This window comes from Thermodesulfovibrio sp. 1176, from assembly GCF_029946585.1.
Lineage (GTDB): Bacteria > Nitrospirota > Thermodesulfovibrionia > Thermodesulfovibrionales > Thermodesulfovibrionaceae > Thermodesulfovibrio.
This window is the reverse complement of record NZ_JARZRZ010000006.1, coordinates 1-57,671: the sequence shown is the minus strand read 5'-3', so window position 1 is coordinate 57,671 and position 57,671 is coordinate 1. Positions and strand designations below refer to the sequence as shown.

Here is a 57,671-nt window from a genome sequence, read left to right as displayed (position 1 = left end):
AAAAAAACCACCCTTGGAGAATTAAAAAAGGGAGATTATGTAAATCTTGAACCTGCTTTAACCTTAAACACGAAACTGGGCGGACATCTTGTAAGTGGACATGTAGAAGACACAGGGATTATTAAGAAAATTGAAAATATTGGCGATTATTTAAAAATAGAAATCGAAGCCAAAGATGAAATTCTCAGATACTGTATTCCAAAGGGCTCTATTGCCATTGATGGAATTAGCCTCACAATAGTAGACCTTTATTCATCCTCTTTTACTGTAGTAATTATTCCCCATACAGCTAAAATGACCACAATAGGGTTTAAAAAAGTGGGAGATAAAGTAAACCTTGAAACAGATATCATAGCTAAGTATGTTGAAAAATTTGTAAATCAGGCAACTTCTATCAGGCAGGATCGCCTTATAACAAAATTAAAGGATTATGGATTTATTAAGGAGTAAAAAATGAAATTCATAGTATTAGCAGGAGGTTCAGGAACAAGGCTTTGGCCTCTTTCCCGAAAAAATTTCCCAAAACAGTTTTTAAAAATTCCTGCAAAAGACAACAGTGAGGCAGAAAGTTTTTTCCAGAAAACTATTAGGAGATTTTCTTTATTTCCCGATGGAGAAATTTTAATTATAACCAATGAAAAATATAAATTTTATGTTTATGGGCAAATAGAAGAAATAAAGAAAAAATTAAGAGAATCAATAAAAACAGAAGTAATTCTTGAACCAGTCCAGAGAAACACAGCTCCAGCAATAGCCCTTGCAATAAAAAAGGCATTACAAAAAGGAGTTCCCTCTGATGAAGTTTTCTTTGTAAGTCCCTCTGACCATTTAATTGACCCTGCTGAAAAATTTATAAATTATGTTAATGAATCAGAAAAGATTGCTAAGGAGGGATTTATTGTTACCTTTGGAATAAAACCAACAAGGCCAGAGACAGGCTTTGGCTATATTAAAGTTAATAATCCCGACGGAGAAAACAAAAATTTCTACGAAATAGAACAGTTTGTAGAAAAACCAGACATAGAAACAGCAAAAAAGTACATTGAAGATGGTCGTTATTATTGGAATTCAGGAATGTTTGCCTTCACTGCTGACCAATTAATTGCAGAGTTTAAAGAATATATTCCTCCTTTGGCAGAAATATTTGAAAAGCCCTATGAGCAAGTTTTAAGAAATTTTAAAGATTTACCAGATATATCAATAGACTATGCGGTAATGGAGAAAACAAAGAGAGGTGTTTTACTTCCCCTTGAAATTTTCTGGTCTGATATTGGTTCATGGGAAAGTCTATATGAAGTTTTACCAAAAGACAAAGACAACAATGCCAAGATAGCAGAAACAATAAATATATCGACAAAATCAACCCTAATATTAGGTAACAAAAGATTAATTGCCACCTTAGGAGTTGAAGACCTAATAATAGTTGAGACAGATGATGCTTTACTTATTGCTAAAAAGGGTGAGTGTCAGAAAGTAAAAGATATTGTAAATATATTATCGGAAAAATCCTATCCTGAGGTAGAAGAACATACAACTGTATACAGACCGTGGGGTAGTTTTACCTTACTTGAAAGAGGCTTAAGATATAAAATCAAAAGAATAACAGTAAATCCAGGAGCATCCCTGTCTTTACAGATGCATCATCATAGGTCTGAACACTGGGTAGTTGTAAAGGGAACAGCAAAGGTTTTAATCGGGCAGAATGAACATTTTGTTCATGAAAATGAATCTGTTTATGTTCCCAAAAGCACTCTTCACAGACTTGAAAATCCGGGAAAGATTCCTCTTGAAATTATAGAAGTTCAGGTTGGAGAATATGTGGAAGAAGATGATATAAAGAGATTAGAGGATATTTATGGAAGATCAGATATTCAGGGAATATGATATAAGAGGTATTTATGGAAAAGACCTTACCGATGAGACTGCTTATTTAGTCGGTAAAGCCTTTATTTCTTTGATAAAAAAAGACACAGGTAAAGAACCTGAAAAACTCTCTATTGGAATGGATGCAAGACTGCACTCTGAAAGATTAAAAAGATCCCTCATAAAAGGCATTACAGAAAGCGGAGTTAATGTAATTGACTTAGGAATGTGCCCTACACCACTACAATATTTTTCTCTTTTTAGGCTTCCTTTAGATGGCGGAATAATGATTACAGGAAGTCACAATCCATTAGAATATAATGGATTTAAATTAAGCATCGGAAAAGAAACGATTTTTGGAGAAAAAATCAAACTTTTAAGAAAAATTATCCTTGATAAGGACTTTATAACTAATGAAAAAAAGGGTACTGTGGAAACCTATGACATAATAGAAGACTATAAAAATTTCATGATAAATCAATTTCCTTCCTTTGAAGGAATAAAGTTAGTTATTGATTCTGGTAATGGCACTGCGGGACTTGTTGCTCCAGAGATTTTTAAAAAACTCGGTGCAGAAGTAATAGAACTTTTCAGCGAACCCGATGGAAGATTTCCTAATCATCATCCCGATCCTGTTGTTCCTGAAAACATTCAAATTTTAAGAGACACTGTTTTAAAAGAAAAAGCCCAAATTGGTATAGGTTATGATGGTGATGCAGACAGACTTGGTGTAATTGATGAAAATGGCAATGTCGTATGGGGAGATCAATTAATGGTCATATTTGCAAGGGAGCTTTTATCAAAAAATCCTCAGGCAAAGATAATAGGTGAAGTAAAATGTTCCCAAATTATGTATGAAGAAATAAAAAATATGGGTGGTATACCCATTATGTGGAAGACAGGACATTCATTAATAAAAAAGAAAATGAAGGAAGAGAATGCTCTACTTGCAGGAGAGATGAGTGGACACATATTTTTTAATGACCGATACTTTGGATATGACGATGCAATATATGCTTCTTTAAGACTTGTTGAGATTATGAAAAAAAACTTTAAACCTTATGGATTAAGCAAATTACTTGAGGTATCAAAAGTTGTCACTTTAGCCCCGAAATAAGAATAAATTGTCCCGATGACAAAAAATTTATTGTTGTTGAAAAATTTAAAGAGCATTTCAATAAATACGAATGTGTGACAATTGATGGAGTAAGGATTAATTTTCCAAAGGGATGGGCATTACTTAGAGCATCAAATACGCAACCTGTTTTAGTTTTACGCTTTGAAGCAGAAACAGAAGAAGCCCTTGAAGACATAAAAGCCATTGTTCATCAAAGACTTTTTGAAGTATTTCAATTTTATAAAATATTGTGATATACTTAAAAACTTTTACATTAAGAGGTGCTTTATGAAAAGATTTTTCTTGATAATTTTAATTTTTTTTCTTTTTGCACCAATTACAATTTATTCTCAGGAACTGCCAAAGATAACAGGTATTGAAATAAAGGGAATTAAAAGAATTGAGCCTGCAGCAGTCAAAAATAAAATCTCCATTAAACTTGGTGAAGAAATATCTCAGGAGAAAATTTCAGAAGATATAAAATCAATATATAAAATGGGTTATTTCGAAGACGTAAAGGTTGATATAGAACCCTTTGAAGGTGGTGTAAAAGTAATCTATACAGTTAAAGAAAAACCTACAATTGTAAAAGTTAGTTTTGAAGGAAACAAGAAATATGATGAGGACAAGTTAAAGGAAGTTGTGACAATTGTACCTGGTGCAATTGCAGATGTAACACTAATCAATGATAATGCTTTAAGATTAAAAGCCTTCTATGAAAGTGAAGGCTATTATTTTGCAAAAATTGTACCTGTATTGAAGAAAAAAACAGAAGAAGAAGTTGAATTAACCTATGTAATTGAAGAAAACAACAGAGTAAAAATAAAAGAGATCAAATTTGAAGGCAATAAAGCCCTGTCAAGCAGGAAAATTAAAAAGGTCATGGCAACTACTGAAAGGAAGTTTTATTCCTTTATTACAGGCAGTGGATTTTATAAAAAATATGAAATGCTTCAGGATCTTGAAAAAATTAAAGATTTATACCATGACAATGGATACTTAAAGGTTTCAATTGGTGAACCAAAACTTGAATTTTCACAGGATAAAAAATCAATGACCATTATAATTCCAATATCAGAGGGTCCGCAATTTAAAATTTCATCTTTAAAACTTGAAGGGATTAAGGATAAAAAGGAAGAAACAGAAATAAAGGGACTTATAAAAGTTAAAGCGGGAGAGGTTTTTAGCAAAGGAAAAATGAGAAAGGACATTGAAGCAATAGTTTCCTATTATTCTGATAGAGGTTATGCCCTTGCATCTGTAATGCCAGATGTTATTCCTAATGAAGAAAAATTAACAGTAGATGTAGTCTATAACATAAGACAGGGAGAAAAATTTACCATTGGAAGGGTAAACATCTCTGGAAATGTTAAAACAATTGACAAAGTTATAAGAAGAGAAGTAAGAGTTGACGAAGGTGAAGATTACTCTGCAAGTAAGATTCAGAAAAGTAAAAGGAGACTGGAGGACCTTCAGTATTTTGAAACAGTTGATATAAATCAAAAACCCGATGCCGATAAAAAAACTGTTGACCTTGATGTTAATGTTAAAGAAAAACCAACAGGCTTTTTAACAATAGGTGGTGGTTACAGTTCTATAGACAATCTCATAGGAATGGTAGATGTAACACAAACAAATCTCTTTGGTAGGGGATATTCTTTAACTTTAAGAGGAGAGCTTGGTGGGAAAAGTTCTTACTATACAATAGCTTTTAGAGACCCCTGGTTTCTTGATAAACCTCTTCTTTTTGGTTTCAACCTTTACAGACAAAAAAGAGAGTATGTTAACTATACAAGGGATGCAAATGGGCTTTCAATTACCTTTGGTAAAAGATATGGAGAAGACTGGTCTGCATCAATAACCTATGACATTGAAAAAACAAAAGTTTCAGATGTTGCTGAAGATGCTGATACAATAGTAAAAGATATGGAAGGGAATTTACTTACAAGCTCTATTACTTTTCAGATAGTTAATGATACCCGTGACAGTTACATTGACCCTTCAAAGGGAAGAAGACATTCACTGAGTTTTACTGTTGCTGGTTTAGGAGGAGATACAGGTTTTTGGAAAAGCTTGCTTGATCTTGGATGGTATATCCCAATATTTGAAGAATCAACCTTACATTTAAGAGGACGAATCGGTATGTCAGATAAACTCTTTGGTAAAAAATATCCCCTTTACGAAAGATTTTACATCGGTGGACTTGATACAATTAGAGGATTAGGTTATGGTGAAGCAGGACCAAAGGACAGCAAAAATGACCCAATTGGTGCAAAAAGAGCTATAATAGCAAATATAGAGTATCTATTCCCAATTGTTGCAGAGATGAAATTAAAGGGTATAATATTTTTTGACTTAGGAAAAGGATACGATGAAACTGAAAAATTTGGTTCAAATATTAAATATACAACTGGATTTGGTTTTAGATGGTTTTCACCGCTTGGACCTTTAAAAATTGACTATGGAATAAATCTTAACAGAAAAGAAGGAGAATCAAAATCAAAGATTGAGTTTGGATTTGGTTCATTCTTCTAAAAAAATAAGGAGGACTTAGAATGAGGAAGTTTATTACGGTTTTTTTAAGCTTAGCTTTTGTTTTAACCTTTGTTTCCTTTGTAAAGGCAGAGGTCAAAATTGGGTTAGTCGATCTTTACAGAGTTTTAAATGAATCAGAGGAAGGTAAAAAGGCTGTTTCAGAACTTCAAAGCTTGCTTGATTCAAGACAAAAAACCTTAGAAGAAAAGCAGAAAAAAATTCAGACTCTCAGGGAAGAATATGAAAAAAAGAAATCTGTTTTAAGTGAAGAAGCAAGAAAATCAAAAGAAGAAGAAATTGAGCGTTTAGGTAGAGACCTTCAGAGAACAGCAGCAGACTATCAGGTAGAACTCCAAAAAAAACAAAATGAAATAACACAGAGTATGCTTAAAGAAATAAGACAGATTATTAATGAATTTGCTCAAAAAGAAGGATACAACTTAATCTTAGAAAAGGCAGAACAGTTTATCATTTACAATACTCCCAACATAGATGTAACAGACAAAATCATTTCCCTTTTTAATCAGAAAACATCAACTCAAAAAGGGAAGAAATGAAACTTAGCCAAATAGCTGAGATTTTCAACGCTGTAGTTGAGGGAAATCCTCATATTGAAATTACAGGAGTAAGAGGACTTGAGGATGCTCAGGAAGGCGATATAAGTTATATTACATCGTCAAAACATATTGAAATAGCTAAAGAATCAAAGGCATCGGCATTTATTGTGAAAGAAAAAATAGAAAACATACAGAAAGCTCAGCTTATCGTTGAAAATCCTCAATTGGTTTTTGCTAAACTTCTTGAAATTTTTTATGTTAACCCCCATCCACATAAAGGAATCAGCAAAAATTCCTTTGTTTCGGAAACATCTAAAATTGGTAGCAATGTTACTGTCTATCCCTTTGTTTACATTGATGAAAATGTCACAATAGGTGACAATACAGTTATCTATCCCTTCACCTTTATTGGCAGGGATAGTTTCATAGGTTCTGACTGTGTAATTTATTCCAATGTAACAATCAGAGAAAAAGTAAAAATTGGAAGCAGAGTAACCATTCACGCAGGTACAGTAATTGGTTCTGATGGATTTGGCTATATTTTTCATGAGGGAAAACATAACAAAATCCCTCAGATTGGCGGTGTTGTTATTGAGGATGATGTTGAAATTGGCTCATCTGTGACCATTGACAGAGCAACAACTGGAAATACTGTAATAGGTGCTGGAACAAAAATAGATAATCTTGTTCAAATTGCCCACAATGTAAAAATTGGAAAACACTGTATAATCGTTGCACAGGTGGGAATTGCGGGAAGTTCAAAAATTGGTGATGGATGCATTCTTGCAGGACAGGTTGGAATTTCTGACCATGTAGAAATTGAATCTGGAACAATTATTACAGCCCAATCAGGAGTTATGCCAGGTAAAGTTCAAAAAGGAGTTTTTTCAGGCACACCTATTATGCCTCATAGAGAATGGCTTAAAGCAAGTGCCATATTTCAAAAACTTCCTGAAATGTATAAAAAATTAAAAGAATTGGAAGAAAAAATTAAAAAACTGGAGGGGAGAAATGATTGATATCAAAGAAATAATGAACATTCTACCACACCGATATCCCTTTCTTTTAGTTGACAGAATCTTAGAAATACAAACTAATGAAAAGGCAGTTGGTATAAAAAATGTTACCATTAACGAACCCTTTTTTCAGGGACATTTCCCCGGTAATCCTGTAATGCCCGGAGTATTAATAGTTGAAGCAATGGCTCAAGTAGCTGGTGTTCTTGCCTTTAAATCAGGAGTAGAAGGCACAGGAGTTTTATTCATGAGTATTGAAAAAGTAAAATTTCGTAAACCAATAATACCAGGGGATCAAATCAGATTTGAAGTAAATGTTTTACATAGAAGAGGCGATGTATGGAAATTTGCAGGATTAGCAAAGGTTGATGATAAGGTAGTAACAGAAGCGGAATTTACAGCTATGGTAACAAAATAAACAGGGAGAGAATATGTCTAAGAATATTCATAAAACAGCAATAATAAGTCCTAAAGCAGAGATAGAAAGCGATGTTTATATAGGTCCCTATTGTATAATTGGAGACAATGTTAAAATTGGTAAAGGTACACAGTTGATAAGTCATGTCCACATTGAAGGTAAAACTGAAATAGGAGAAAATTGCCAGATTTATCCTTTCACTACAATAGGATTTCCACCACAGGATTTGAAATACAAAGGAGAACCTACAGGTGTGAAAATTGGCAATAACAATATTATAAGAGAGTATGTAACCATACACAGGGCTTCTGTTTCAGGAGATGGATGGACAACAGTTGGATATAATAATTTTATAATGGCTTATGTTCATATAGCCCATGACTGTAAAATTGGAAACTCAGTAATATTGGCAAATCTTGCTACTTTAGCGGGGCATGTTATAGTGGAAGATTATGTTTTTATCGGAGGCATGGTAGCCATACATCAATTTACAAGAATAGGAGCCTATGCAATGGTGGGAGGCTTTAGCGGAGTAGGTCAGGATATACCACCATTTACAATGGCATCTGGGGCAAGAGCGAAGCTTTATGGACTTAACACTGTAGGTTTAAAAAGAAGGGGCTTTAGTGAAGAAACAATAAATACTTTAAAGAAAGCTTATAAAATTCTATTCAGAGACAAATTATCATTAAAAGAAGCCATAGAAAAAATAAACCAGGAACTTCCAGATATCCCCGAAATTCGGCATCTCATTGAATTTATTGAGGCAAATAAAAGAGGTATATGCAGATAGGACTAATTGCTGGAGCAGGTGAACTACCTTCAATCATTGCCAGAACATTAAAGGGAAAGGACTATTCTTTAACAATTGTTGCCTTAGAAGGGCTGGCAGATGAAAACTTAATTAAATATGCTGATAACTATGAAAAAATGAACATTGGAAAGGTTGGGAAAATTATATCTTTTCTAAAGAAAAATAATGTAAATGAACTGATACTTACAGGGAAAGTGCCTAAAAAAATTATCTACGAAACTGAAAGAATAAAGCCCGATATGAAAGCTTTAAAAATGTTATTCTCAGCAAAAATGAGAGGAGATAATGAACTTTTACAAATAGTTGAAAATGAACTTTTAAAGGAAGGAATAAAGCTTGTTGAATTAACTAAATACTGTCCGGAATTGTTAACTCCCCAGGGAGTTTTAACTAAAAAAAAGCCATCAAAAAAAGAGATGGAAGACATCTTATACGGTTTCAATATTGCAAAAAAAATTGGAGAGCTTGACATTGGTCAAACAGTGGTAGTAAAGGACAAGTCTGTAGTTGCTGTTGAGGCATTGGAAGGAACAGATGAAACAATACTTAGGGCAGGTAAATATGTTGAAGATACCGTTGTTGTAAAGGTAAGCAAACCTCAGCAAAATTTAAAACTTGACCCCCCTGCTGTTGGATTACAGACAATAATAAACATGAAGACTGCTAAAGCAAGAGTTTTAGCTTTAGAAGCAAAAAAATCTATTATAATACAGAAGCAGGATATGGTAAACAGGGCTAATGAATTTGATATCATAATAATAGGGTGTTAAATAAAATTGAACATTTTCAGCTCCATAAATGAAGGGTTAAAAACAGTCCATAAAAACTACCAGATATTGTTTATTCATTTTGCCTTTTTATTTGTAGCTTTTTTTAGTCTTTTTTTTATATTGAGTATTCCCTTAGGTGTTCTATTTGTAATTTTTGGAATTGACTTGACTGATATTCTAAAGGGAAGCTTTATTGAAATTATAATTTCATCAATAAATCTTTTAAAAAAATTCTTGATAATTGCCGTTGTTTTTCTCCTTAGTTTGGTAATCTACATCATATTTGTTATTAGTTTATGGATTTATATTTTTTCAGGGACCTTAGGAATAGTTTATCAATATCTTGAAAGAGGTATAATTTTTAATTTGAAAGATTTTCACCATTATGGTAAAAAATTTTTCTGGAAAATCGGGGCTTATTCAATTTTTTCTGCTCTTTTATTTTTTAGCTTCACCTTTATACTTGGTTTGATTAGTGATTTAAGCAGTTCATTTATTGAACTACTTAGACAATACAGCCATTCAGTTTACATATTTTTTAGTGTTTTCTTCTATTTAACAATATTAATCTCAGCCTTAATAGCATTTATTATATGGATATCATTTACGCTTATAGGTTATTATGGAATCGTAGCTAAAAATTTGACAGCCCTGCAAGCGATCAAAGAGACAAAGAAATATATATTACTTAATCCAAATAGTCTTTTTAGAGCCTTTTTATTATTCGTTATCTATGTATTAACAGGAGGATTTATTTTATCAATCGGCTCTATTATAGCAATAATTCCTACAGTAGGAGCTTTATTAGTTGCAGTATATCAATTTTTAACTCAATTTGCCCATATTTATATCACTATGGTTATATTTACTGCATACTTTGCCTATTACCTGCAAACTGGTGGAGATTTTTCCCAAGAAGCCACCCAGGGTTCTGATACTTATCAAGAAGTTCCTCTGCCACAGCAAGTTCCTCCTCAAGAATCTCCTCCTCAAGAATCTCAAAACCAAAAGACTTAAAACTTTTTTTTACATTGTCGATAAATTTATAAATCTCAAAATTTTCATAAAGTTCCTTTATTCCATAAATCCTGTTAAGATTGCCATCATCGATATTAAATACTTCTTTAATTAGCTCTCTGTTTACTTTCAAAGGAATTGTTCCCTGCTGTAAAAATCCATCAATCCATCTTTTCTGTGCTGATCCTACAATTTTAAATTCTTTATAACAAATCTCACCAAAGGAAGAACGAGCAAAGCACAAAGCACTTCTATTAGTAATTCTTTTTTCCCTACGAATCTCTACATTTAATCCAGATAGAATAAATGCATACCCTAATATTTGACTTATAATTTCATAACTTTTAAACAGACTTCCTTTAAAAATTCCCTCTTTTTTTGAAGAAAAACTGTATGTTAAATCGTCAAAATGAAAAATTCCTTTACCACCAGTGGGTCTTCTTACTATAGGAATATTTTTTTTACTGCAAAAATCAATGTTAACATCATTAATGTTCTGAAATTCTCCAATGGAAATCGAAGGGCTTTCCCATCCATAAAATCTAAAAGTAGGAACAACTTTATCTTTTCTTACGAATAAATTAACTGCCTCATCAATTGCCATATTAAGGAAGGCATTACAGATTTTAAAATTGATAAATCTGATTAACATTGAAAAATTATTTATATTCCTCTAAGATTATTTTGTGGTTAAGCAGTGACATCTCCTTTATTCTTCCCTTGAAAATCTTTTGTTCTCCAAAAATACTGCGCAAATAAATTTCATCTCCCTCTGGTTTCAATATATCAACTGCTTCTAAATATATTTCTTCCTTGCCATCTTTAATTATGTAAGCATTGGCTTCACACATTTAACTCCTCCTTTAAATGAAGGATTAATTTTTCCACAAGATGTGGAAGAGGTTCTTTTACTACACCTATTATATCAATATTTTCCTGCGTTACTGGTAAAAGAATTTTTTTTGCCGAAGAATTACATACAGCTTCTGCCATTTTTGCAGTTAATTCTCCCATCATAGCATTTGATACAATTATGCTTAAAGGACCGATTATTAAATCTACTTTTGTACAGTTCCATGATATGGCATTTTCTCCTGATGCTCCTTTATTTGCTTTAGCTTTCATCATATTGGCAGTTGCAGCAGCATTTGTTCCCAGTGCCAAAATTTCTATTTTGTCACCAAAGGCTTCTCTTAAAGCCTTAATGATATAACTTCCAATGCCACCACCCTGACCATCTATAACAGCAATTTTTAACATTTTTTAAATAATAAATTCATTCTCAGAAAATAGTCAACATTAAAATTTTTCCTGAAGTTGCCGATAGAGAAAATTATCTTTAAAGGTTTTGTCACCCTGAGGGACGAAGTCCCGAAGAGTCTCATTCTTTTTTCCCTCCTCTTGTCACCCTGAGGCGAAGCCGAAGGGTCTCCTTCCTCTGTGTCATTCCGAGGGACTCGATGTCCCGAGGAATCTCTCAAAAAGGATGAGATTCTTCGCTATCGCTCAGAATGACAAAGAAAAAGTGTAACAAAATGAGAGAGTAAAAGGCTCAGAACGACTGAAAAGAAAGATACAGAATGCCCATGCTGAATATCACATTTTTTTAATCTACTTTTATAATTTTTGTTATAATTAAATATGCCAGCAACACAAGAAAAAGATTTAGAAAAACAGATGGAACAATATCCTATAGTTACCTTTGCAGATATATTGCGCGCTCTTAAAAGTCATCCAGAATGGCTTGAAGAATTAAGGAAAATTATTTTAACTACAGAACTCCTTGAACTTCCAAAAAAATTTGATGAACTTTTGAAAAGAGTTGAAAAAATTGAAAGTGATGTAGAGATTCTTAAACAGGATGTGGCTATCCTTAAACAAGACGTAGCAATACTTAAACAAGACGTAGCAGTACTTAAACAAGACGTAGCAATACTTAAACAAGATGTAGAGATTTTAAAGAAAGACGTGGCTTATTTAAAAGGAGAATTTGGCAGATTCAAAGGAAAAGATTTTGAAAGAACAATAAGGGAAAAATATTATGCCTATTTCGGAAAACTTCTAAGAAAGACAAAACTTATTCAATTTGAAGAAATACTTCCAATCCTTGATGATGCAGAAGAAAAGGGCTTAATTACAGAAGAACAAAGGGATAGCCTATTAAGACTTGATATCATTGTAAAGGGACAAATTAAATCCACACAAAAACCTGTAGTTCTTGCAGTAGAGGTTTCATACAGTTTATACAAGGATGACATTGAAAGAGCAATTGAAAGAGCTGAAATATTAGCTCAACTTCTAAAAGAAGAAGTAATTCCAACTGTTGTCTCTGCTGAAACACAAGAGGATGCTGAAAAATTAGCCGATGAAAAGGGAGTGCTCCTCATAAAAACAGATTATTAGCCTAATCATATAAGAGCTCCACAACTTTTTTCATATCCTCTGGCAAAGGTGATTCAAACTTTAGATTCTCACCAGTTACAGGATGTTTAAACTCAATTCTCCATGCATGAAGCATCTGTCTTAAAACAGGTATTTTTTTATTCCCCTTCTCAATATATGTTTTCCTTCCATAGGTTCTATCACCTAAAAGAGGATGTCCAATTGCTGAAAAGTGAACTCTTATCTGATGGGTTCTTCCAGTAATTATTTTAACTTTTACAAGAGTGTAATTTTTAAAATTTTCAAGTACCTGCCATTCTGTAATAGCTTCTTTAGCCCTCTTTGCCTTTGTTGACATCTTTTTTCTATCATTTTCTGCTCTTCCAATTGGAAGAGTTATCGTACCCCCTTCCTTTAACTCGCCATAAACGATTGCCAGATATTCCTTCTTTACTTGTCTTTTTTTGAACATTTCAACCAATCCATAATAGGCTCTGTCATCAAGGGCAATAACAATCACTCCTGAAGTATCCTTGTCAAGTCTGTGAACAACTCCTGGTCTTAGTGGTGCACCAATATTTGCAAGTTTTTTAAAATGATAGGCTAAAGCATTAAGAAGAGTTCCCTCTTTATGTCCAGCACAGGGATAAACAACCATACCAGCTGGCTTTGACAGAACAACTAAATAATCATCCCTATAGATCAGCTCAATGGGAATATTTTGTGGAATTAATTCTTGGTTTTCTTCATTTAGTTTTAATTTATCTTCATAAATCTCAATAAAATCACCGGGCTTTAATTTATAACTTTTCGGTTTTGCTGAATTATTTATTTTGACATAACCCTTTTCTATCAATTCCTGAGCCTTGGCTCTGCTTATGTTCAGCTTTTCAGAGACAAATAAATCAACTCTTTTCCCCTCATCAAAACTTTCAATACTAAAGCTTACACTCATAATCCCAATTTTTTCCTTAAAAACTTACCTGTGTATGATGACGAATTCATGGCAACCTCTTCAGGTGTTCCCTCTGCAACAATGTATCCTCCTTGAGTGCCACCTTCAGGACCAAGATCTATAATGTAGTCTGCACATTTTATAATGTCAATGTCATGTTCGATAACTATAACTGTGTTTCCATTTTCAACAAGTCTTTGAAGAATACTAAGAAGTCTCTCTATGTCAATCATATGAAGTCCTGTTGTAGGTTCATCAAGGATATAAAGGGTTTTTCCCGTTGCCTTTTTACTTAGTTCCTTAGTGAGTTTAACTCTCTGTGCCTCACCACCTGAAAGGGTTGTTGCAGGCTGACCAAGTTTTATATATCCAAGCCCTATATCCTCCATCAATTGCAATTTATGTTTTAGCCTTGGAACAGCTGAAAAAAACTCTAAAGCCTCTGAAACGGTCATTTCAAGAATATCACTTATACTTTTGCCTTTGTATGTAATCTTTAGGGTTTCATCATTGTATCTTTTTCCTTTACAACTATCACACATTACATAGACATCAGGTAAAAGGTGCATTTTTATTCTCTTCATTCCATCCCCCTGACAGGATTCACAGCGGCCTCCTGAAAGGTTAAAGCTGAATCTTGATTTTGTATATCCCCTAATTCTTGCCTCTGGAAGCATTGCAAATAACTCTCTTATCTCGTTCATAACTTGTGTGTAAGTAGCAGGAGTTGACCGAGAAGTCCTTCCAATAGGAGACTGATCAATGCATACAACTTTGTCTATCTGTTCAATCCCTTCAATTGCTCTAAATTTTCCAGCAACTATATCAGAACCATAAAGTTCCCTCATTAATGCCTTGTATAAAATTTCAAAAATCAGAGTACTTTTTCCAGAGCCTGCCACTCCTGTAACACAAAGGAAAACTCCAAGAGGAATTTTCACATCTATATTTTTTAAATTAAACGCCTCTGCACCGTATAATCTGATAAAACCCTTTGGTTTTCTTCTTTCTTTAGGTATTTTAATTCCTTCTTTCTCCGAAAGATACTTACCTGTAATTGAAGAAGGATTGGAAAGTAATTTCTCAGGGCTTTCTACAGTTACTAAATAACCACCCTTTTCTCCACCTTCAGGACCTAACTCTACGACTAAATCCGCATTTTTAATAGTAGATTCATCATGTTCTACAATTATAAGAGTGTTTTTTTTCTCTTTAAGCTCCTTCAAGCTTTCTATCAATTTACTAAAATCCCTTGGATGAAGTCCTATACTTGGTTCATCTAAGACATATAAAACACCACTTAGATGGGAACCAAGCTGTGTTGCAAGCCTTATTCTTTGTGCTTCACCACCTGAAAGACTAAAGGAGGGTCTATTAAGACTTAAATAAGAAATCCCAATTTTTTTTAAAAACTGTAGCCTTACAAATATCTCCTTTATGATTCTATCGGAAACCTTTTTTTCATAGGAACTTAGAGAGAGTTCTCTAATAAAAATTTCAAGTTCATCAAGGGTAAGATTTGAAAGCTCTGCGATATTTTTTCCATTTATCTTTACAGCAAGGGCTTCCTGTCTCAATCGATTACCATTGCAGAGTGAACAGGTCTTTAGACTAATCTCGTCAATTTCCTCTTCTTCTGATTCAATATTTTCGAATCCTAATCCTCTACACTTAGGACAGGCTCCGTATTTACTGTTAAAAGAAAAAAGTTTTGGCTCAATATCAGGTAGATTTATTCCACAGCTCGGACATGAAAGAAGAGAGCTGAAAATTAAATCTTTATCTTCTTCAACAATATTCACTACAATTGTATTAGAATGTTTGAGTGCTAACTCCAAAGCCCGTCTTATTTGTTTTTTGTAATTTTCCTTTACGATGATTCTGTCAACAACAAGTTCTATTGTATGTCTGATATTTTTTTTAAGCGATATATCCTGTGTTAAATCAACAATTTTACCATCTATTCTCGCCCTTATAAACCCTTCAGCCCTTGCTTTTTCAATTTCTGCCCTGTGTTCTCCTTTTCTTTCTATTACAATAGGTGATAGAACCTGAATTTTTGTTCCTGCAGGCAAACTCAAAAGTGTATCAATCATTTTATTTATATCCTGTGAATGTAAGGGTCTGCCACATTTAGGACAAAAGGGTTTCCCTATTTTGGCAAAAAGAAGTCTCAAATAATCGTAAATCTCAGTAATAGTTCCCACTGTTGAACGAGGACTTTTTGAAATAGTTTTCTGGTCAACAGAAATAGCAGGAGAAAGCCCTTCTATATAATCAATATCAGGTTTTTGAATTTGTTCAAATATTGTTCTTGACTCAATTGGCAGGCTCTGTAAATATCTTCTATGGGCTTCTGCAAAAATTGTATCAATTGCCAAAGAAGACTTCCCTGAACCAGAAGGTCCTGTAATTACAATTAATTTGTTTCTTGGAAGAGACAAATTAAGATTTTTCAGGTTGTGCTGTCTTGCACCTTTGATTACAATGTAATTTTGAGACATCCTTAGTCTTTTTTGTACTCCTTTAATTCTGCAACAACTCTACCAACAGAAACCTTTGTTTCAACTCTTAATGGAATTTTTCTTTCATCATTACTTAACCAGATAAAAATATCGCCCTTTCTTTTAAATAATCCCTCTGTTGTAAGTTCAGGTTTGACAACCAAAGCTTTCACTTCTTTATTAAGTGAAGTTTCTATAACCTCTTCCTTTATAGGTTTTACCTCAACTGTAGCGAATTTGTCACTGTCAAAGATGTCAATTAAAACAGGTTTATTTAATTCAATGGATAAACTGCGAAGATAGAAAAAGCCTGATAAAACATCCATGAAGACCTTTTCAACACCCTTATGAATGGAAACTTTATTTTTAATGTGATTTATAAATGTAATCTCTTTAGAATCATAGTTAAAATGGATTTCTTTGTCACCTCTATGTTTTCCTTCAATCTGCAAAAATCTAAAATGTTTTGGTTTTCCATGTTCAATTGTACTTTCTGCCTTATCATTTACATAGTAGAAATTTGAAATAAATGGTGCAGAATGAACCTCTGAAATAATTTTTACTTCCTTTTCATTTCCTTTTACATTAATCAATGCATAACCTGCATAAATTCCCATCCAGTATATGTCAAATCTCATTTTTTCATTAATGAATTTTTTAAAGTTGTTATGAATAACAGGGACTTCTTCTGTTTTTTTCTCTTCAGAGAGTTTGCTTAGACTTTCAACTTCATTCTGTGTTAAATATTCTTCTTTTTCTTCAGTTGTATCCCTTTGAATTTCACTATTCCCATTTTTTTCACTTACATTTTCACTTTCTTGCTGAATTTTTTCATTAAGTTCAGGTGAGGTTGTTGGCTTTTTTTCTTTTGAAAGAATGAAAGTTTCTATAAAGTAAAAGGAAGGAAGGCTAATATGAATTTTACCAAAGCCAAGCAATACTCCGATGTGAAAAAATAGAGAAATAACCAAAGCTATTGCAATCCATTTGAACTTCATATCCCTAAATTTTTCTTTCAAGAATAGCCTTAAAACATGGATGATTTCTTATTGGATCATAGGTTTTGGAATTTTTCAGATAATTCCAGTTATTGTATCCTTTGCTGATTGCTTTAATTAGCCATTCACAGGCTTCCTCAGGCATTCCCTTTGCTGCGTAAAGCTCAGCCATACTGTTTAATGCATAAATATTATTTGGGTTTAACTCAACAGATTTTTTTATATCCCTTTCAGCCTCTTCAATTTTACCCATTAACAAAAAAGTAAAGCCTCTGTTATTGTAAGGCATACCATTGTTAGGCTTAAGTTCTATGGCTTTGTTATAGTCAGAAATGGCAAGTTCATACAATCCCAGAACAGAATAAACAATACCTCTGTTGTTGTAGGCAAGGAAGTAATCAGGTTTAAGCTCAATAGCCTTTGTGTAATCAGCAATAGCTAAATGATAGAGTTTTTTTCTGTAATAGGCATTTCCCCTTTCCTTATAAGCCTGATAATTTCCTGGTTCTGCTTCAATAATTTTTGTATATTTAGCAATTGCTATATCGTGCTTGTTTCTCTTGATTATTTTAAGTTTTGTGTTAATTTTCTGCTTTGGCATAATTAAATTTTATTTATTTTTGTAAACTTTTATCAACTTTTTTCTTTTATTCCTTTATTTATCACCTTACTCCCCTTATTCTGTCCTTCTGAACGGAGCGATAGCGAAGAATCCCTTACTTTCTTTCCCTGTCATTCTGAGGCACGCAGTGCCGAAGAATCCCCTCCTTTTCAATCAGAATGAGACCCTTCGGCTTGCGCCTCAGGGTGACAAACAACAATACTGTCATTCTGAGCCTCTTTTTTTGTCATTCTGAGCGATAGCGAAGAATCTCCTTCTCTTGTCTCAAAAGAATGAGACCCTTCGGGACTTCGTCCCTCAGGGTGACAAGAAAAAAAGGTGATAAGAAAGAAAAAAGGGTGACAATAAAAAAGTCATTCTGAGCGTAAGCGAAGAATCCCCTCCTCTGTCCTTTTTTTTCAACAAAATGTATCAAAAAACACACACAAATTAAAAAGAAACATTTAAAAATCAACCCTCCCCATATGGCAAAAAATTTGCTTTTTTAGACAAAAAAATGTTCTTTGAAAAATTATTTTTCATATTTTTTGAGGAGACCCTTCGGCTTACGCCTCAGGGTGACAGAAAAGAGGGAAAAAGGGTGACAGAAGAAAAAAAGGGTGACAAAGGAAGGAGTCATTCTGAGCGTCAGCGAAGAATCCCCCTCTTTTTTCTGAGAGATTCCTCGGGGGATTGACCCCCTCGGAATGACAAAAGGGGTTGTCATTCTGAATTTTATTCTGTCATTCGGATCTTCTTTTATCTGTCCCTGAGCGAAGCGAAGAATCCCCTCTTTTTGTCATTCTGAACGAAGCGTTAGCGAAGTGAAGAATCTCATCCTCAAAAAACACTTGACAACATAAAAAAAGTATGGTAAACTTTTTTAAAACTTAAAAAACAAAGGAGGTGAGAGGCGGACACGGTGCATTAACGTAGGAGTCATTCTGACCCTGAGCAACAGCGAAGGGGAAGAATCTCATCCTTATTATGTAGTACCACCGTCTTTGGCGGTGTAACTGAACTAACCAATTGGAGGTTAGGAAGTGAAAAAATATGCAAGTATTTTAGCAGTATTAGTTCTTCTCTTAGGCTTTGCTGCACTCAGCTATGCAGCACCAGCAGAAATTCCCGCAGACACAACAGCAGTAATCGCAAAAGGTAAAACCCAGATAACCTTAGGCGGTGAATTGAGATTCAGAGGATTCTATGGGAGCAATTTACGAGTAGTAGATGAATCAAAATATCCTGTTAACCTTGATACTCCAGCGCCTAACAAATATGTATACAAAAACACAGCCAATTACGACTATCGTGTAAGACTCAATCTTGAAGCAAAGGTAACTCCAAATACAACTGGATATATTGAGCTTGAAAGCGGAACAACCACTGCAGATAACGTAACATGGGGTTCAGCATCTGGTGGTGCAAGAGGAGTATACAACGTTGGTAACACAAAGGAATCCAGTGTTACAATCCGTCAGGCATGGATTCAGTATCAAGGAACAGGGCTACTTGGTGTTCCAGCAGGAATTAAAGTAGGTCGTCAGCTTATTAAACTTGGTTATGGGCTTTTCTTTGACCACACCTATTTTGGTGATGATGCAATCTTGCTCTTTGTTCAGCCAATGAAAGAACTCACCCTTGCAGTTCATACAATTAAATTTGCAGAGAATAGCAACACTCTTAATGATGATGCAACAGCATATGGAATTTTAGCTGCCTATGCAGGTAAAGGCTTTGGCTTAAGCGCTGATATAACCTATGTTGACCATCAGAATGCTGGATTATTTGGAGCTGGTTCAGACATTCATCTTTGGAACTTTGGTTTAAGAGGAAATGTTGATGACATTGCAGGAACAGGACTTAACTTTAAAGCTGATGTAGAGTTTCAGACTGGTAAAATTAGAGATTTATCCCCAGAAATAAAACTCAGTGGCTGGGCAGCCATGGCAGGACTTGATTACAAATTTAAGACAATGCCACTTTCCCTTACCCTTGAGTATGCAATTGGTAGTGGTGACAAAGGCAGCACTTCCGACAAAAATGAAGCCTTTATAACAGCACTTGGACAGGAACAGCACTACACCTTTGTTTATGAATACTTTACACCATCAGCATGCGAAAGTTTAATTGACCCCCTAAAATCCAATCCGAACAGAACAGGACTCTGCAATACCCAGTATGTAAAATTCGGTGGTGCCTATGACATCACAAAGGACCTCAAAGCAGAACTCTATGGTTACTGGTTAAGAGCCCACAGATCAGTAGCAATTAATGGTTACTCAGAACGTGACAAAGACCTTGGCTGGGAAGTTGATGCAAAAGTAACATACCAGATTGACAAAGGTCTTACCTACTTTGTAGAAGGTGGATACTTCTGGCCCGGCGATGCATACAAACTCGACAATGGTAAAGATCCTGATGATGCCTGGGCAGTAAGACATGGTATCCAGCTTAGATTCTAATAATTAAAAAAAACGCACCGTGTCCGTCATAGGGCGGGGATTCCTCCCCGCCTTTTTTATTGTCATTCCGAGGGACTCAATGTCCCGAGGAATCTCTCAGAAAAAAAGGAGGGGATTCTTCGCTGACGCTCAGAATGACAGTATTGTTGTTTGTCACCCTTAGGTGCTCAATGCCCCGAAGGATCTCCTTCCGATTGTTAAAAGGAGGGGATTCTTCGCTGACGCTCAGAATGACAGTATTGTTGGCTGTCATCCTGAGCCGAAGGCGAAGGATCTCCTCCTTTGAGAAAAAAGATGAGATTCTTCGGCACTTCGTGCCTCCGAATGACATGGAAATATGTTCGTAATGACACCTCTTTATTGTCACCCTGAGGCGAAGCCGAAGGGTCTCATTCCTTTCTGTCATTCTGAAGGGGTTCAATACCCCGAGTCGCTGGCCTGAGCAGAGCGAAGGAACTTTCTCAGAAATAAGTATGAGATTCTTCGCCTTCGGCTCAGAATGACGGAAAACAGAGGGGATTCTTCACTTCGCTATCGCTCCGTTCAGAATGACAAAATAAAAAATCCAGAATGATCCTTTATTGTCACCCTGAGGCGTAAGCCGAAGGGTCTCATTCCTTTAAGACAAGAAGGAGATTCTTCGCTGACGCTCAGAATGACAAAAAAGAGGGATCAGAATGACAACATTCGGAGGGGATTCTTCGGTCGCATACGCTCCCTCAGAATGACAGTATTGTTGTTTGTCACCCTGAGGCGTAAGCCGAAGGGTCTCCTCCTTTTCTGTCAGTATTTTATGATAAAATATGCCATGAGTGAACATTATTATGTTTATATTATGACGAATAAATATAACACTGTTCTTTATACAGGTGTAACCAATGATTTGGTAAGAAGAGTTTACGAGCATAAAAATAAACTAGTAGAAGGCTTTACTGCTAAGTATAATCTAACAAAGCTTGTATATTATGAAGTTTTCAATGATATAAAGGAAGCAATCAACAGGGAAAAACAAATAAAAGGATGGAAGAGAGAAAAAAAGGAGGATTTGATAAAGGAATTTAACCCAATGTGGAAGGATTTATATGAGGAGATTGTTTGAAAAAAGATGAGATTCTTCGGCACTTCGTGCCTCAGAATGACAGTATTGTTGGCTGTCACCCTGAGCCGAAGGTGAAGTATCTCCTCCTTTTTCACCAGATAGATTCTTTAATGAGAGATTCCTCGGGGTATTGAACCCCTCGGAATGACCACAATATGCAAGCTTAGAACTGTCCATAAAATCTCTCATAAGCGAATCCTGTTAAAATATTTTCAAAGAATATTAATCTCCTACTTGAATTAAGCAATAAATAATTATATACTTATTTATGGATTTTATAGCCCTGTTAGGTTTAATCATAGGAATTTGTGCGGTTGTTGTAGGAAATATTGTTGAAGGTGGAACAACAGGTCATTTAGTTCAATTGGCTGCAGCAATTATTGTTTTTGGAGGAACCATAGGAGCTGTTCTACTTAGTTTTCCTCTTAAGGATTTAAATATTGCATTGAAATCCCTTAAATTAATATTCATTAACAGAAAAATATCCTATCAGGAAACAATTGATATAATTTTAGAACTTTTAATACTTGCAAGAAGAAGAGGACTTTTAGCTATTCAGAATGAGTTGGACAGAATAAAGGATCCTTTTTTAAGAAGAGGACTCACTTATATAGTAGATGGATTGAATAGTAATCTAATAAAAGATGCCCTTGAAAGAGAGATTTTAGCCTATGAAGAAATGTTAAAAAAAGCATCCCGTGTTTTTGAATCTGCAGGAGGATATGCACCGACAATTGGAATTATTGGAGCAATATTAGGTCTAATTCATGTTTTAAAAAATGTAGCAGACCCAACTAAAATAGGTGTAGGAATAGCAACTGCCTTTGTGGCAACAATTTATGGAGTTGGTTCTGCAAATCTTTTGTTTATTCCTATTAGTAAAAGACTTATAAATAAAATGGAAGAAGAAATTATACTGATGGAACTAATGATTGAGGGAATACTTGCAATAGAAGCTGGAATGAATCCTTACTATTTAAGAGCAAAGCTTGAAGCTTTTATTAATGAACGTCAAAAAGAAAGATTATAATGAGAATTAGAAAAAATCTTCATAAGGAAGAAGATAATACCCATAGATGGTTAATATCATGGGCTGACTTTTTAACTCTTCTATTTACTTTTTTTGTTGCTCTTTTTTCTCTTTCAACTATGGATTTATTTAAGGCAGAAAAATTCACAGGTTCTCTCAGGAAAGCCTTTAAAGTGATTGATGAACCTATTCCTTTTGAGGAAGACAGAAATAAAGCAATCATAGAAGACTTAAAAAAACTTCTAAATGATATATCAGGTATTAATGTAAAATCTGATGCAAGAGGCATAGTTATAAATATTCCAAGTTCAATTCTTTTTGACTCAGGTTCTGCCTTATTAAAGACTGAAGCTACAGAGGCTTTAATAAGAATTTCTGAAGCTTTGAAAGAAATCCCAGGGAAAATATTAATTGAAGGACATACTGATAATGTTCCCTTGTCATCCCATTCCATATATAAATCAAACTGGGAATTATCTTCAGCAAGAGCATCCTCTGTTCTTCACTTTTTAATTCAAAGGGGACTTTCTCCAGACAGATTTACAATTGCTGGATATGGAGAATACAAACCTGTAGCATCAAATGATACCCCTGAAGGTAGAGCTCAAAACAGAAGAGTTGAACTAATTATTCTAAGATGATTATAATATTTGAGAATTTTTCTGGAGTAAAAAAGTATGAGAGAGTTTTCAAGAGTTGATGCTTGCATTCCTTTGTCAGTAAGATTAGTTAGTGAAGAAGAAAAAAATAGAATTAAATCGAGACTATCAGGCGATTTAACTTTTTTGTCTTCAAGACCTGTTGATGAACCAGTTGATAGAGCATTGGCAGAGTGGCTCAAAATGATTAATCAAAAAATTGATTTTCTAATTAATTTAGTCACAATGCAACAGCAAGGTTTTTCATCTCTTCCTCTGACACAGGTTGATATAAGTGGTGGAGGTATTAATTTTTATTCTGAATACCCATATGAAACAGGGGACATATTGGAACTTAAAATGGTACTTGAAACTCCTTCACCAATTGCTTTATATATCTATGGAGAAGTGATAAACTGCGAACCAAAAGATAAAGGATATAGGGTCGGTGTAAAATTCATTAATATTGATGAAGATGTAAGAGACAATATAGTAAAATTTGTATTTCATAGACAAAGACAAATTCTAAGGCAGAAACGGGAGGTTTAATGCTCGTACCGATAGGGTTATTAGGTGTTTTGGGAGCAGTAGTCGGTGGATATATAATGGCACACGGTAATCTTTCTGTTCTTTTTCAACCAGCAGAATTCGTTATTATATTTGGTGCTGCTTTAGGAGCTCTTGTTATATCTGCTCCAAAACATGTTCTTATAGGAGTAATCAAGGGAGCTATAAAGACAATTACTGGTGGTGGCGGATATTCTAAAAAGGATTACTTGGAAGTATTGTTACTATTAACAGAGATATTTACTAAAATCCGTAAAGAAGGGCTAATCTCAATTGAACAGGATGTAGAAGAACCTCAAAATAGTCCTATATTTTCTAAATATCCAAAATTTATGAAAAATCATCATGCTTTAGGACTTCTCACAGATACTCTACGCACAGTTATGACTACAACAGTGTCTCCCTATGAACTTGAAAGTATTCTTGATAGTGAACTTGAAACATTACATGAAACAGAATCTGCTCCTGCGAAAAATTTAAATCATATAGCTGAGTCTTTACCTGGTTTGGGAATTGTAGCTGCAGTTCTTGGAGTTGTTATTACAATGGGAAAAATTAAGGAGCCCCCAGATGTTTTAGGACACAGTATAGGTGCTGCATTAGTAGGAACATTCCTTGGTGTTTTAATGTGTTATGGCTTTGTAGGTCCCCTTGCAAGAAGGCTTGAGGCAAGTGTAAATGAAGAAAAAGAGTATCTTCAGGTTATAAAATCAGCATTAGTTTCCTTTGTAGGAGGTGCAGCACCCCAGATAGCCGTGGAGTTTGCAAGAAGAGGTATTCCACCCCATCTAAGACCAAGTTTTTATGAATTAGAAGAAGAAATAAGGGCATTAAAGAGTGGCAGATAAATCAAAAACTACAGTAATAGTAAAAAAAATTAAAAAGGGACATGGCGGACATCATGGTGGTAGCTGGAAAGTAGCCTATGCTGATTTCGTTACAGCCATGATGGCATTCTTTCTTCTGTTATGGCTAATTACAATGGTTGAACCTGAGAAAAGAGCAGCAATAGCTGACTATTTTAGAAATTTCAATCTCTTTCAACAATCAGGAAGATCCTTTATGGAGCAATCCTCTTCTATTCATAAAGAAGTCAAAACAACTGTGGAACCTGTGACAGGAGAAAATCAAGCAGAAAGACTCAGTGAACAACTAAAACAGGCAATTGAACAGAAGTTAAAGGAACTTAAAGATCATATTATGATAGAAACTGTTGAAGGAGGAGTAAGAATTCAAATTATAGACCTTGAAGGCGACCCAATGTTTCCTCTTTCATCATCGGCACCAACTGACAAGGCAAAACAAATTCTAAAAGTGGTTGCAGAAAACATAAAAGATGAAAATGCCCGTATAGCAGTAGAAGGTCACACCGATGCAGTTCCTTTTAGAGGAGGTAAAACAACAAATTGGGAACTTTCTACAGAAAGAGCTTCCTCAGCACGAAGAGAACTCGAACAAAATGGAGTTGATCCCGCTAAAATTGCAAGAGTAGTTGGATATGCTGATACAATGCCTCTTATAAAGGATGACCCAAAAGACCCAAGAAACAGACGAATAAGCATAATCTTAATGTTTGAAAAGGGACAAAAACCTTCTCAGATTAATTTTTTACAGGAAAAACAAGGTTAAGAGCATTTTTTGCAATTCTTATTTCAACTGGAGCTTTACCAAAATAGTCTCCATCAATCTGAACATGGGAATCACCTAAAATTTTTATGTTTTCTGTCTTAAAATATTCTGTTTTTTTCATCTTTAAATGATATCCAAATATAACACCTAATATTTGTGTTGTAAAAGTTATCTTTGAAGAAGTTTTAGACAGAAAAACATAAAAATTTGGCTCCATCAAATTTGCATGAGGAGCAATTTTAAAGTTTCCTCCGTAACAGGAGGCTTTACAAACAACAGCAGTATATGCCTTTTTGTTTTCAGAATTTATTATCTTTAATTCCTTGGGTTTAAACTTCAGAAGAGTTTTTAGTCCACTCATAATATATGCGATTTTTTTTAAGTATTTCTTGTTTTCAGGATTAACATTGTAAACAGCTTCTCCATCAAAGCCTATACCAGCCATTAGAATAAAAAAGCGTTGTTTTTCTTTATTTTTTATTTTACCAAGATGAATTTTTTTGACAGTTCCCTTTAATGCTATGTCAATTGCTTTATCAATATTGTTTGGGATTTTTAATTCCTTTGCCAGTACAGAAGTTGTACCCATAGGTAATATTGCAAGGGGTATATCGGAAAAACAAAGACCATTTATTACTTCATTGTAGGTTCCATCTCCTCCAGCAGCTAAAACAAGAACGGAATTAACTTCATTAAGATGTTCACTTTTTATATGTTTTGCAAAAATTTCCGCATCACCTTGTTTTTTTGTTAAAAATGTCTCAAATTGAATATTTTTAGATTTTAATATACGTTGAGCTAACTCTATTTTTTTTAATGCACCACCACCAGCAATAGGATTTCCTATTAGATAAATTTTCTTATATTTCATACAACCAATACTGGTGTTTTCTCAAGAAAATTTACCACTTTTTCAATATCAACGGGAGATTTTACAAAAAAGACTCTACCACCTGTGTCATCGCCTTGATTTTTTATATTTGTTATTCTTAAGTATCCAAAATTTCGCGAGGCAATGTATCCAGTTGTATAGTCTGGATTATCGGAAATACAAATTTCAGCAATAATTTCATTAAGATAAGCAACTTTAGAGGCAATTGTGATTGCTTCAATAACTCTCTGAGGATTTGAAGATAGTTTTCTTATTTTTCGAAGAATCCTATTTTTTGTTTTTTTATCCATCTGAATTCGAGAAACCCTTACACCTCTTTGTTTGTCTTTCTCAAGTCGCTCTGTTGTATTGATATCAATTAATGAAGCTCCCCTCATTTTACAATTCTTTATAACTTCAAAGGCTTTGTATATGCAATTTTCTGATATACCAAGCGTAATAAGATTTTTTTTTACTATATTAAAAGCCTCTTCAGGAGATCTACAAAATATTGTTTTCACGGGTAGGGCTTCTACCTTTTTAATAGGTTCCTGAATTTTTTCAACGGTAAAAACTATTTTATCTGGTTGTCCCTTTGAATGGTTTAAAGCCCTTTTAAAAAACTCTTTTAATGCCCTTTCTATGTTAACCAAATCATATATTCCTTCAGCACCTGATATATGTTTTTCTGAATCCTTTTCAAATTTTGAAGCTCTCATTCTAACAGACCACATAGTCAACCTCAAGTTCATGTTTTTTAATAAAATCTAAATCGTCTTTGTAATCTCTTCCTAAGGTTGTAAGATAATTACCTGTCATTAAAGCATTAGCTCCTGCTATAAAGATCCAAGAGGTAAAATCACCAAGCAAAGGTCTTCCACCGCATACTCTTATATCTTTATCTGGAAGTATTATTCTAAATAGAGAAATTATTTTCAAAGCCTCCATTGGTGGTAAAGGTATACAACTTTCAAGGGGAGTGCCTCTAATAGGAGTTAAAAAATTTAATGGAACAGAATCAACATCACTGTCTTTTAAAAATTTAGCCATATCTACTCTATCAGACCAGCTCTCTCCCATTCCGAATACTCCGCCAGAACATACAGAAAGTCCTGCTTTTTTTGCAGATTCAATTGTTTCAACTTTATCAGCAAATTTATGGGTAGAACAAATTTTACTAAAATATCTTTCTGAAGTTTCTATATTACAGTGAAGTCTCTGGAGTCCCTTATCTCTTAAATAAGAAATTTCATCGTATTTGATGAGTCCAAGGGAGGCACAGACATTTATATCATTTTTTCTTAAAAGTTCAATATAATTACCAATCTTTGTTAACTCATCCTTTGAAGGTTTTTTACCGCTTATAACTATTGAAAATCTCTTGACTTTATTATTTTTTGCCTCTATTGCTTTATCTAAAATTTTTTTAGGTTCTATTAATGGATATTCTGGAGCATCTGTTTTATATCTTGAAGACTGAGCACAAAAAGCACAGTCTTCAGAGCATCTTCCGCTTTTGGCATTAACAATTGCGCATAACTCTATTTTATTGCTTTTATACTTCACTCTGAGAGTATTAGCTAAAAAGAGTATTTCATATATATTTTTTTTATTAATCAATTCCAAGATATCTTCTTCTTTCCAATTAGAGCCGAGGGAATCTGACATATGCTCCTCTTTATTTAGTGATTACCTTCAGATAACGCAAATCTTTAAGAACAATTTTTCTACTTTTTACTGCTATAATCGATAAAAATAAAATTATAAACAGAAGAAAGATTCTGGCAAATATCTTTGTTGGTTCACTAACTAAAATTATTGAAGTAAAATCTTTAATTACCCAAAAATAAGTAATCAAGACAATAAATACAGGCGATACAAAAGCAATAACATATACAAAAGCCTTAGGTATTTTTAAGGATGTATTCTGAATTAGTTCATTGTAAAAATTATTAATTCCAAAAATCCAGACAAAAACAATAATTTCAATAAGGCCAAATAAAAGTAGCATTACACATCCTGCCCAGAAATCAATTTCATCAATAAAATTTGGCACAAAAGCAGAAAGATGGGCTCCAATAGTGATTAAAATCATTGATACAGTTACAGACTTCGTATGGCTCCATTTCATTTCATCTTCAAACAATGCTATCAAAGGTTGTGTAAGGGCTAAAGATGATGTTAAAGCTGCTAAGAAAAGCAATAAAAACCAAATAAAAGAGATTAACCATCCTAATGGGAAATTCATAAGCACCGCAGGCATTGTCATAAATCCCAGTCTAAAAGTGCCTTCCTTTGCAAGTTCTGGAATTGCAACGGCTGAAAACATAGCAAAGGCTGCAGGAATGGCAATTGATGCACCAATAACAACTTCTATGAATTCATTTATCCCTGCAGTCCATAATCCAGCCTTTACAACATCTTCCCTTTTTTTAACATAACTGGCATAAACAGCTATTGCTCCCATACCCAATGAGAGAGTAAAAAATATCTGTCCCGATGCTTCAATCCAGACTTTAGGGTCTTTAATACCAGAAAAGTTCAAATTATAGATAAATTTTAATCCCTCTAATCCTGCCCAATCTCTACTTGATAGAGCAATAAAACCAAGTAGAATGCCAAAAAGAATTATGGCAGGCATTCCTATCTTTGCAGTCAACTCTATTCCCTTTACAATTCCTCTCTGAAGAATTAACCAGTTTATTGCTAAAGTAATAATCAAGAAAGTATAGGCTGTAATAGAAGGATTGGTATAAGCTCTAAAAAACTCAACATAGGGTTTAACAGCTTCCTGGGGATTATCGCTTATCATAGGAATAGGCATTTTTTGGAAAAGAGATAAAAATGCGAATCCCAAAGTCCAAGACTCTATGTAAATGTAATACATACAAATTAAAAGAGGAATTGCTACACCAAAAGAACCCAAAACCCTTGCCCAACTGGCATGTTTGAAAAAAAGTCCCAAAATGCCTGTCATAGAACCATGCCCATGTTTCCCTGCATATTTACCTATTATCCACTCAATAATCATTAAAGGAAGTCCCATAAGAAAAAAGGCAATAAAATAAGGAACCATAAAGGCTCCTCCACCATAAAGAGCAGCCTTTGAAGGAAATCTAAGAATATTCCCTAACCCAACAGCATTACCTGCTGTTGCAAGTATTAGACCTACTCTTGATTTCCAATTCTCTCTTTTATTCATAGTGGTCTTATGAAAAATTTATATTGGTATATTATAATCAATTTTTCAAATAAACACATATAATCTGAAATTGCCGATAGAAAAACGCTGATTCGGAAGGACAGACTAAGTGAATTGTCATTCTGAGGCACGAAGTGCCGGAAGAATCCCCTCCTTTTCAATCGGAATGAGACCCTTCGGCTACACCTCAGGGTGACAGGAAGGGAAAAAAGGAATGAGACCCTTCGGGACTTCGTCTCTCATGGTGACAAATGAAGAGAGTGTTATCGTATATTTAGTTTGCCTGAATAAATAAAAAGAAATTTAAAAATACCTTGAAAATTCATAGGAGAGTGTTATTATACTAAACTTATGCTTATTAAAAATTCACCAGGTCTTTATGAGAAGATTTCTTTGCTTGCAGGTGGAGCAAAGTTTGATGTTTCCTGTGCTTCAAGTGGAGTAAGTAGAAAAAATAACCATTCAAATATGGGAAATACATCAAAATTTGGTATTTGTCATAGTTGGACATCTGATGGAAGATGTATTAGCCTTCTTAAAATTCTTTTTACCAATTTCTGTATAAATGATTGCGCTTACTGTATAAATAGAAAGAAAAATGATATTCCAAGAACAATACTTTCACCTGAAGAATTAGCAAAAGTTACCTACGAATTTTACAGAAGAAATTATATAGAAGGACTTTTTTTGAGCTCTGGAATTATTAACAATGCTGACAAAACTATGGAGATGATGATAGATGCATTAAAAATTCTTAGAATTAAATATAAATTTAATGGATATATCCATCTTAAAATTATTCCTGAATCCTCTCAATCAACAATTCTTGAGGCAATTAAGTGGGCAGACAGAGTAAGCATAAATATTGAACTTCCAACAGAGAAGTCCCTGTCCTATCTTGCTCCAGATAAAAAGATGACTTCTATTATAAATACTATGAATTTCATTTCAAAGACAATTGAAGATTTAAAGGATGACAAATCTGGATATAATGCAAAGGGTGGTCAGAGCACCCAATTGATAATTGGAGCTACACCAGAAAGTGACTTTGAAATTTTAAAATTAAGCAGTCTACTTTATAAAAAAAATAGATTAAAAAGGGTTTATTACTCTGGATATATACCTGTAAATAATGATTCTCGATTACCTGCTCTCTCAAAACCTCCTCTTTTAAGAGAACATAGACTTTATCAGGCAGACTGGTTAATGAGATTTTATGGATTCAATATAGATGAAATAGTATCTCCAGATAATCCCTATCTAAATGAAAAGTTTGACCCTAAACTTGATTGGGCATTGAGAAATCTTGACTTTTTCCCTGTTGATATTGCTAAGGCACCCTATGAAATGATCTTAAGGGTTCCTGGCATTGGTCCTACTTCAGCTAAAAGAATCATAAAATTAAGAAAATATTGCTCATTTACTCTAAATGACTTAAAAAAACTTGGTGTTGTTATCAAAAGAGCTAAGTATTTTATAACAATCAACGGAAAATCATACAGTGTTGATAAAGTTGAAAAAAATAGGGAACGATTGAGAAACAATTTATCAGAGTCAGTGCAGTATGGTCTTGCATTATGAATACATTAGTAAAGAGACTAAAAGAAACATTAAATAAAAAGCAGGAACAACTTTTTGTTCACCAGATTGATTCCTTTGATAAAACATTCAGAGAGCTTGATAAAAAAACTTTTCAAATTTTATATAATTACAGCCTTTCTGAAGGAAATACCGTTTATGAAGATATCTGTTATTTCTTAGAGAAATATAAAGATCAAAAAATTTTGAATTTTTCATCAGACCCTGTATTTGAAAGAATTTTTCACACTTCCCAAAGAGTAAAAAGAGAGATTCATAGGTTTAAAGGTTTTTTAAGATTTAAAGAAGTGAAAGGTGGATATCTTTATGCTTCATTTAAACCAGAATACAACATTATTTTGCCACTATCAAGGCACTTTGCCAATAGAATGATGAAAGAAAAAATAATTATCCATGATACAAAAAGAGACTTAGCTGTTTTCTGTTATGAAAATAGAGTATATTCAGCTAAAATTGAAAGTTCTATTCCCGATGAAACTGCATTAGAAAAAATAATCTCTTCCCTCTGGATTGAATATTTTGAAAAAGTTGCCATAAAGGAAAGATTCAATAAAAATCTACAAAGACAAAAAGTACCATTAAAATACAGAAATTCAATATTGGAATTTAGGAGAGAACATGTTTAATTTTATAACAGACTTTGATATTTATTTATTTGGTGAAGGGAATCATCTAAAAATTTATGAGAAACTTGGTGCCCATCTAATTAAATTTAATGACACTGAGGGGGTTCACTTTGCAGTTTGGGCACCAAATGCAAAGTATGTTTCTGTTATTGGAGATTTTAACGAATGGAATCCATCAAAAAATCCAATGAAATTATTGGGAAGTTCTGGAATATGGACAACCTTTATTGAAGGATTAAAGGAAGGCTCTTTATACAAATACTACATTCACGGGTGGGATAACTCAATTCAACTTAAGGCAGACCCTTACGGATTTTTCTTTGAGATTAGACCAAAAAGTGCAAGTATAGTTTATAAACTTAAGGATAAATACATCTGGAATGACTCAAAATGGATTGAAAAGAGAAAAAATACCAATTGGCTTAAAGAACCTATATCAATCTATGAAGTCCATCTTGGTTCATGGAAAAGAAAACCTGACGGAAGTTTTTTAAATTACAGAGAGCTTGCTCATGAATTAATTCCCTATGTAAAATGGCTTGGTTTTACTCATATTGAACTTCTTCCTATAGCTGAACATCCTCTGGATGAATCATGGGGATATCAATGCGTTGGTTATTATGCTCCAACAAGTCGTTTTGGTACTCCTCAGGATTTCATGTATTTTGTTGACTATGCTCATCAAAATGACATAGGAGTAATTGTTGATTGGGTACCATCCCATTTTCCAAAGGATGGACACGGACTTATAAGGTTTGACGGCACTGCCCTTTATGAACATGAAGACCCTCGAAAAGGTGAACATAAAGATTGGGGTACGCTAATTTATAATTATGGAAGAAATGAAGTAAGAAACTTTTTAATTGCCAATGCCCTTTTCTGGTTCGATGTCTATCATATTGATGGATTAAGAGTAGATGCAGTTGCATCAATGCTTTATCTTGATTATTCAAAAAAGGAAGGCGAATGGATTCCAAACATATATGGAGGTAAAGAGAACCTTGAAGCTATAGATTTTTTAAGAAAGATGAATGAACTGAATCATGGACATTACCCGGGAACACTTACAATAGCTGAAGAGTCTACTGCTTGGCCTATGGTAACCCGTCCAACCTATATAGGTGGATTAGGATTTACAATGAAATGGAATATGGGATGGATGCACGATACACTCTTTTATTTTTCAAAGGATCCCATTTTTAGAAAATATCATACCAATTCAATAACTTTTAGCCTTCTTTATGCCTTCTCAGAAAACTTTGTTCTTCCTCTATCCCACGATGAAGTTGTATATGGTAAGGGTTCCCTTTTTCAAAAAATGCCAGGAGATAAATGGCAAAAACTTGCAAATCTGAAGTTACTTTACGGATATATGTATGGACATCCGGGCAAAAAATTGCTTTTTATGGGCTCTGAATTTGCTCAGATTAATGAATGGAACTGGAATTGGCAGATTGAATGGCATTTACTTGATGACGAAGCTCACAGAGGTGTGACTAATTTTATTAGAGACTTAAACTCCCTTTATAAAAAAGAAAAAGCTTTATATGAAGTTGATTTTCATTGGAATGGCTTTGAATGGATTGATTTTTCAGACTCTGAACAAAGTATTATTTCCTTCATTAGAAAAAGCCAAGACAAAAAAGATTTCCTCATATTTGTCTTTAACTTAACTCCTGTACCAAGATTTAATTACCGCATAGGTGTTCCAGAAGAAGGATTTTACAAAGAATTGTTAAATAGCGATTCATATATATATGGTGGTAGTAATCTTGGAAACAACGGAGGAGTATGGTCACAAAATTATTCCTTTCATGGAAGACCATATAGTATTGAACTTACTTTGCCACCACTGGCAGTATTAGTTTTAAAAAAATCTTGATATAAGTTTAGGAGGCGTATATGAAACATATTATTCGAGGAAAATATTTGATTACAATGAATGAAAAGGAGCAAATAATTGAAAATGGAGCTCTTTTAGTAGAAAATGGCAAAATTATTGACATAGATATATTTGAAGAAATTTTGAAGAAATACAATGACCCTTCTATTAAGATATACGGGAATTCTTATTCTGCTGTATTGCCTGGATTTATAAATACACATACCCATTCTGCAATGGTTCTTTTTAGAGGAATTGCCGATGATTTACCTCTCCATAAGTGGCTTACAGAGCATATATGGCCAAAGGAAGCAAAGTTTTTAAGCCCTGACTTTGTTTATGATGGAACTTTACTTGCCTGTATTGAAATGTTAAAGAGTGGTACAACTACATTCAATGACATGTATTTTTTCACTGAAAGCATAGCAAAGGCAGCAAAAGATGCAAGTATTAGGGCAGTTGTAGGACAGGGAGTTCTGGATTTTCCAACTCCAAGCGGCTCTGGTGCAAAGGATTATTTGGCTAAAGCAGAGGATTTTATAAAAAAATTTAAATCCGATGACTTTATAATTCCAGCAGTTGCACCCCATGCAATTTATACATGTAGCAAAGAAACACTACTTTCCTGTAAAGAACTTGCACTAAAATATAATGTTCCAATACATATTCATCTTAGTGAAACTTTTCAGGAAGTTGAAGAGAGTATGAATAGACACGGATTAAGACCTGTTAAATATCTTGATAGCATAGGATTCCTTGAAGGAAAAATAATTGCTGCTCATTGTGTCTGGCTTGACGATGAAGAGATAGAGATTATGGCAAAACATAATATAGGAATATCCCATTGCATTGAAAGCAATCTTAAACTTTCAAGCGGTATTGCACCAGTGGCAAAAATGATTCGTAAAGGAGTAAAAGTAAGTATGGGAACAGATGGTGCAGCAAGCAATAATAATCTTGATCTTCTTGAAGAGATTTCTATTTCTGCAAAAGTACAAAAAGGAATAACTGCAGATCCAACAGTACTTGATGTGAAAACATGTATGAAAATGCTTACAATTTGGGCTGCAGAAGGATTGGGACTTGAAAAGGAAATTGGAAGTATAGAGGTAGGTAAAAGAGCTGATATTATTTTAATTAATATAAGAAAACCCCATTTACAACCAATTTATGATATTTACTCAACGATAATCTATTCTGCAAAAGTATCTGATATTGAAGATGTTTTTGTAAATGGTATTCCAGTAGTCCTTGGTGGAAGGCATCAGTTTATTGATGAAGATGAGATAATTGATAAGGCTTCTTGGTGGGCTGAAAAAATTAAAAATTCATGAAGTCCCTGAATCATTGGAAAGAAAATTTTTCAGTCCTCCACTTCTTGAGAAGCCAAAGCATTCAAGTAATAAATATTGTATAAAGTGTGCCTTTGAATATGGGAACAGAGAATTTTTCTTGGTAGTCCTTCTTCATAAGTTGAAGAATGTTTAAATCGTATTCGATTTTTTTAAGTTTTAATTCTTATAATTTTTTTCATCATTTCTTTTGCCATTCTACCCCTTTTTTTGTCATTCTTAACGAAGCGATAGCGAAGTGAAGAATCCTCTCTTTTCTCAAAGGAATGAGACCCTTCGGCTTACACCTCAGGGTGACAAAAAAGGGGTCATTCTGAACAGAGCGATAGCGGAGTGAAGAATCCCCTCTGTTTTCCGTCATTCTGAGCCGAAGGCGAAGAATCTCATCCTTATTTCTGAGAGAGTTCCTTCGCTCTGCTCAGGACAGCGCCTCGGGGTATTGAACCCCTCGGAATACGATGACAAAAAGGGGGTCATTCTGTGACCCTGAGCGATAGCGAAGGAGAAGAATCCCCTCCTTTTTCAAAAGAATGAGACCCTTCGGGACTTCGTCCCTCAGGGTGACAAATGAAAGAAGGTCCTTCTGAGGCACGCTGTGCCGAAGAATCCCCTCCCTTTTCTGTCATTTTGCTTTTCTTTTTCTGTCATCCTGAGCCGAAGGCGAAGGATCTCATTCCGATTATAAATAGGTTGGAGATTCTTAACTTAGCTTACGCTTCGTTTAGAATGACAGAAATCGGTATAAGATCCTTTGTTATCCTTCAGACAGTGTCTTAGGCGAAGCGAAAGAATAACAAAATCACTCAAGACAGCTTTGACTCATTAAAATTTCAAGTTTATTAAAATCATTGAACAAAGCTTTTGTCTAATCTGTTAAAATAAAACTTAAAAATTCAATTTATTAAAAGGGAGGTTTTTTCATGAATAAAATTGTTTTAGCCTATTCAGGTGGACTTGATACCTCAGTTGCAATTAAGTGGTTACAAGAAAAATATAATGCAGAGGTTATTGCTTTCTGTGCAGACATTGGACAGGAAGAAGATTTAGATGAAATTGCTGAAAAAGCAAAAAAAACAGGAGCATCTAAAGTATATATAGAAGATTTAAAAGAGGAATTTGTAAGAGATTTTGTTTTCCCTATGTTAAGAGCTAATGCTGTATATGAGGCTGGTTATTTAATGGGAACATCTATTGCAAGACCATTAATTGCTAAAAAACAAATTGAGATAGCTATAAAAGAAAATGCGGATTTTGTTGCTCATGGAGCAACTGGAAAAGGAAATGATCAAGTTAGATTTGAACTTACTTATTATGCCCTAAAACCAGATATAAAAGTAATAGCTCCATGGAGAATATGGGAGTTTGACTCCCGTAGTTCACTTATTGAATATGCTGAAAAACAGGGGATTCCTGTTGGAGCGACTAAGGAAAAACCTTACAGTATAGATCAGAATCTATTTCATATAAGTTACGAAGGAGGCATTCTTGAGGACCCTTGGAATGAACCTCCTCAGGATATGTATAAAATGGTTATTCCACCTGAAAAAGCTCCAGACAACCCTCTATATATAGAAATTGAATATGAAAATGGAAATCCGGTATCTTTAAATGGTGAGAGACTTTCCCCTGCGGAATTGCTTAAAAGATTAAATAAAATAGCAGGAGAAAATGGTATTGGAAGAGTTGATATTGTCGAAAACCGTTATGTAGGAATAAAATCAAGAGGAGTATATGAAACACCGGGTGGAACAGTTTTACATATTGCCCATAGAGCAATTGAATCAATAACATTAGATAGAGAACTTCTTCACATAAGAGATAGCTTAATTCCTAAGTATGCTGAATTAATTTATTACGGTTATTGGTTTTCTCCAGAGAGAATTGCTTTACAAAAATTCATAGATGAAACTCAAAAAAATGTAACAGGCACAGTAAGGCTTAAACTCTACAAAGGCAATTGTATTGTTACAGGTAGACGTTCACTCTATTCCCTTTATTCTGCTGAACTTGCAACCTTTGAAAAGGACCAGATTTATAATCAACAAGATGCAGAAGGTTTTATTAAAATCAATTCATTGAGACTAAAGCTGGCAAAGAGAATAATTGAATAAAGAAGAAATCAGACATATTCTTGCTTTATTAGAGATAAAGGATTTAGGTTCTGTATCAATCAGAAAAATTATACAGACCTTCGGGAGCGCTATCAAAGTATTTTATTCAGAACCAGAAGAAATAGCGTCTTTAACAGGTATTAAATTAGACACTGCAAAGAAAATAAAGAGTTTTAGCAACTGGCAAAAAATAGATGATTTGACTAATCAATGTGAAAAAAAACAGATCAAGATATTGTCAATTAATGATGAATCTTATCCACAACTTTTGAAGGAAATCTATGACCCCCCTGTAGTTTTATTTTGTAAAGGTATGCTTTTACCTCAAGACAATTTTGGATTAGCAGTGGTTGGCTCAAGACAGTTAAGTGATTATGGTAAAAGAGTTACTGAAAAATTTGCCTTTGAACTTGCCTCCTGTGGCATCACTATTGTAAGCGGACTTGCAAGAGGTATTGACTCTGTTGCCCATTTATCTGCCCTATCTGCACAGGGTAGAACAATTGCTGTCTTAGGAAGCGGTATTTTAAAAATTTATCCTCCTGAAAATAAAAAACTCTCTGAACAAATAACACAAAGTGGTGCAATTCTAAGTGAGTTTTATCCTGAAACTCCGCCAAAAAGAGAAAATTTCCCAAAAAGAAATAGAATAATAAGTGGTATGACAGTTGGAACATTAGTTACAGAGGCGACAACAAATTCTGGTGCTTTAATAACTGCAAAACTTGCCCTTGAACAAGGAAGAGAAGTATTTGCAGTACCGGGAAATATTACTTCAAAAAATTCAGAAGGGACCAACTTTTTAATAAAAAAAGGAGCAAAGCTGGTACAAAAAATTGAGGACATACTTGAAGAAATTAAACCCTTTATTCCATCATTAAAAGAGTCTTTTATTTCATTGGAGTCAACCATTAAAGTTGATTTAACTGATGAAGAAAATGCTATATTTAGTTTACTCGATAGACCATTAAACTTAGACGAGATTGTAATAAATACAGAGCTTAGTATATCAAGGATTCTTGAAATTTTATTAAAGCTCGAAATAAAAGGATTAATTACACGATTTGAAGGTAAATATGTTAGGAGGATTTAGATGAAGCTGCTTGATTTTTTAAGGGTTCTTGCAAGACAGCTTATTGATAATGACTATAATGACGACGCATTAAGTGATTTTTCTCTCTTTGATATAGACTGGCATCAGGTAAAAGAAGAACTCAATTTTATTGAAGGAACTGAACTACTTGATACAGAGGAGATAGATATGATTAGAGCTTTACTTGTATATTTATTAATGAGGGAAACAGATTTACATGAGGATGATATATACAGTTTCATTTTTAGCAAAGGGAAACAGATCATATGGAATTAAAAGAAAAATTTAAAAATTTATTAATTGTTGAATCTCCCGCAAAGGCTAAAACTATAAATAAAATTTTAGGCAATGATTTTCAAGTTAAAGCCTCTGTTGGGCATATTAAAGATCTTCCAGAGGATCGTCTCGGAGTAGACATAAACAATGGATTTCAGCCAGAGTATATTTTAATTCCAGGAAAGGAAAAAATCGTAAAAGAATTAAGAGAATCTGCTAAAAAAGCTTCTAAGATTTACATAGCAACAGACCCTGACAGAGAAGGTGAAGCCATAGCATATCATATATTTGAAGAAATAAAAGTTCCTAATGATAAAGTTTATAGAGCTATATTTCATGAAATAACGCCAAATGCAGTAAAATCAGCCATTGAAAATCCATCTAAAATAGATATTAATAAAGTTTATTCCCAGCAGGCAAGAAGAATTCTTGATAGATTAGTTGGTTACAACTTAAGTCCTTTTCTTTGGAAAAAGGTAAAAGGTGGATTGAGCGCAGGGAGGGTTCAATCAGTTGCTTTAAGAATGGTAGTTGAAAGAGAGAAGGAAATTCTCACCTTCCAGCCTCAGGATTATTGGAGTATCACAGGAAAATTTTCTTATGCCAATGGAGAAAATGTAAACTTAATTGCCAATCTTTATAAATACAGAAACAAACTTGTAATTGATAGAAAAGAAAATGAATTTTTAATTAAAGACGAAGCTACAGCTAATAGAATAGTTGAAGAACTTAGAGCATTAAACTATATTCTTGCCAAAGTTGAAAAGAAAAGAAGAAAAAGAAATCCGCCTGAACCATTCAGAACAGTAACACTTCAAGCACAAGCTTCAAGCCTGCTTGGATTTAATCCTAAAAAAACCATGATGATTGCTCAACAACTTTATGAAGGTGTAGAGATAAAGGGTAGTTCTGTAGGACTTATTACATATATGAGAACAGATTCTGTAAGGGTTGCTGAGGAGGCAAAAAAGTGGGCAAAAGAGATTATTGAAAAAAACTTCGGTAAAAATTTTGTTGGTACTCAAACAGCAAAGAATAAAAAACCAGATATAGCTATGCAGGATGCCCACGAATGTATAAGACCAACTTATCCTGATAAAAATCCTGAGTCTGTCAAACCATATCTTTCAAAGGAACAATTTCTTCTATATAAATTAATTTGGGATAGATTTATTGCAAGTCAAATGGCTCCAGCTGAAATAGAACAAACAACATATATAATTGAAGATCCTGAAAAAATTGCTCAATTTCGTGTTTCTGGTTCTGTTGTTGTTTTCCCTGGTTTCTTAATACTCTATAAAGATGAAGAAGAGGAAGATGATAAAATACTTCCTTTGCTCAAGGAAAATTCTAATCTAAAATTAATACAGATAGATGCAGAAAAGCATTCCACAGAGCCTCCTCCCAGATACACAGAGGCAACTTTGGTTAAAGCATTAGAAGAAAAAGGTATTGGAAGACCTTCTACCTATGCAACTATATTAAGCACTATTCAAGAAAAGGGATATGTAAAAAAACTTAAACAAAAGCTTTATCCCACCTATCTTGGTTTTGTTGTTAATGACCTTCTTGAAGAGAAATTTCCTGAACTTATGGATTATAACTTTACTGCAAAAATGGAAGAAAACTTAGATAAAATATCATCTAATGAAGCCCAATGGGATAAAGTTGTGGAAGAATTCTATAGAGAATTCGAGAAAGATTTAACAGAAGCTTCAACTATTTCAAAGAGAACAAAACCAAAGGAGATTAAAACAACTGTTACATGCGAAAAATGCGGTAAAGAGATGGTAATTCGTTGGAGTAAAGGTTTACCCTTTTTAGCTTGCTCTGGTTATCCTGAATGTAGAAACACAAAATCACTAACTAATGGAAAAGATGAAAAAGAATCAAATGCTGTTTCTACAGGTAAAAAATGTCCTAAATGTGGTTCTGAACTCTTAATAAGAAAAAGCAAAAAGGGAGAGTTTATTGCCTGTTCATCCTATCCAAAGTGTAATTATACTGAATCAATAAAGGCAGAAATAAAATGTACTCAATGTGGTAGTGATATCTTAAAAAGGCAAACAAAAAAGGGTCGTATTTTCTGGGCTTGTTCAAATTATCCAAATTGTAAGTATACATTCTCCTATGAACCAATATCAATGAAATGCCCTAAGTGCGGTGCCGATTATATGTTGAAAATTAATGATAAAAACGGAAATGAATATTTTGTTTGCCATAATAAGCAATGTAAAGTTAAAATAAAAAGTACGGAAGCTGGGACCGACCCTGCGCAACAGAAGGATGTGAACCCCGCCAGGTCCGGAAGGAAGCAACGGTAAGCATCTAATTCTGTGTGCCGCAGTAAGTCGGTCCCTTTTTTAGGTGAAAAAATGGCTTATCTTGGACTTGCGAGAAAATACAGACCTCAAAAATTTTCTGACCTCATAGGGCAAGAAATTATTGTCAGGATACTTCAGAATTCTCTCAAAACAGGTAAAGTCTCTCATGCTTATGTTTTTTCAGGGCCAAAAGGAGTTGGCAAGACCTCAACAGCAAGAATTTTAGCAAAGGCTTTAAACTGTGTTCAAAGAGAAAATTCTCCCTGCGATAACTGTTCTTCATGTCTTTCAATTAGGGAAGGCAAAGCAATGAGTGTAATAGAAATTGATGCAGCAAGCCATACATCTGTTGAAAACATTAGAGACTTAAGAGAAAATGTTAGATATGCCTCTGCTGAAGGTAATTATAAAGTTTACATAATAGATGAAGCCCATATGCTTAGTCAGGCAGCCTTCAATGCCTTTCTTAAAACTCTTGAAGAACCTCCTTCCCATGTAGTTTTTGTTCTTGCAACAACAGAACCAAGGAAAATTCCAATAACAGTTTTAAGTAGATGCCAACATTTACAATTTAAAAGAATTCCCATTGAACTAATAAAAGAAAGATTAAAATTTATCTGCGAACAAGAGGGAATTAAAGCCAATGAAGAAGCCCTTTATATGATAGCCTCTTATTCTGAAGGAAGTATGAGAGATGCCCTCACTATGCTTGACCAAATAAGTTCTTTTTCAGATGAAATTACTACAGATAATCTAATTTTACTAATTGGAAGTATAGATTACAGTATTTTACATGAAATTGTAAATCAAATAATTAATGGTGATAAACATAACATTGTCAAAATAATAGAAGAGCTTAATGACAAAGGAATAGATTTTAAAATTTTAGTCAGAGATTTGATTCAATTTTTAAGAAATTTGCTTGTCGCAAAAATTACTGGTAATTACAGGATAAATGTAAGTGAATCTCAATCACAACTCCTTGAAAATCTATGCAGAGTAACATCTGAAGAACATCTAATTCTTTTGTTAAAAGAGTTAATCAATGCTGAACCTTTTGTTAAAACTTCTCTTTTTCCACGAATTATCTTAGAAGTCACTCTCTTAAGACTTAGTCTGCTTTCCCATTTTAAATCAATAAATAAAACAATAGAACAATTGAAGAATAAAGGACAAACAGATGAAGAAAGAGAATTAATAGTCGATAAAAATCAAGATAAGTCTCAAGATAAATCTACAGGAAATATTGTTGATAAATGGTCAGAATTCATAGAAAAACTTGAAAATCAAAATCATGTTCTTGCTATGAAAATAAAACATGCGGAGTTTAAGTTTGATAACAATGAAATTAAACTAATTTACAACGGTGGTGCATCCCTATATGCTGATTCAGTAAGAGAAGGAATTTTAGAAATTCAGGGACTCTTGAAAGAATTTATTCCTGATGTTAAGATAACTATACATGAAAAAGAAATTAAAAGAAAAGATGTCAAACAGGAAGCAATTAATAATCCTTTGGTTAAACAGGCACTTCAGCTTTTTGAAGGAAGAATATATAAGATAACACCTAAAAAAGGAGGAAACAATGTCTAAGAAAATGTTTGGTGAAATAATGAGGCAGGCACAAAAAATTCAGGAAGAGATTCAGCGTAAACAGGAAGAAGTAAAAAAAATGACTGTTGAAGCCTCTTCAGGTGGTGGAATGGTAGTTGTACAGGCAAATGGTGCTGGGCAGATTGTTTCAATAAAGATTGATAAAGAAGTAGTCAATCCCGATGATGTTGAGATGTTAGAAGATTTAGTGCTTGCAGCAGTAAATGAAGCATTAAAAAGGGCTCACGAACTTGCTCAATCAGAAATGGCAAAAGTATCAATGCCTTTTAATTTACCAGGAATGCCTGATTTAAGTAGTCTATTCGGCAAACTATGAAATTAAATCCCTTAGAAAATCTTATTGAAAACCTTTGTAAACTTCCAGGTATTGGCAGAAAAACTGCTCAAAGACTTGCTTTTTTTATAATGTCAATGGAAGAAAAGGAAGCTCTTCAAATAGCTGACTCTATCATTAATCTAAAAAAAAATGCAAGGTATTGTTCTGTTTGTTTTAATATTACTCAAAATGAAAAATGTAACATCTGTAATAATCCTGAAAGGCAACATTCTATAATTTGTGTTGTAGAAGAGCCAAGCAACATTGTTTTAATAGAAAAAACAGGATACAAAGGAGTTTATCATGTTTTGGGTGGAACTTTCTCTCCAAATGACGGAATTACTGCAGAAAAGTTAAAAATAAAAGAGCTTGAGGAAAGAGTAAAGACAGGACAAATTGAAGAAGTAATTATTGCAACAAGTCCAAATACAAAAGGGGAGCTTACTGCTCAATGGATCGCAGACATTTTAAAAAAGTATAAAATTAAAGTTTCCCGCATTGCCTATGGACTTCCAATAGGCATTGACATAGAGTTTGCCGATGAGGTCACTCTTTTAAAGGCATTAGAAGGAAGGAAACCAATTAATGTCTGAAGAACTAAAAAATAAAAGATTACAGTTAGGTAAATCCATAGAAGAGATAGCAGAAATTACCAAAATAAAGAAAAGTTATCTAATAGCAATAGAAGAAGGCAAATTTGACGAGCTTCCTATAGAAGTTTATACTCGTTCATATATAAAAATTTATTCAGAATTACTCGGTGTTGATCCTCAGCAAATACTAAGGGAATATGAAAATTATTTAAAATCAAAAAAATCTAAGCCTGATATTATAGAATTGCCCAAAATTGAAAAAAAAGAAAAAAAGCATTTTTTACCAAAGCCCAAACAAAAATGGATAAATGCGGGATTAATTATAGCTTTGGTAATTATTCTGATATTGTTAATTTCAAAAACATGGCATAAGGATAATATTCCTCCTCCACCACCTGTTAATATTGAAATGAAAAAAGAGGAAACACCAAAAGCAGCAGAAAATTTACAACAAACAGATGTAACGAAGACAACGGACAAACAAGAGGAACAAAATCTCATAATTGAAGCCACTGACAAAGTTTGGATGAGAATTACAATAGATGAAAAAGAAAAAAGAGAATTTTTATTAAATCCTGGGCAAAAGATTGATCTAAAGGCTTCCAAATTTTTCCACATTCATATTGGAAATGCAGGAGGGGTAAAAGTTTTCTTTAATGGTAAAGACCTTGGTAGTCTTGGTGAAAAAGGACAAGTTGTATATTTAAGACTTCCTGAGGATAAAAATTGAATTCAGAAAAAATATTAGAATTTATAAAACATTCAGGAAGACCAGTAAATTTTAAAGAAATATCCGATGCCTTTTCTTTAAAATCTTCAGAAAGAAAAAAATTAAAGAAAATCTTAAAAAACCTTATTGACGAAGGCAAAGTAATTCGAAACAGAAAGGGTCTCTATCTTACTGTTACAGAAGCAAAATTAATCACTGGATTTTTTGAAGCCCACAAAGAAGGATATGGTTTTGTAATCCCTGATTCTCCAAAAGAAACAGACATTTTTATTCCACCCCATGCTACTATGGGAGCAATGCATGGTGATAGGGTAGTTGCAAGGGTAGAACAAAGAAGAAAGAGAGAAGGTAGAATAATAAGAATTCTTGAAAGAGCCATAAAAAAGGTTGTAGGAATTATAGAAAAATCTGGTCCAATTTTATATATCCAACCAAGAAAAAGAACAATTCCTCAACAAATATTAGTATCCCCTGATAGCCCTAAACCAAAACAAGGAGATCTTGTACTTGCAGAAATCATTACTTATAAAACAGGTAATGCACCATTAGTAGCAAAAATATTGAAAACCTTTGAAAAACCTAAATCTCCAAAAGAAGATATAGAAATCTTAATCTATGAATATGATTTACCCAAAAAATTTCCACCTTCAGTAATAACCTCGGCAAAAGAGATTTCTAACAAAGGAATTTCTAATAGAAGTATGAAAAATAGAGTTGACCTAAAAGACCTTCCAACAGTAACAATTGATGGAGAGTCTGCAAAAGACTTTGATGATGCAGTATCAATTATGAAAACAAAGAATGGGTTTAAGCTATGGGTTCATATAGCTGATGTAAGCCATTATGTAAAATGGGATTCACCTCTTGATATTGAGGCAAGACAAAGGGGAACAAGTGTTTATTTCCCTGATAGAGTTATTCCAATGCTTCCACCAGAGTTGAGTGAAAATATATGCAGTCTTCTTCCAAAAACGCCAAGGCTTACATTCACAGTAGAAATGCATTTTGAAAGGTCTGGGGAAAGAAAAGAAGCCACCTTTTATCCAAGCATAATTAAGACAATGGAAAGGATGACTTATACATCTGTAAAAAAGATTTTAATTGACAGGGATAAAGAAGAAATTAAAAGGTACAAACCTTTGATTCCGCACTTTGAGAATATGGCTGAGTTATGCGAGATATTGAAAAATAAGAGGAAACAAAGAGGGAGTCTTGATTTTGATCTCCCTGAACCAGAAGTACTTTTAGATATAAAAGGAGATCCTCAAGCAATTGTCAAAGCTGAAAGAAACATTGCTCATTTTATAATCGAAGAATTTATGATAGCAGCCAATGAAGCTGTAGCAGAATTTTTATATTCCCATAAAATTCCTTCTTTATATAGAGTCCATGAAGAACCTGAGGCAAACAAAATCCAGTATCTGACGAAAATAATAAAAAATTTAGGATTATTAAAGGAAGATTTAAAGCCAAAGCAATTTCATGAGTTTATTGAATTGATAAAGGGTGCTCCCTATGAAGAAATTGTTAACTATTTGATTTTAAGAAGCCTGAAACAGGCAAGATACAGTCCTGAAAATGTTGGACATTTTGGTCTTGCATCTCAATGTTATACGCATTTTACCTCTCCCATAAGAAGATATCCAGATCTTATTGTTCATAGAATTCTTAAAGAATTCTTACAAAAAGGCAAGCTCGGAAAAGAAAGAATAAAAGAATTAGAGAAGATTTTACCAGACATAGCCATTCACAGCTCAAGAATGGAACGAAGAGCTGACAGTATTGAAAGAGATTCCATACAAATAATGAGAGTTTGGTTTATGAAAGACAAATTAGGTGAAGATTTTGATGGAAGGGTTACAATGGTTACTCCTGAGGGATTAAGGGTTAGGCTTGATGATTTTTATATTGAAGGATTTCTTCATTTATCTCATATGATTGATGATTTTTATCAATTTGATGAAAAGAGATACTGCCTCGTTGGACTTAAAAAAAAGAGAAAATTTACCATTGGTACACAACTTAAAGTTAGAGTGTCAAAAGTCAGTATTGAAGACAGGGAGATACTTTTTGACCTTCTATAAATAAAACTTCATAAGTAGCATAGACTCCTTCATGATTACTGAACATTTCCTTATAAATAGTACAAAATTTTGCATAGGATTCCTTACCAGAAAATTTTTTATTCTTGGTGAAATTTGTTCCTGTAAGTTTATGGGAAAGGAGAAAATCCTTGACAGTTGGAAAAATCTCTCTATATATTTCAATTGAAAACTGCCACTTAATACAATTGATTGAGTTTAATAAGTCAATATAAAATTGGGAAGACTTAAGTGGAAAAACTGACCCAAAATTAGATATTTCAGAAGCTTTTTTAAGTTCAGCAAGAGAACCTGAGAGAAAAATGGAAAAATAAAATCTGCCATTTACTTCCATAAGATTAAACAACTTATTAAAAACCCTTTCTGGTTCTTCAATCCAGTGCAAAGAGGAAGAACTAACTATAAGATTTGCAATACCTTCTTTTAAAGGCAATTGTTCAGCCTTCGCATTAATAAAAAGGGATTTTTCATTGAATCTACTTTTAAGTCTTTTTAAGAATTCATAGGATATATCGATGTTGATATATCGATTGTAGGAAATTTTTTTTATAAGCAGGTCAGTTATAAAGCCCTTTCCACTGCCTATTTCTACAACTGTAGGATAAAAACCTTCTTTTACTGATTGAGCAAGTTTAATTGCTACTTTTTTTTGAATATTACCTGCCTTTTCATAGGTATTAACTGCTTTATCAAAATAAAACCCTATACCTTTCATTTATTTAAGTTTAACAGAAAACAGAGACTTTATAAAATTAACAATTGAAAATTACTGCCTTTATGTAAGGTTAGAAGAGAAAATCCATTATTTTAAGTTATAATACTTAAATGCAATTTGAACCTAAATGGATAGCCTGGGAGATTACAAGAAGGTGCAATCTTCACTGCATTCATTGCAGATCCTCTTCTGAAGAAGTTGTCAATGACCATCCAGACCCTAAGACAGAGGAATGCCTAAGAATAATAGATGATATAACTTCCTTTGCAAAACCTGTTACGGTTCTTACTGGTGGAGAACCTCTATTAAGAAAAGATTTTTTTGAAATAGCAAAATACGGCACTCAAAAAGGGTTAAGGGTCTGTCTTGCTACAAATGGAACTTTGGTTAATGATGAAATCTGCCAAAAATTAAAAGAAGTTGATATTAAGATGGTTTCTTTAAGTCTTGATGGACCAAATGAAGATATCCATGATGATTTTCGTAAACAAAAAGGTGCCTTCAAGGCAACTGTCAATGCAGCTAAACTTTTTAAAAAATACGATATACCTTTTTTGATTAATTCTTCCTTTACCAAACGTAATCAAAATACAATTCCAGAAGTCTACAAACTTGCAAAAGAGCTTGGTGCTACAGCATGGTATATGTTCATGATTGTTCCAACAGGTAGAGCAGAAGAATTAATAAATGAACTCATTAATCGTGAAGACTATGAAAAAATCCTTAACTGGCATTATGATATGGAAAAAAATGAAAAGGATATACTTGTAAGACCAACCTGTGCACCTCAGTATTATAGAATCATTTTGGAAAGGTCAAAAAAGGAAGGGGAAAAATTTGAAAGAAGGACACTAAAATTTTCTACAGGAGGGTCAAAGGGATGTATTGCAGGACAGTTAATCTGTCTTATAAATGTTGATGGCGATGTAATGCCATGTAGTTATTTTCCCATTCCAGCAGGAAACATTAAAAAACAATCATTCAAAGATATATGGGAAAACTCGGAACTTCTAAAAAACTTACGAAACTTTTCTTCCTATAAAGGTCGCTGCGGTGTATGTGAATATCTTAATGTTTGTGGAGGTTGTAGAGCCAGGGCATATTGTTTAAAAGATGATTACATGGAAGAAGATCCCTATTGTAAATATATTCCAAGGAGGCACATTGAGGGACACTTTTCTTAAAGCTTGCAGAGGTATTAAAACAGATTATACTCCTGTATGGTTTATGCGACAGGCAGGAAGATATATGCCTGAGTATCAAAAAATTAGACAAAAATATGATTTTCTTACAATGTGTAAAACTCCAGAAATTTCTGCAGAAATTACAATGCAACCTATAAGGATTTTAAATGTCGATGCAGCTATTCTTTTTTCTGATATTCTTATCCCCCTTGAAGCAATGGGATTAAAAATAGATTTCATAGAGAATATCGGACCAAAAGTTACACCTTCTGTAAAGACAGGTGATCATTTAGGATATTTGAAAAACTTTGAATTAGAAAAAATTGAATTTGTTTTTAAAACCATAAAAATTCTTATTAAAGAACTTGATGTTCCTTTGATAGGTTTTTCTGCTTCTCCATTTACTTTAGCAACCTATGTTATTGAAGGAAGTTCATCAAAAGATTTTGTAGACACAAAAAGATTTATGTTTTCTGAACCTGACAATTTCCACAATCTTATGGAGATTCTTACAGAAGCCACATTTATCTATCTAAATGAACAAATTGAAGCAGGTGTTCATGCTATACAAATATTTGATACGTGGGCAGGAATTCTTTCACCCTTTGACTATGAAATCTTTTGTAAGCCCTATGTAAAAAAAATTATTGAAAACTTAAAAAGAAATGTTCCAATTATATACTTTTGCCCAAATTTAGCAGGACTTGCAAAACATATAAATGATTTAATTGCAGATGTAATAAGTCTTGACTGGAGAATTAATTTAAGAGAGGCAACAAAATTAATTAGTGATAAAGTTATGCAAGGTAATCTTGATCCTCTTACCCTCTTAGGCAGTGAAGAAGAGTTATTTAAAAGGGCTGAATTAATACTTAAGGATGGAAGGTTTGCAAAATCTCATATTTTTAATTTAGGGCATGGAGTAAATATCAATACCTCTGTTGAAAGATTGAAAAAACTTGTTGATTTTATTCATGAATTTAAGTTTGAGGGGGAGGTTTAATATGCTTAAAATAGGAGTTTTAGCCTCAGGAAGAGGTTCTAATTTTCAAGCAATAATTGATGAAATTGAAGCAGGAAAAATTCCGGCAAAAATAGAAATTCTAATAGTTGACAATCCTAATGCCTATGCTATTGAGAGAGCTAAAAAACATGGGATTTCATATCTTTATATTAATCCAAAAGAGTTTCCATCAAAGGAAGCCTTTTATGAAAAGATAAGAGATGAATTAATTGCAAGGGGTGTAGAACTTGTTATTTTAGCTGGATTTATGAGAATTGTTAAAAAACCTCTTCTTGATGCTTTTCCAAACAAAATTATGAATATTCATCCTGCTTTGCTTCCATCCTTTCCAGGCTTACATGGGCAGAAACAGGCAGTTGATTATGGAGTAAGAATAAGTGGTTGTACTGTCCATTTTGTTGATGAAGGAGTAGATACAGGTCCTATAATTATTCAGGCTGCTGTACCTGTTCATCCTGAGGATACAGAGGAAACTCTATCAGAAAGAATTCTTAAACTTGAACATAAAATATTCCCCGAAGCAATAAGGCTCTTTGCTGAGGGCAGACTCAAAGTTGAAGGTAGAAAGGTAAAAATTTTGAATTACAATTTACCTGAAATATCCTTTTCAAATCCAGAGATAAGACAATGAAGAGTTCTGATGTCCGAGCTATAAAAAAACAAACAGTTAGACCTACTCCTGCTTTGGTTAGAAAGGCTATTTTTGATATCTTACAGAATGTTGAAGGCAAAACTTTCGTAGATCTTTACGCAGGTAAAGGTTTTGTTGGTTTAGAGGCTTTGAAAAGAGGAGCTAAGGAAGTTATTTTTGTAGAAAGAGACCCTGTACTTTGTATTTTTATAAAAAACTCCCTTCAGAAAAATAAAATCTTTGAAAGAGCAAGAATTTATAATTTGGATACAGTGAAGTTTCTTCAAGAAACTTTAATACAATATGATGTAATTTTTGCAGATCCTCCTTATGAATCTGGGGAATTAGATAGAATTTTCAAAATCTTAGATAAAAAAAATATTTTGAAAGAAGATGGAATATTAATTTTACAGCATCACAAAAAGGAGTCATTAAAAGAAAACTTAAAGGATTTAAAAATTCATAAATGTTATCGTTATGGTGATACACTTTTAACTATATACAGGAGGAAAGAATGAAAAAAGTTGGTGTATATCCAGGAACCTTTGACCCAATAACCAATGGACATTTGGACGTGATTAAAAGAGCTCTTAAAATTTTTGATGAACTCATTGTTGCAGTTGCTGTATCAAGCTATAAAAAGAGCCCAATATTTCACATAGAAGAAAGAATTAATTTAATTGAGGAATCTACAAAAGAGCTTGATAATTTAAAAATAGAAGCCTTTGATGGTTTATTGGTAAAATTTGTAAAACAAAAAGGCGCAGTTGCAATTGTAAGAGGATTAAGAGCTGTGTCAGATTATGAATTTGAGCTTCAACTTGCCCATGCCAATAGAAGACTTTTCAAGGATATTGAAACAGTATTTCTAATGCCATCTGAGGAATACTCTTTTCTTTCATCAAGTCTTGTTAAAGAGATTGCATACTTTGGAGGTTCTGTAAAAAGTCTTGTTCCCCCCATTGTTGAAAAGGCTCTGAAGCAAAAGTTTCAGAAATAATTCTTAACAAAAAGTTTCTTACATTTTCTATCCCGCCATCAATATAGATGGCTCCTATCAATGCTTCCATTACATCAGCAAGAATAGAGTCTTTATTTTCGCCACCGCTCAATCTTTCTCCCTTACCGAGGAAAATAAATTTGCCTATAAAAAGTTTTCTTGCTACTTTGGAGAGAGATTTTTTACAAACAAGATAAGACCTTATTTGGGACATTTCTGCTTCATTTAGCTGCGGTGAATGATTATAAAGATATTCAGAAATAACAAATCCTAATACAATATCTCCAAGAAATTCAAGTCGTTCATTTGAAGGAACATAATTTTCATTAGCATAGGAGCTGTGGGTTAATGCCTGGATAATTAGATAGGGATTTTTAAATTTATATCCTATAAGGCTCTCAAATTCCTGTAAATTTTCTAAAGACCAAAGATGCATTCGTTCCACCAAAACCAAAGGAATTTGTCATGGCGCACCTTACCTGTTTTTTTCTTGCCTTATAGGGTACATAATCTAAATCACATTCTGGATCAGGATTATCAAGATTTATTGTTGGAGGTATGATATCTTCATAAATACTTAAAATTGTAAAAATTGCTTCAACACCTCCGGCAGCACCGAGAAGATGTCCAGTCATTGATTTGGTTGAACTTACACAAAGTTTATAGGCATGTTCTCCAAAAATTGTTTTAATTGCCTGTGTTTCAAGTTCATCCCCCTGTTTTGTAGATGTTCCATGGGCATTTATATAATCTATTTCCTCTGGCAATAATTTAGCATCGTTAAGAGCCATTTTCATGCATCTTGCGCCACCTTCACCCTCTGGTGCAGGCGCTGTTATATGATAGGCATCTGAAGTCATACCATATCCAACAAGTTCTGCATAAATTTTAGCTCCCCTTTTTATTGCATGCTCCAATTCTTCTAAAATAATAATTCCAGATCCTTCACCCATTACAAAGCCATCTCTATCAATATCAAAGGGTCTACTTGCCCTTTCGGGTTCATCGTTTCTTGTTGACAAGGCTCTCATAATAGAAAAGCCCGCAACTGCCATTGGTGTAATAACAGCTTCAGCTCCTCCTGCGATCATTACATCGGCATCGCCATATTGAATCATTCTGAAGGCTTCTCCTATGGAATGATTTCCTGTAGCACAGGCAGTAGTTACAGCAAGATTAGGACCTTTAATACCATATCTTATAGATATCTGTCCAGCTGCAAGATTTACAATAACCATAGGAATAAAAAAGGGACTTACCCTTTTCCAACCCTTCTCAAGTAATATCTGATGATAATACTCAATAGCTGGAAGTCCACCCATTCCTGAACCAATAACTATTCCAATTCTTTCAGAATTCTCAGAAGTTATCTTTAAATTAGAATCCTCCAGAGCCATTTGAGTAGCTGCAATTGCAAAATGGATAAATCTATCCATTTTTTTAACTTCCTTTGGCTCTATATATTTAGTCGGATCGAAATCTTTTACCTGAGCAGCGATTTTTACTGGATAATCTTTTGCATCAAAATGGGTAATATAACCAACTCCAGATTTACCTTCAAGGATTGCTTTCCATGATGATTGAACATCTGAACCGAGTGGGGAAACCATCCCCAGCCCGGTAACTACAACTCTTCTTTTAGACATGGATTATTATGCCTGACCTGTTTTGTTTTTTATGTATTCTATTGCATCTTTTACTTTCCCTATTTTTTCAGCATCTTCATCGGGGATCTCGATACCAAAGGCTTCTTCAAAAGCCATTACAAGTTCAACAGTATCAAGGGAATCTGCACCAAGGTCTTCAACAAAAGATGCCTCTGGAGTAACCTGGGATACATCTACTCCAAGTTGTTTAGCAATAATTTCTTTTACTTTCTCTTCTACCATTCCTTACCTCCTGTTTTTTCTTTGAGAATGACTTCTTGTTTTCATAATAAAGTTACATATACATTCCGCCATTTACATGGATAACTTGACCTGTTATATATCCTGATTCTGGCAAAGCCAAAAATATTATAGCATTTGCTACATCCATTGTTGTTCCAAACCTCTGAAGAGGAATTGTTCTTAACATTTCTTCTTTTACTTTTTCAGGTAATTTTTCAGTCATTGCTGTCTGAATAAAACCCGGTGCAACAGCATTAACAGTTATTCCACGAGAAGCATACTCCTTAGCTAATGTTTTTGTCAATCCAATAAGCCCTGCCTTTGATGCTGAATAATTAACTTGCCCAGGATTTCCTGTAAAAGCAACTACCGAAGCAATATTTATTATTCTACCATATTTAATTTTTGACATACCTTTAATAGCTTCTCTGGAGCAAAGGAATGCACCCTTTAAATTAATGTTCAAAACAGCATCCCATTCCTCATCTTTCATTCTTATAAGTAAATTATCCTTAGTTATCCCCGCATTATTAACAAGGATTTCAATTTTACCAAATTTTTTTAAAGATTCCTCAAATAATGTTTTAACATCCTCTGCATTAGAAACATCGGCTTTTAAACCTAATGTTTCAACGCCAAACTGACTCTTAATTTCTTCAGCTGATTGTTTTGCCCTTTCTTCATCTATATCAACAATAACAATGTTTACACCTCTTTTTGCAAACTCTTCTGCTGTTGTTCTACCAATTCCTCTTGAAGAGCCCGTAATTACAGCTGTATGCCCTTTCATAAAATACCTCCTTATTAAGACTTCTAAAAATAAAATTATAAAAAATTTCTCATTAAAAATTCCACCTTTTAATTGGATTTTGTGGTTACAATATACAATTATAGAAATTAAGATTGTTTGAGGCTGTTGGCTGTTTATAAAGATTTATTTATGTATAATGGGTTGAGAGAATTTTAAAAGGCTTCAGTAAAAATTTAGAGATTTTTATAAGGTTAAATAGTTTTTCTCATATATTAACTTTATAATATTGAGAACCAAGTTTCTGTAAGTCTTTGAACAGTTTAAAAATAAAGTGGAGGTGAAGGGATTCGAACCCACGACCTCCTGCGTGCAAAGGAAGTTTAAAATCAAGAAATGGCTTGTATGCTTGATTTGTCAGAGTGAAAATTGTGCATTTTTACCCCCCTTTAGTCACAATTTAGTCACATTTTTGTGACTGAGGAAGAAAAGTTAATTTCCTGTTTCCTCTGGTATTTTTCCTGCTTTTTCCATAGCCACTTTTTAAAGCACTCCCAGCAGAGAAGTTTCCCCTGTTTCATAATTATTTTGTTAGCTTTAATATGGGCTTCCCTTCTATTTTGTGCCCAGATGTAAAATTTATCTGTTTCTGTTCCGCATTGCTGACATGCATTGATATTTTTTCTTTTTATCGGGAAAACTGCCATAGTCATTAATCCTTTCTATATCTTTTATTTTGATTACCTAATATTACTTTTAGTGGAAAAGTAATATTTTCTTGTGAAAAATCTGAATTTATTAGCCTACAAAAAGCTTAACTCTTCTCAATTAAAGGCTGTTGAGTTTGTTCACAAGCCTCTTCTTGTAATTGCTGGTGCTGGTTCGGGTAAAACAAGAGTTATTACCTATAAAATAGCTAATCTTATTCAGACAGGTTTTTCTCCTTACAGGATTCTTGCAATTACTTTCACTAAAAAAGCTGCCAACGAGATGAAAGAAAGGGTCAGAAAATTAACCGGAATTGAATCAAAATGGATTTCAACCTTTCACAGTTTCTGCCTCAAGGTTTTAAGGGAACATGTGAAGCTGCTTTGCAATGGTCTTAAAGAGGATTTTGTTGTTTATGACGATGATGATTCGTTTTCACTATTTAAAACTATTTGCAAAGAAAAATATTATGGTGAAAATGACACTGACAGGGGAAAGTTATTTGGCAGAATTTCTTATTTAAAGCAGTATGGTGAAATTAAGCCTTCCGGTTTCAGAGATTATAGAGAGTATGAAATTTTCAGACTTTATGAACAGGCTCTAATAGATTGCAATGCTGTTGATTTTGACAACATTCAGCTCCTTGCAGGCAGACTTCTCTCTAATACAGAAATATGCAATTTCTATAAGGAAAGATTTGATTACATTCTCGTAGATGAATTTCAGGATACTTCTCCAATTCAGTATCAAATTGTAAGGTCAATAACAAGAAATGGGAATATAACAGCTGTTGGTGATCCCCAGCAGAGTATTTATTCCTTCAGGGGAGCAGTTGTTGATAATATTCTCAGATTTATAAGAGATTATAATCCCCATAAGATAAAACTTAAAGAAAATTATAGAAGTAGCAGGTTTATTCTTCATGTAGCAAACAGCATTTCAGAACTAATTGATGAAAAATGGAAAAGTTTTGTTCTTGAGCTTGAATGTATAAGAAATGATGAAGGTTTAATAAAAATAAGAGAATTTAACAGCGAATATGAAGAGTCGCAGTGGATTGCAGACAACATTAAAGTAGCGTTTCAGAAGACAGAACCAAAAGAGATAGCAATTCTTGTAAGGGCAAGATATGTTAAACCTGCAATCAAGGAAGTGCTGAGAAAAAATAACATAATTTTTGATGATCTTGATGATTATGATTTTTTTCAGAGAGCAGAGGTAAAGGATACTCTTTCATATCTTAAATTTGCACATAATCATCTTGACTTTACATCTTTTGAGAGAGCAATAACTACACCAACGAGAGGAATTGGTGAAAAGACGCTTCAGGAGATACTTGATATTAAGGCATTTGATTATTTGCATGCTTTAAAAATATATGCAAGCAAGAAGAAAAATAAAAAAGCAGAGGAGATATTAAAGTTTATAAAAATCATAGAATATACTCGTTTTTTACTCAATACCCCTTCAGAGGCTTTAAGGTTTGTAGTTAAAAATACAAATTATATTGATTATTTAAAAGAAAAACATAAAGATGATGCAGAAGACAGATATGCAACTTTAGTAGAACTTCACGAAATTTTGAAAAATTACAATTCTTTCAGAGATTTTCTTGACAGTTTTCTTCTAACAGAGGAAAGAAAAGAGAGAAACGCTGTAAAGCTGATGACCGTGCATGCTGCAAAAGGACTTGAATTTGATGTAGTTTTTTTACCATCTCTTGAGGCAGAGATTTTCCCGGATAAAAGAAACAGCGAAGAACCAGAGAAGCTTGATGAGGAAATAAGATTGTTTTATGTCGCTGTGACCAGAGCAAAAAGAGAACTTTATTTGAGTGCATGCTGGAGCAGAAAAAGATTTGGAAAACTGGAAGGCTCATCTCCGGGGATTTTTTTCAGGCATACAGAGCAAGTATTGCGAAATTTGACTCAGCAAAAAGTATGCGTGACATAGAATTCATCAATAAATAAAAAGGATATAAATATTTTATGTCATACACAAAAAAATGATATAATATGTGTATAATTTAAAGGAGATTTGATTATGCGTAGAACAAATATTGAATTAGATGAGAAAATTTTAACTGGGATATTAAATGTAACTATTCAGATAATAGGAAAAGCTTAACTATAACAAAACCTTTATTTTGTTATAGTTAAGCACTAATTTTTCACCCTTATCCCTAAAAATTATCCATTCTGGTCTTGACTGTTTATAACATTTCTGTTAACATATTGCAATGCTTGCTATAAAAAATAATTCCTCTCTTATACCCTCCCCACAGGAAGGAGAAATATACCATCTCACAGAGGATGAACTAAACAGACTTACTGTAGAATTTCAGAAATGGTTTAAGGAAAAGAGAGGTATCGTAAGGGTAAGATACTGGCTTGTATTTTTATTCCTGAGATACACAGGAGCAAGAATCTCAGAAGTTTTAAACATTAATGAAACCCGTGATATAAATTTCAGAAACTCAACAGTAAGGCTTATCACACTCAAAAGAACTGGCAAGAAAAAAGGACAGTATAGAATTATCCCCATTCCTGACAGGCTTATCTCTGAATATCTGAGAACTGTGAAAATATATCCCTCTTTAGAAGGTAAAATTTTTAAAATAGAGAGAAATAATTTTTTCACTGTATTTAAAGAAATCTGCAGAAAAGCAGGTATTCCGTCTGACATTTCACATCCACATGTTTTAAGGCATACAAGAGCGATAGAACTTTTGAGAGCAGGTATTCCTGTTACAGCGGTCCAGCAACTTATGGGGCATGCAAGTTTAAATACAACTGCAATGTATTTGAGATACAGTAATATTGAGATACAGGGATTGATGAGGGCTAAAGGCTTACTTTGATATAACAGCTAAGGAGGAAATCATGCTCAGAAAAGTTGTTGTCTTTCTAACTTTACTTTTCTTTATGTCATCCTCTGCTGTTTATGCCATTGACCCCGGATGTATTGCAGGAGGTTGTGAACAGAGTTCTCAGGAGCAAAGTGCTTCAAGTCTTTACGAAACAGATGACTACGATTGTGTATGTCCGCCGAGAGATACTTTAAAAACTATAATCAACATTTTTGGTGTTTTAACCCTGCCATTTCAGTTTTTTTCAGCAAAACCAAATTTTAATACTGGTGGGACTTCTCTGGCTGAACTCATTCAGGATGGATGTAAGTGTAAGCCTAAAGTCAAGAGCTATTCTCAAGAACAGCAGGACAATGCAAAAGAATTAAAAGAACCAGAACAGCAGGTTAATGCCTCAAATCCAGCAGGAGAATCAAATGAAACAAAATAAAATCACAGCTTTATCTTTCATTTATTCTGTTGTATTCTTGATTTTATTTCTTACGGCACATTGTTTTGCCTCTCAGATAACCTGTAATGTAACCAGAGTTCTTGATGGCGATACTTTTCACTGTCTACCTGAAAAGTTCCTTTTTGGTGCTAAACTCCACAAAGACGGCACTGTCTCTGTTCGTATGCGTGGTATTGATGCTCCTGAGAAGAGACAAGCATATGGTGAGGATGCAAGGCTATCTCTTAAAGATATGATTGGCAACAAAACAGTAAAACTTGATGTTAAGGATATAGACCGATATGGTAGAGTAGTTGCTTATGTATGGTATAATGGTGTCAACATAAATCTTGAACAGGTAAAAAGAGGCATGGCATGGGCTTATACAGAGTATCTGGACAGACCCTATGCAAGTGAATTCTACGAAGCAGAAAAACAGGCAAGGAAGCAAAAGTTAGGATTATGGCAACAGAATAATCCAACACCACCATGGGAGTGGAGAAAAAGGAATAGGTAACATGATCCCATCATATTTTGAGGATTTTCTTGAAGATTTAAAACAACTTTACGATTTACAAATATTTCAAAAATTATACAAACCAAATTTTAAAACTAAAGAAGTTCAAAACTATTTTCAGGCAATACTTTCGGCAAGACCAGAAACACAAACAGAAGAATTATTTAATGTATTTAGAAGCTTAATACAAACCAAAGAAAACGTTTCTCAAATTATCTCACAATTTAAGATTGGTAGGTACACTATAGACAGAGCTATTGTTGATCATTCTGGAATTATAGGAATAGAAC

General features: G+C 33.6%; 57 protein-coding genes, 1 other RNA gene and 1 pseudogene (1 of these 59 running past the window's edge). 42 read left to right on the top strand and 17 right to left on the bottom strand.

Annotated elements, in window-relative coordinates; translation table 11 throughout:
* The 10 genes in view from QI155_RS10135 to lpxI are tightly spaced (at most 34 nt apart) and all read left to right on the top strand, a layout consistent with a single transcriptional unit that may run on beyond the window.
* On the top strand, positions 1–450 hold the 3' portion of the coding sequence (locus QI155_RS10135; RefSeq protein ID WP_068859592.1) for a riboflavin synthase. 207 nt of this gene lie to the left of the window's left edge; the window shows 450 of its 657 coding nt (coding positions 208–657); its start codon lies off the left edge, out of view; the stop codon is at positions 448–450.
* Between the two features lie 3 nt (positions 451–453).
* A complete protein-coding gene (locus tag QI155_RS10130) occupies positions 454–1,884 on the top strand; it encodes a mannose-1-phosphate guanylyltransferase/mannose-6-phosphate isomerase (protein ID WP_068859590.1) in 1,431 nt (476 codons plus the stop codon).
* On the top strand, positions 1,856–2,980 hold the full coding sequence (locus QI155_RS10125) for a phosphomannomutase/phosphoglucomutase (RefSeq protein ID WP_281321539.1): 1,125 nt from the start codon (positions 1,856–1,858) through the stop codon (positions 2,978–2,980). Before QI155_RS10130 ends, QI155_RS10125 begins: the two co-directional genes overlap by 29 nt.
* Positions 2,950–3,234, top strand: coding sequence for a hypothetical protein (locus tag QI155_RS10120; RefSeq protein ID WP_348650835.1), 285 nt, complete (start codon positions 2,950–2,952; stop codon positions 3,232–3,234). The genes QI155_RS10125 and QI155_RS10120 overlap by 31 nt, the downstream gene beginning before the upstream one ends.
* Positions 3,235–3,268: 34 nt before the next feature.
* Complete coding sequence (gene bamA / locus QI155_RS10115; protein ID WP_068859587.1) at positions 3,269–5,515, top strand: outer membrane protein assembly factor BamA; 2,247 nt, start codon at positions 3,269–3,271, stop codon at positions 5,513–5,515.
* A 20-nt stretch (positions 5,516–5,535) separates the two neighbouring features.
* Complete coding sequence (locus QI155_RS10110) at positions 5,536–6,072, top strand: OmpH family outer membrane protein (RefSeq protein ID WP_068859585.1); 537 nt, start codon at positions 5,536–5,538, stop codon at positions 6,070–6,072.
* Positions 6,069–7,091, top strand: a complete 1,023-nt coding sequence (gene lpxD / locus QI155_RS10105) for a UDP-3-O-(3-hydroxymyristoyl)glucosamine N-acyltransferase (protein ID WP_068859583.1) — start codon at positions 6,069–6,071, stop codon at positions 7,089–7,091. Before QI155_RS10110 ends, lpxD begins: the two co-directional genes overlap by 4 nt.
* Entirely contained in the window at positions 7,084–7,506 is a 423-nt protein-coding gene (gene fabZ / locus QI155_RS10100) for a 3-hydroxyacyl-ACP dehydratase FabZ (RefSeq protein ID WP_068859581.1), read from the top strand. The genes lpxD and fabZ overlap by 8 nt, the downstream gene beginning before the upstream one ends.
* Positions 7,507–7,519: 13 nt before the next feature.
* Positions 7,520–8,299, top strand: a complete 780-nt coding sequence (lpxA, locus tag QI155_RS10095) for an acyl-ACP--UDP-N-acetylglucosamine O-acyltransferase (protein WP_068859579.1) — start codon at positions 7,520–7,522, stop codon at positions 8,297–8,299.
* A complete protein-coding gene (gene lpxI, locus QI155_RS10090) occupies positions 8,290–9,090 on the top strand; it encodes a UDP-2,3-diacylglucosamine diphosphatase LpxI (protein ID WP_068859577.1) in 801 nt (266 codons plus the stop codon). Before lpxA ends, lpxI begins: the two co-directional genes overlap by 10 nt.
* Before the next feature lie 865 nt (positions 9,091–9,955).
* Here lpxI and QI155_RS10085 read toward each other — a convergent pair.
* From QI155_RS10085 to QI155_RS10075, 3 genes are read right to left on the bottom strand one after another with little or no spacing between them, the layout of a single operon-like run.
* Positions 9,956–10,759, bottom strand: coding sequence for a hypothetical protein (locus QI155_RS10085; RefSeq protein WP_068859575.1), 804 nt, complete (start codon positions 10,757–10,759; stop codon positions 9,956–9,958).
* Between the two features lie 7 nt (positions 10,760–10,766).
* Positions 10,767–10,958, bottom strand: a complete 192-nt coding sequence (locus QI155_RS10080; RefSeq protein WP_068859572.1) for a CooT family nickel-binding protein — start codon at positions 10,956–10,958, stop codon at positions 10,767–10,769.
* Positions 10,951–11,367, bottom strand: coding sequence for a DUF3842 family protein (locus QI155_RS10075; protein ID WP_068859570.1), 417 nt, complete (start codon positions 11,365–11,367; stop codon positions 10,951–10,953). The genes QI155_RS10080 and QI155_RS10075 overlap by 8 nt, the downstream gene beginning before the upstream one ends.
* 381 nt (positions 11,368–11,748) lie before the next feature.
* On the opposite strand from QI155_RS10075, the gene QI155_RS10070 reads away from it, so the two are divergent.
* The gene (locus tag QI155_RS10070; protein ID WP_068859568.1) at positions 11,749–12,510 is read left to right on the top strand and encodes a hypothetical protein; all 762 of its coding nucleotides are present in this window, start codon (positions 11,749–11,751) and stop codon (positions 12,508–12,510) included.
* A 1-nt stretch (position 12,511) separates the two neighbouring features.
* Here QI155_RS10070 and QI155_RS10065 read toward each other — a convergent pair whose 3' ends face one another.
* The 4 genes from QI155_RS10065 to QI155_RS10050 are packed head-to-tail and all read right to left on the bottom strand — an operon-like array spanning position 12,512 to position 17,547.
* Positions 12,512–13,444, bottom strand: a complete 933-nt coding sequence (locus QI155_RS10065) for an RluA family pseudouridine synthase (RefSeq protein WP_068859567.1) — start codon at positions 13,442–13,444, stop codon at positions 12,512–12,514.
* Positions 13,441–15,948: an excinuclease ABC subunit UvrA gene (gene uvrA / locus QI155_RS10060; RefSeq protein ID WP_068859564.1), complete on the bottom strand. Its 2,508-nt coding sequence runs from the start codon at positions 15,946–15,948 to the stop codon at positions 13,441–13,443. The genes QI155_RS10065 and uvrA overlap by 4 nt, the downstream gene beginning before the upstream one ends.
* A gap of 2 nt (positions 15,949–15,950) precedes the next feature.
* The gene (locus tag QI155_RS10055) at positions 15,951–16,946 is read right to left on the bottom strand and encodes a DUF3108 domain-containing protein (RefSeq protein ID WP_143600669.1); all 996 of its coding nucleotides are present in this window, start codon (positions 16,944–16,946) and stop codon (positions 15,951–15,953) included.
* A gap of 4 nt (positions 16,947–16,950) precedes the next feature.
* Complete coding sequence (locus QI155_RS10050) at positions 16,951–17,547, bottom strand: tetratricopeptide repeat protein (protein WP_068859560.1); 597 nt, start codon at positions 17,545–17,547, stop codon at positions 16,951–16,953.
* A 1,043-nt stretch (positions 17,548–18,590) separates the two neighbouring features.
* On the opposite strand from QI155_RS10050, the gene QI155_RS10045 reads away from it, so the two are divergent.
* The 7 genes from QI155_RS10045 to QI155_RS10015 all read left to right on the top strand — a co-directional run bounded on the left by QI155_RS10045 (position 18,591) and on the right by QI155_RS10015 (position 24,975).
* A complete protein-coding gene (locus QI155_RS10045; protein WP_281321538.1) occupies positions 18,591–20,012 on the top strand; it encodes an alginate export family protein in 1,422 nt (473 codons plus the stop codon).
* Positions 20,013–20,820: 808 nt separating this feature from the next.
* Complete coding sequence (locus QI155_RS10040) at positions 20,821–21,111, top strand: GIY-YIG nuclease family protein (RefSeq protein WP_068859652.1); 291 nt, start codon at positions 20,821–20,823, stop codon at positions 21,109–21,111.
* A gap of 268 nt (positions 21,112–21,379) precedes the next feature.
* Positions 21,380–22,141 (top strand): flagellar motor protein, encoded by a 762-nt coding sequence (locus QI155_RS10035; protein ID WP_281321537.1) that lies wholly within the window; start codon positions 21,380–21,382, stop codon positions 22,139–22,141.
* Positions 22,141–22,782 carry an OmpA family protein gene (locus QI155_RS10030; RefSeq protein WP_068860121.1) on the top strand — a complete coding sequence of 214 codons (642 nt, stop codon included), beginning with the start codon at positions 22,141–22,143 and terminating at the stop codon, positions 22,780–22,782. The genes QI155_RS10035 and QI155_RS10030 overlap by 1 nt, the downstream gene beginning before the upstream one ends.
* A gap of 36 nt (positions 22,783–22,818) precedes the next feature.
* Entirely contained in the window at positions 22,819–23,328 is a 510-nt protein-coding gene (locus tag QI155_RS10025) for a PilZ domain-containing protein (RefSeq protein WP_068860119.1), read from the top strand.
* On the top strand, positions 23,328–24,194 hold the full coding sequence (gene motA, locus QI155_RS10020; RefSeq protein ID WP_068860117.1) for a flagellar motor stator protein MotA: 867 nt from the start codon (positions 23,328–23,330) through the stop codon (positions 24,192–24,194). Before QI155_RS10025 ends, motA begins: the two co-directional genes overlap by 1 nt.
* Entirely contained in the window at positions 24,184–24,975 is a 792-nt protein-coding gene (locus QI155_RS10015; protein WP_068860115.1) for a flagellar motor protein MotB, read from the top strand. Before motA ends, QI155_RS10015 begins: the two co-directional genes overlap by 11 nt.
* Here the strand turns inward: QI155_RS10015 and QI155_RS10010 are convergent.
* Genes QI155_RS10010 through QI155_RS09995 form a run of 4 tightly spaced genes read right to left on the bottom strand, consistent with a single transcriptional unit; the run spans position 24,947 to position 29,048 of the window.
* Entirely contained in the window at positions 24,947–25,846 is a 900-nt protein-coding gene (locus QI155_RS10010) for a diacylglycerol kinase family protein (protein ID WP_068860110.1), read from the bottom strand. The genes QI155_RS10015 and QI155_RS10010 overlap by 29 nt on opposite strands.
* Positions 25,843–26,580, bottom strand: coding sequence for a 6-carboxyhexanoate--CoA ligase (locus tag QI155_RS10005; protein ID WP_068860108.1), 738 nt, complete (start codon positions 26,578–26,580; stop codon positions 25,843–25,845). The genes QI155_RS10010 and QI155_RS10005 overlap by 4 nt, the downstream gene beginning before the upstream one ends.
* On the bottom strand, positions 26,567–27,514 hold the full coding sequence (bioB, locus tag QI155_RS10000; RefSeq protein WP_068860106.1) for a biotin synthase BioB: 948 nt from the start codon (positions 27,512–27,514) through the stop codon (positions 26,567–26,569). The genes QI155_RS10005 and bioB overlap by 14 nt, the downstream gene beginning before the upstream one ends.
* A gap of 10 nt (positions 27,515–27,524) precedes the next feature.
* Positions 27,525–29,048 (bottom strand): sodium-dependent transporter, encoded by a 1,524-nt coding sequence (locus QI155_RS09995; protein ID WP_068860104.1) that lies wholly within the window; start codon positions 29,046–29,048, stop codon positions 27,525–27,527.
* Positions 29,049–29,399: 351 nt separating this feature from the next.
* Between QI155_RS09995 and QI155_RS09990 the strand changes: the two genes are divergently transcribed.
* From QI155_RS09990 to rnr, 14 genes and pseudogenes are all read left to right on the top strand, one after another.
* Positions 29,400–30,629, top strand: a complete 1,230-nt coding sequence (locus QI155_RS09990; protein ID WP_068860102.1) for a putative DNA modification/repair radical SAM protein — start codon at positions 29,400–29,402, stop codon at positions 30,627–30,629.
* The gene (locus QI155_RS09985) at positions 30,626–31,273 is read left to right on the top strand and encodes a TIGR03915 family putative DNA repair protein (protein WP_281321536.1); all 648 of its coding nucleotides are present in this window, start codon (positions 30,626–30,628) and stop codon (positions 31,271–31,273) included. Before QI155_RS09990 ends, QI155_RS09985 begins: the two co-directional genes overlap by 4 nt.
* The gene (gene glgB, locus QI155_RS09980) at positions 31,266–33,155 is read left to right on the top strand and encodes a 1,4-alpha-glucan branching protein GlgB (RefSeq protein WP_068860099.1); all 1,890 of its coding nucleotides are present in this window, start codon (positions 31,266–31,268) and stop codon (positions 33,153–33,155) included. The genes QI155_RS09985 and glgB overlap by 8 nt, the downstream gene beginning before the upstream one ends.
* A gap of 20 nt (positions 33,156–33,175) precedes the next feature.
* Positions 33,176–34,489 carry an amidohydrolase gene (locus QI155_RS09975; RefSeq protein WP_068860096.1) on the top strand — a complete coding sequence of 438 codons (1,314 nt, stop codon included), beginning with the start codon at positions 33,176–33,178 and terminating at the stop codon, positions 34,487–34,489.
* A 938-nt stretch (positions 34,490–35,427) separates the two neighbouring features.
* A complete protein-coding gene (locus QI155_RS09970; RefSeq protein WP_068860091.1) occupies positions 35,428–36,618 on the top strand; it encodes an argininosuccinate synthase in 1,191 nt (396 codons plus the stop codon).
* Positions 36,611–37,711: a DNA-processing protein DprA gene (gene dprA, locus QI155_RS09965; RefSeq protein WP_068860089.1), complete on the top strand. Its 1,101-nt coding sequence runs from the start codon at positions 36,611–36,613 to the stop codon at positions 37,709–37,711. Before QI155_RS09970 ends, dprA begins: the two co-directional genes overlap by 8 nt.
* Entirely contained in the window at positions 37,712–37,987 is a 276-nt protein-coding gene (locus QI155_RS09960; protein ID WP_068860087.1) for a hypothetical protein, read from the top strand. It abuts the gene before it with no gap.
* A pseudogene (topA, locus tag QI155_RS11085) lies at positions 37,978–40,110 on the top strand (type I DNA topoisomerase); the annotation flags it as partial. The gene QI155_RS09960 and the pseudogene topA, both read left to right, overlap by 10 nt.
* Positions 40,111–40,249: 139 nt before the next feature.
* An RNA gene (gene ffs / locus QI155_RS09955) (signal recognition particle sRNA small type) lies at positions 40,250–40,348 on the top strand.
* Positions 40,349–40,362: 14 nt separating this feature from the next.
* Complete coding sequence (gene dnaX, locus QI155_RS09950) at positions 40,363–41,904, top strand: DNA polymerase III subunit gamma/tau (RefSeq protein WP_281321535.1); 1,542 nt, start codon at positions 40,363–40,365, stop codon at positions 41,902–41,904.
* Positions 41,897–42,241, top strand: a complete 345-nt coding sequence (locus QI155_RS09945) for a YbaB/EbfC family nucleoid-associated protein (protein WP_068860083.1) — start codon at positions 41,897–41,899, stop codon at positions 42,239–42,241. Before dnaX ends, QI155_RS09945 begins: the two co-directional genes overlap by 8 nt.
* Positions 42,238–42,834: a recombination mediator RecR gene (gene recR, locus QI155_RS09940; RefSeq protein ID WP_281321534.1), complete on the top strand. Its 597-nt coding sequence runs from the start codon at positions 42,238–42,240 to the stop codon at positions 42,832–42,834. Before QI155_RS09945 ends, recR begins: the two co-directional genes overlap by 4 nt.
* Positions 42,827–43,564, top strand: a complete 738-nt coding sequence (locus QI155_RS09935) for a helix-turn-helix domain-containing protein (RefSeq protein WP_281321533.1) — start codon at positions 42,827–42,829, stop codon at positions 43,562–43,564. The genes recR and QI155_RS09935 overlap by 8 nt, the downstream gene beginning before the upstream one ends.
* A complete protein-coding gene (gene rnr / locus QI155_RS09930; protein WP_281321532.1) occupies positions 43,561–45,648 on the top strand; it encodes a ribonuclease R in 2,088 nt (695 codons plus the stop codon). Before QI155_RS09935 ends, rnr begins: the two co-directional genes overlap by 4 nt.
* Here the strand turns inward: rnr and QI155_RS09925 are convergent.
* Positions 45,608–46,381, bottom strand: coding sequence for an L-histidine N(alpha)-methyltransferase (locus QI155_RS09925; RefSeq protein WP_068860075.1), 774 nt, complete (start codon positions 46,379–46,381; stop codon positions 45,608–45,610). The genes rnr and QI155_RS09925 overlap by 41 nt on opposite strands.
* 110 nt (positions 46,382–46,491) lie before the next feature.
* Here QI155_RS09925 and QI155_RS09920 point away from each other — a divergent pair, with 110 nt between their 5' ends.
* Genes QI155_RS09920 through coaD form a run of 5 tightly spaced genes read left to right on the top strand, consistent with a single transcriptional unit; the run spans position 46,492 to position 50,220 of the window.
* Positions 46,492–47,565, top strand: a complete 1,074-nt coding sequence (locus tag QI155_RS09920; protein WP_281321531.1) for a radical SAM protein — start codon at positions 46,492–46,494, stop codon at positions 47,563–47,565.
* Positions 47,546–48,568, top strand: a complete 1,023-nt coding sequence (gene hemE / locus QI155_RS09915; RefSeq protein ID WP_068860068.1) for a uroporphyrinogen decarboxylase — start codon at positions 47,546–47,548, stop codon at positions 48,566–48,568. The genes QI155_RS09920 and hemE overlap by 20 nt, the downstream gene beginning before the upstream one ends.
* A 1-nt stretch (position 48,569) precedes the next feature.
* On the top strand, positions 48,570–49,220 hold the full coding sequence (gene purN / locus QI155_RS09910; RefSeq protein ID WP_068860066.1) for a phosphoribosylglycinamide formyltransferase: 651 nt from the start codon (positions 48,570–48,572) through the stop codon (positions 49,218–49,220).
* A complete protein-coding gene (rsmD, locus tag QI155_RS09905) occupies positions 49,217–49,738 on the top strand; it encodes a 16S rRNA (guanine(966)-N(2))-methyltransferase RsmD (protein ID WP_083200075.1) in 522 nt (173 codons plus the stop codon). The genes purN and rsmD overlap by 4 nt, the downstream gene beginning before the upstream one ends.
* The gene (coaD, locus tag QI155_RS09900) at positions 49,735–50,220 is read left to right on the top strand and encodes a pantetheine-phosphate adenylyltransferase (RefSeq protein WP_068860064.1); all 486 of its coding nucleotides are present in this window, start codon (positions 49,735–49,737) and stop codon (positions 50,218–50,220) included. The genes rsmD and coaD overlap by 4 nt, the downstream gene beginning before the upstream one ends.
* Here coaD and rnc read toward each other — a convergent pair.
* The 5 genes from rnc to QI155_RS09875 form a co-directional block, all read right to left on the bottom strand.
* Complete coding sequence (gene rnc / locus QI155_RS09895) at positions 50,132–50,656, bottom strand: ribonuclease III (protein WP_068860062.1); 525 nt, start codon at positions 50,654–50,656, stop codon at positions 50,132–50,134. The genes coaD and rnc overlap by 89 nt on opposite strands.
* The gene (gene fabF, locus QI155_RS09890; protein WP_068860060.1) at positions 50,619–51,866 is read right to left on the bottom strand and encodes a beta-ketoacyl-ACP synthase II; all 1,248 of its coding nucleotides are present in this window, start codon (positions 51,864–51,866) and stop codon (positions 50,619–50,621) included. The genes rnc and fabF overlap by 38 nt, the downstream gene beginning before the upstream one ends.
* A 6-nt stretch (positions 51,867–51,872) precedes the next feature.
* Positions 51,873–52,109 carry an acyl carrier protein gene (acpP, locus tag QI155_RS09885; protein WP_068860054.1) on the bottom strand — a complete coding sequence of 79 codons (237 nt, stop codon included), beginning with the start codon at positions 52,107–52,109 and terminating at the stop codon, positions 51,873–51,875.
* Positions 52,110–52,161: 52 nt separating this feature from the next.
* The gene (fabG, locus tag QI155_RS09880) at positions 52,162–52,899 is read right to left on the bottom strand and encodes a 3-oxoacyl-[acyl-carrier-protein] reductase (protein WP_068860052.1); all 738 of its coding nucleotides are present in this window, start codon (positions 52,897–52,899) and stop codon (positions 52,162–52,164) included.
* 422 nt (positions 52,900–53,321) lie between these two features.
* Entirely contained in the window at positions 53,322–53,564 is a 243-nt protein-coding gene (locus QI155_RS09875) for a hypothetical protein (protein WP_281321530.1), read from the bottom strand.
* Positions 53,565–53,637: 73 nt separating this feature from the next.
* Between QI155_RS09875 and QI155_RS09870 the strand changes: the two genes are divergently transcribed.
* The 5 genes from QI155_RS09870 to QI155_RS09850 form a co-directional block, all read left to right on the top strand.
* Positions 53,638–55,518 (top strand): ATP-dependent helicase, encoded by a 1,881-nt coding sequence (locus tag QI155_RS09870; RefSeq protein ID WP_281321529.1) that lies wholly within the window; start codon positions 53,638–53,640, stop codon positions 55,516–55,518.
* Positions 55,519–55,804: 286 nt separating this feature from the next.
* Positions 55,805–56,425, top strand: a complete 621-nt coding sequence (locus QI155_RS09865; RefSeq protein WP_281321528.1) for a site-specific integrase — start codon at positions 55,805–55,807, stop codon at positions 56,423–56,425.
* Between the two features lie 22 nt (positions 56,426–56,447).
* A complete protein-coding gene (locus tag QI155_RS09860) occupies positions 56,448–56,864 on the top strand; it encodes a hypothetical protein (protein ID WP_281321527.1) in 417 nt (138 codons plus the stop codon).
* Complete coding sequence (locus tag QI155_RS09855; protein WP_281321526.1) at positions 56,851–57,381, top strand: thermonuclease family protein; 531 nt, start codon at positions 56,851–56,853, stop codon at positions 57,379–57,381. Before QI155_RS09860 ends, QI155_RS09855 begins: the two co-directional genes overlap by 14 nt.
* A gap of 1 nt (position 57,382) precedes the next feature.
* Positions 57,383–57,671: hypothetical protein (locus QI155_RS09850; protein WP_281321525.1), on the top strand; the 289-nt coding region annotated here is incomplete at its 3' end.

Bases quoted from the DNA above. Each gene is read 5' to 3' on its own strand.
- fabF (WP_068860060.1), bottom strand. From the start codon at position 51,866: ATGTCTAAAAGAAGAGTTGTAGTTACCGGGCTGGGGATGGTTTCCCCA.
- bamA (WP_068859587.1), top strand. From the start codon at position 3,269: ATGAAAAGATTTTTCTTGATAATTTTAATTTTTTTTCTTTTTGCACCA.
- QI155_RS10110 (WP_068859585.1), top strand. From the start codon at position 5,536: ATGAGGAAGTTTATTACGGTTTTTTTAAGCTTAGCTTTTGTTTTAACC.
- coaD (WP_068860064.1), top strand. From the start codon at position 49,735: ATGAAAAAAGTTGGTGTATATCCAGGAACCTTTGACCCAATAACCAAT.
- QI155_RS10070 (WP_068859568.1), top strand. From the start codon at position 11,749: ATGCCAGCAACACAAGAAAAAGATTTAGAAAAACAGATGGAACAATAT.
- QI155_RS10005 (WP_068860108.1), bottom strand. From the start codon at position 26,580: ATGTGGTCTGTTAGAATGAGAGCTTCAAAATTTGAAAAGGATTCAGAA.
- purN (WP_068860066.1), top strand. From the start codon at position 48,570: ATGCTTAAAATAGGAGTTTTAGCCTCAGGAAGAGGTTCTAATTTTCAA.
- QI155_RS09920 (WP_281321531.1), top strand. From the start codon at position 46,492: ATGCAATTTGAACCTAAATGGATAGCCTGGGAGATTACAAGAAGGTGC.
- QI155_RS10050 (WP_068859560.1), bottom strand. From the start codon at position 17,547: ATGCCAAAGCAGAAAATTAACACAAAACTTAAAATAATCAAGAGAAAC.
- QI155_RS09960 (WP_068860087.1), top strand. From the start codon at position 37,712: ATGAAGCTGCTTGATTTTTTAAGGGTTCTTGCAAGACAGCTTATTGAT.
- QI155_RS09935 (WP_281321533.1), top strand. From the start codon at position 42,827: ATGTCTGAAGAACTAAAAAATAAAAGATTACAGTTAGGTAAATCCATA.
- QI155_RS09855 (WP_281321526.1), top strand. From the start codon at position 56,851: ATGAAACAAAATAAAATCACAGCTTTATCTTTCATTTATTCTGTTGTA.
- QI155_RS09875 (WP_281321530.1), bottom strand. From the start codon at position 53,564: ATGGCAGTTTTCCCGATAAAAAGAAAAAATATCAATGCATGTCAGCAA.
- QI155_RS10030 (WP_068860121.1), top strand. From the start codon at position 22,141: ATGAGAATTAGAAAAAATCTTCATAAGGAAGAAGATAATACCCATAGA.
- glgB (WP_068860099.1), top strand. From the start codon at position 31,266: ATGTTTAATTTTATAACAGACTTTGATATTTATTTATTTGGTGAAGGG.
- QI155_RS09865 (WP_281321528.1), top strand. From the start codon at position 55,805: ATGCTTGCTATAAAAAATAATTCCTCTCTTATACCCTCCCCACAGGAA.
- QI155_RS10035 (WP_281321537.1), top strand. From the start codon at position 21,380: ATGGATTTTATAGCCCTGTTAGGTTTAATCATAGGAATTTGTGCGGTT.
- QI155_RS09975 (WP_068860096.1), top strand. From the start codon at position 33,176: ATGAAACATATTATTCGAGGAAAATATTTGATTACAATGAATGAAAAG.
- motA (WP_068860117.1), top strand. From the start codon at position 23,328: ATGCTCGTACCGATAGGGTTATTAGGTGTTTTGGGAGCAGTAGTCGGT.
- QI155_RS10075 (WP_068859570.1), bottom strand. From the start codon at position 11,367: ATGTTAAAAATTGCTGTTATAGATGGTCAGGGTGGTGGCATTGGAAGT.
- recR (WP_281321534.1), top strand. From the start codon at position 42,238: ATGAAATTAAATCCCTTAGAAAATCTTATTGAAAACCTTTGTAAACTT.
- fabZ (WP_068859581.1), top strand. From the start codon at position 7,084: ATGATTGATATCAAAGAAATAATGAACATTCTACCACACCGATATCCC.
- QI155_RS10055 (WP_143600669.1), bottom strand. From the start codon at position 16,946: ATGAAGTTCAAATGGATTGCAATAGCTTTGGTTATTTCTCTATTTTTT.
- QI155_RS10085 (WP_068859575.1), bottom strand. From the start codon at position 10,759: ATGTTAATCAGATTTATCAATTTTAAAATCTGTAATGCCTTCCTTAAT.
- QI155_RS09985 (WP_281321536.1), top strand. From the start codon at position 30,626: ATGAATACATTAGTAAAGAGACTAAAAGAAACATTAAATAAAAAGCAG.
- QI155_RS10080 (WP_068859572.1), bottom strand. From the start codon at position 10,958: ATGTGTGAAGCCAATGCTTACATAATTAAAGATGGCAAGGAAGAAATA.
- QI155_RS10125 (WP_281321539.1), top strand. From the start codon at position 1,856: ATGGAAGATCAGATATTCAGGGAATATGATATAAGAGGTATTTATGGA.
- acpP (WP_068860054.1), bottom strand. From the start codon at position 52,109: ATGGTAGAAGAGAAAGTAAAAGAAATTATTGCTAAACAACTTGGAGTA.
- lpxI (WP_068859577.1), top strand. From the start codon at position 8,290: ATGCAGATAGGACTAATTGCTGGAGCAGGTGAACTACCTTCAATCATT.
- QI155_RS10065 (WP_068859567.1), bottom strand. From the start codon at position 13,444: ATGAGTGTAAGCTTTAGTATTGAAAGTTTTGATGAGGGGAAAAGAGTT.
- QI155_RS09995 (WP_068860104.1), bottom strand. From the start codon at position 29,048: ATGAATAAAAGAGAGAATTGGAAATCAAGAGTAGGTCTAATACTTGCA.
- rnc (WP_068860062.1), bottom strand. From the start codon at position 50,656: ATGCATCTTTGGTCTTTAGAAAATTTACAGGAATTTGAGAGCCTTATA.
- QI155_RS09860 (WP_281321527.1), top strand. From the start codon at position 56,448: ATGCTCAGAAAAGTTGTTGTCTTTCTAACTTTACTTTTCTTTATGTCA.
- fabG (WP_068860052.1), bottom strand. From the start codon at position 52,899: ATGAAAGGGCATACAGCTGTAATTACGGGCTCTTCAAGAGGAATTGGT.
- QI155_RS09945 (WP_068860083.1), top strand. From the start codon at position 41,897: ATGTCTAAGAAAATGTTTGGTGAAATAATGAGGCAGGCACAAAAAATT.
- uvrA (WP_068859564.1), bottom strand. From the start codon at position 15,948: ATGTCTCAAAATTACATTGTAATCAAAGGTGCAAGACAGCACAACCTG.
- QI155_RS10130 (WP_068859590.1), top strand. From the start codon at position 454: ATGAAATTCATAGTATTAGCAGGAGGTTCAGGAACAAGGCTTTGGCCT.
- lpxA (WP_068859579.1), top strand. From the start codon at position 7,520: ATGTCTAAGAATATTCATAAAACAGCAATAATAAGTCCTAAAGCAGAG.
- QI155_RS10040 (WP_068859652.1), top strand. From the start codon at position 20,821: ATGAGTGAACATTATTATGTTTATATTATGACGAATAAATATAACACT.
- lpxD (WP_068859583.1), top strand. From the start codon at position 6,069: ATGAAACTTAGCCAAATAGCTGAGATTTTCAACGCTGTAGTTGAGGGA.
- QI155_RS10010 (WP_068860110.1), bottom strand. From the start codon at position 25,846: ATGAAATATAAGAAAATTTATCTAATAGGAAATCCTATTGCTGGTGGT.
- QI155_RS10025 (WP_068860119.1), top strand. From the start codon at position 22,819: ATGAGAGAGTTTTCAAGAGTTGATGCTTGCATTCCTTTGTCAGTAAGA.
- bioB (WP_068860106.1), bottom strand. From the start codon at position 27,514: ATGTCAGATTCCCTCGGCTCTAATTGGAAAGAAGAAGATATCTTGGAA.
- dnaX (WP_281321535.1), top strand. From the start codon at position 40,363: ATGGCTTATCTTGGACTTGCGAGAAAATACAGACCTCAAAAATTTTCT.
- QI155_RS09990 (WP_068860102.1), top strand. From the start codon at position 29,400: ATGCTTATTAAAAATTCACCAGGTCTTTATGAGAAGATTTCTTTGCTT.
- QI155_RS09970 (WP_068860091.1), top strand. From the start codon at position 35,428: ATGAATAAAATTGTTTTAGCCTATTCAGGTGGACTTGATACCTCAGTT.
- rsmD (WP_083200075.1), top strand. From the start codon at position 49,217: ATGAAGAGTTCTGATGTCCGAGCTATAAAAAAACAAACAGTTAGACCT.
- QI155_RS09925 (WP_068860075.1), bottom strand. From the start codon at position 46,381: ATGAAAGGTATAGGGTTTTATTTTGATAAAGCAGTTAATACCTATGAA.